This is a genomic window from Labrenzia sp. THAF82, from assembly GCF_009363435.1.
Taxonomy (GTDB): Bacteria; Pseudomonadota; Alphaproteobacteria; order Rhizobiales; family Stappiaceae; genus Roseibium; species Roseibium porphyridii.
The window spans coordinates 115,155-172,825 of record NZ_CP045354.1 but is presented as its reverse complement, the minus strand read 5'-3'; the positions used below and the strand labels follow the sequence as shown (position 1 = coordinate 172,825).

General features: G+C 55.7%; 52 protein-coding genes (2 of these 52 cut by a window edge). 29 read left to right on the top strand and 23 right to left on the bottom strand.

The features are described from left to right. The 7 genes from FIV00_RS00765 to pobA form a co-directional block, all read right to left on the bottom strand. Window positions 1-436: the start of a lyase family protein gene (locus FIV00_RS00765; protein WP_152499030.1), read on the bottom strand. The gene continues 887 nt to the left of window position 1, outside the view; only the first 436 of its 1,323 coding nucleotides appear in the window; it begins with the start codon at window positions 434-436; its stop codon lies off the left edge, out of view. Window positions 437-489: 53 nt separating this feature from the next. Further along, window positions 490-1,326 carry a 3-keto-5-aminohexanoate cleavage protein gene (locus tag FIV00_RS00760; RefSeq protein WP_152499029.1) on the bottom strand — a complete coding sequence of 279 codons (837 nt, stop codon included), beginning with the start codon at window positions 1,324-1,326 and terminating at the stop codon, window positions 490-492. Between the two features lie 104 nt (window positions 1,327-1,430). After that, the gene (gene pcaG, locus FIV00_RS00755; protein WP_152499028.1) at window positions 1,431-2,051 is read right to left on the bottom strand and encodes a protocatechuate 3,4-dioxygenase subunit alpha; all 621 of its coding nucleotides are present in this window, start codon (window positions 2,049-2,051) and stop codon (window positions 1,431-1,433) included. A gap of 3 nt (window positions 2,052-2,054) precedes the next feature. Beyond that, window positions 2,055-2,783 (bottom strand): protocatechuate 3,4-dioxygenase subunit beta, encoded by a 729-nt coding sequence (gene pcaH / locus FIV00_RS00750; RefSeq protein ID WP_152499027.1) that lies wholly within the window; start codon window positions 2,781-2,783, stop codon window positions 2,055-2,057. 28 nt (window positions 2,784-2,811) lie between these two features. Further along, entirely contained in the window at window positions 2,812-3,195 is a 384-nt protein-coding gene (gene pcaC / locus FIV00_RS00745) for a 4-carboxymuconolactone decarboxylase (RefSeq protein ID WP_152499026.1), read from the bottom strand. After that, window positions 3,179-3,979, bottom strand: a complete 801-nt coding sequence (gene pcaD, locus FIV00_RS00740; protein WP_152499025.1) for a 3-oxoadipate enol-lactonase — start codon at window positions 3,977-3,979, stop codon at window positions 3,179-3,181. The genes pcaC and pcaD overlap by 17 nt, the downstream gene beginning before the upstream one ends. Next, on the bottom strand, window positions 3,979-5,148 hold the full coding sequence (gene pobA, locus FIV00_RS00735; RefSeq protein WP_152499024.1) for a 4-hydroxybenzoate 3-monooxygenase: 1,170 nt from the start codon (window positions 5,146-5,148) through the stop codon (window positions 3,979-3,981). The genes pcaD and pobA overlap by 1 nt, the downstream gene beginning before the upstream one ends. A gap of 92 nt (window positions 5,149-5,240) precedes the next feature. Here pobA and pcaQ point away from each other — a divergent pair, with 92 nt between their 5' ends. Further along, window positions 5,241-6,161 (top strand): pca operon transcription factor PcaQ, encoded by a 921-nt coding sequence (pcaQ, locus tag FIV00_RS00730; RefSeq protein ID WP_152499023.1) that lies wholly within the window; start codon window positions 5,241-5,243, stop codon window positions 6,159-6,161. A 63-nt stretch (window positions 6,162-6,224) separates the two neighbouring features. Here pcaQ and FIV00_RS00725 read toward each other — a convergent pair whose 3' ends face one another. Further along, window positions 6,225-7,178, bottom strand: coding sequence for a GlxA family transcriptional regulator (locus FIV00_RS00725; RefSeq protein ID WP_152499022.1), 954 nt, complete (start codon window positions 7,176-7,178; stop codon window positions 6,225-6,227). Window positions 7,179-7,256: 78 nt separating this feature from the next. Between FIV00_RS00725 and FIV00_RS00720 the strand changes: the two genes are divergently transcribed. The 6 genes from FIV00_RS00720 (at window position 7,257) to FIV00_RS00695 (ending at window position 14,408) form a co-directional block, all read left to right on the top strand. Next, a complete protein-coding gene (locus FIV00_RS00720) occupies window positions 7,257-8,417 on the top strand; it encodes an acyl-CoA dehydrogenase family protein (RefSeq protein WP_152499021.1) in 1,161 nt (386 codons plus the stop codon). Further along, window positions 8,414-10,456: an acetate--CoA ligase family protein gene (locus FIV00_RS00715; RefSeq protein WP_209006756.1), complete on the top strand. Its 2,043-nt coding sequence runs from the start codon at window positions 8,414-8,416 to the stop codon at window positions 10,454-10,456. The genes FIV00_RS00720 and FIV00_RS00715 overlap by 4 nt, the downstream gene beginning before the upstream one ends. Further along, window positions 10,446-11,231 carry a carnitinyl-CoA dehydratase gene (locus FIV00_RS00710; RefSeq protein WP_152499019.1) on the top strand — a complete coding sequence of 262 codons (786 nt, stop codon included), beginning with the start codon at window positions 10,446-10,448 and terminating at the stop codon, window positions 11,229-11,231. The genes FIV00_RS00715 and FIV00_RS00710 overlap by 11 nt, the downstream gene beginning before the upstream one ends. Window positions 11,232-11,240: 9 nt before the next feature. Beyond that, window positions 11,241-12,152, top strand: coding sequence for a 3-keto-5-aminohexanoate cleavage protein (locus FIV00_RS00705; protein ID WP_152504053.1), 912 nt, complete (start codon window positions 11,241-11,243; stop codon window positions 12,150-12,152). Then, a complete protein-coding gene (locus FIV00_RS00700; protein WP_152499018.1) occupies window positions 12,149-13,576 on the top strand; it encodes a carnitine 3-dehydrogenase in 1,428 nt (475 codons plus the stop codon). Before FIV00_RS00705 ends, FIV00_RS00700 begins: the two co-directional genes overlap by 4 nt. A gap of 88 nt (window positions 13,577-13,664) precedes the next feature. Next, entirely contained in the window at window positions 13,665-14,408 is a 744-nt protein-coding gene (locus tag FIV00_RS00695) for an SDR family NAD(P)-dependent oxidoreductase (protein WP_152499017.1), read from the top strand. A 67-nt stretch (window positions 14,409-14,475) separates the two neighbouring features. Here the strand turns inward: FIV00_RS00695 and FIV00_RS00690 are convergent, their stop codons facing one another. The 3 genes from FIV00_RS00690 to FIV00_RS00675 form a co-directional block, all read right to left on the bottom strand. Beyond that, complete coding sequence (locus tag FIV00_RS00690) at window positions 14,476-14,997, bottom strand: CBS domain-containing protein (protein WP_152499016.1); 522 nt, start codon at window positions 14,995-14,997, stop codon at window positions 14,476-14,478. A gap of 277 nt (window positions 14,998-15,274) precedes the next feature. Then, window positions 15,275-15,505, bottom strand: a complete 231-nt coding sequence (gene nqrM / locus FIV00_RS00680) for a (Na+)-NQR maturation NqrM (protein ID WP_152499014.1) — start codon at window positions 15,503-15,505, stop codon at window positions 15,275-15,277. Between the two features lie 20 nt (window positions 15,506-15,525). Continuing rightward, the gene (locus FIV00_RS00675) at window positions 15,526-16,521 is read right to left on the bottom strand and encodes an FAD:protein FMN transferase (RefSeq protein WP_247649317.1); all 996 of its coding nucleotides are present in this window, start codon (window positions 16,519-16,521) and stop codon (window positions 15,526-15,528) included. Between the two features lie 214 nt (window positions 16,522-16,735). Here FIV00_RS00675 and FIV00_RS00670 point away from each other — a divergent pair, with 214 nt between their 5' ends. Genes FIV00_RS00670 through nqrF form a run of 6 tightly spaced genes read left to right on the top strand, consistent with a single transcriptional unit; the run spans window position 16,736 to window position 22,592 of the window. Continuing rightward, on the top strand, window positions 16,736-18,079 hold the full coding sequence (locus tag FIV00_RS00670) for a Na(+)-translocating NADH-quinone reductase subunit A (protein ID WP_152499012.1): 1,344 nt from the start codon (window positions 16,736-16,738) through the stop codon (window positions 18,077-18,079). 2 nt (window positions 18,080-18,081) lie between these two features. Further along, window positions 18,082-19,281: an NADH:ubiquinone reductase (Na(+)-transporting) subunit B gene (locus FIV00_RS00665; protein ID WP_152499011.1), complete on the top strand. Its 1,200-nt coding sequence runs from the start codon at window positions 18,082-18,084 to the stop codon at window positions 19,279-19,281. After that, a complete protein-coding gene (locus tag FIV00_RS00660; RefSeq protein ID WP_152499010.1) occupies window positions 19,274-20,098 on the top strand; it encodes a Na(+)-translocating NADH-quinone reductase subunit C in 825 nt (274 codons plus the stop codon). The genes FIV00_RS00665 and FIV00_RS00660 overlap by 8 nt, the downstream gene beginning before the upstream one ends. Further along, window positions 20,098-20,751, top strand: coding sequence for an NADH:ubiquinone reductase (Na(+)-transporting) subunit D (locus FIV00_RS00655; RefSeq protein ID WP_152499009.1), 654 nt, complete (start codon window positions 20,098-20,100; stop codon window positions 20,749-20,751). Before FIV00_RS00660 ends, FIV00_RS00655 begins: the two co-directional genes overlap by 1 nt. After that, window positions 20,751-21,359 (top strand): NADH:ubiquinone reductase (Na(+)-transporting) subunit E, encoded by a 609-nt coding sequence (nqrE, locus tag FIV00_RS00650; protein ID WP_152499008.1) that lies wholly within the window; start codon window positions 20,751-20,753, stop codon window positions 21,357-21,359. Before FIV00_RS00655 ends, nqrE begins: the two co-directional genes overlap by 1 nt. Window positions 21,360-21,371: 12 nt before the next feature. Next, entirely contained in the window at window positions 21,372-22,592 is a 1,221-nt protein-coding gene (gene nqrF / locus FIV00_RS00645) for an NADH:ubiquinone reductase (Na(+)-transporting) subunit F (protein WP_152499007.1), read from the top strand. A gap of 95 nt (window positions 22,593-22,687) precedes the next feature. Here the strand turns inward: nqrF and FIV00_RS00640 are convergent, their stop codons facing one another. The 8 genes from FIV00_RS00640 to FIV00_RS00605 form a co-directional block, all read right to left on the bottom strand. Beyond that, complete coding sequence (locus tag FIV00_RS00640) at window positions 22,688-23,749, bottom strand: sugar phosphate isomerase/epimerase (RefSeq protein ID WP_152499006.1); 1,062 nt, start codon at window positions 23,747-23,749, stop codon at window positions 22,688-22,690. A 42-nt stretch (window positions 23,750-23,791) separates the two neighbouring features. Next, entirely contained in the window at window positions 23,792-24,835 is a 1,044-nt protein-coding gene (mgrA, locus tag FIV00_RS00635) for an L-glyceraldehyde 3-phosphate reductase (RefSeq protein WP_152499005.1), read from the bottom strand. A gap of 11 nt (window positions 24,836-24,846) precedes the next feature. Further along, window positions 24,847-25,968, bottom strand: coding sequence for a Gfo/Idh/MocA family protein (locus tag FIV00_RS00630; protein ID WP_152499004.1), 1,122 nt, complete (start codon window positions 25,966-25,968; stop codon window positions 24,847-24,849). A gap of 9 nt (window positions 25,969-25,977) precedes the next feature. Then, on the bottom strand, window positions 25,978-26,724 hold the full coding sequence (locus FIV00_RS00625) for a sugar phosphate isomerase/epimerase (protein WP_152499003.1): 747 nt from the start codon (window positions 26,722-26,724) through the stop codon (window positions 25,978-25,980). A gap of 34 nt (window positions 26,725-26,758) precedes the next feature. Further along, the gene (locus tag FIV00_RS00620) at window positions 26,759-27,850 is read right to left on the bottom strand and encodes an ABC transporter ATP-binding protein (RefSeq protein ID WP_152499002.1); all 1,092 of its coding nucleotides are present in this window, start codon (window positions 27,848-27,850) and stop codon (window positions 26,759-26,761) included. 10 nt (window positions 27,851-27,860) lie between these two features. Further along, window positions 27,861-28,688 (bottom strand): carbohydrate ABC transporter permease, encoded by an 828-nt coding sequence (locus FIV00_RS00615; RefSeq protein ID WP_209006944.1) that lies wholly within the window; start codon window positions 28,686-28,688, stop codon window positions 27,861-27,863. A 64-nt stretch (window positions 28,689-28,752) separates the two neighbouring features. Next, on the bottom strand, window positions 28,753-29,646 hold the full coding sequence (locus FIV00_RS00610; protein ID WP_152499000.1) for a carbohydrate ABC transporter permease: 894 nt from the start codon (window positions 29,644-29,646) through the stop codon (window positions 28,753-28,755). Between the two features lie 135 nt (window positions 29,647-29,781). Next, entirely contained in the window at window positions 29,782-31,014 is a 1,233-nt protein-coding gene (locus tag FIV00_RS00605) for an ABC transporter substrate-binding protein (RefSeq protein ID WP_152498999.1), read from the bottom strand. A 179-nt stretch (window positions 31,015-31,193) separates the two neighbouring features. Between FIV00_RS00605 and FIV00_RS00600 the strand changes: the two genes are divergently transcribed. The 3 genes from FIV00_RS00600 (at window position 31,194) to FIV00_RS00590 (ending at window position 36,432) form a co-directional block, all read left to right on the top strand. Beyond that, window positions 31,194-32,222, top strand: coding sequence for a LacI family DNA-binding transcriptional regulator (locus tag FIV00_RS00600; protein WP_152498998.1), 1,029 nt, complete (start codon window positions 31,194-31,196; stop codon window positions 32,220-32,222). 499 nt (window positions 32,223-32,721) lie between these two features. Next, window positions 32,722-33,525 (top strand): PstS family phosphate ABC transporter substrate-binding protein, encoded by an 804-nt coding sequence (locus FIV00_RS00595; RefSeq protein WP_152498997.1) that lies wholly within the window; start codon window positions 32,722-32,724, stop codon window positions 33,523-33,525. A gap of 15 nt (window positions 33,526-33,540) precedes the next feature. Next, the gene (locus FIV00_RS00590) at window positions 33,541-36,432 is read left to right on the top strand and encodes a bifunctional diguanylate cyclase/phosphodiesterase (RefSeq protein ID WP_209006754.1); all 2,892 of its coding nucleotides are present in this window, start codon (window positions 33,541-33,543) and stop codon (window positions 36,430-36,432) included. A 15-nt stretch (window positions 36,433-36,447) separates the two neighbouring features. On the opposite strand, the gene FIV00_RS00585 is transcribed toward FIV00_RS00590, so the two are convergent. Both FIV00_RS00585 and FIV00_RS00580 read right to left on the bottom strand, forming a co-directional pair. Next, window positions 36,448-37,464 (bottom strand): 2Fe-2S iron-sulfur cluster-binding protein, encoded by a 1,017-nt coding sequence (locus tag FIV00_RS00585; protein ID WP_152498996.1) that lies wholly within the window; start codon window positions 37,462-37,464, stop codon window positions 36,448-36,450. A 23-nt stretch (window positions 37,465-37,487) separates the two neighbouring features. Next, entirely contained in the window at window positions 37,488-39,263 is a 1,776-nt protein-coding gene (locus FIV00_RS00580) for an ethylbenzene dehydrogenase-related protein (RefSeq protein WP_247649316.1), read from the bottom strand. Window positions 39,264-39,999: 736 nt separating this feature from the next. Here FIV00_RS00580 and FIV00_RS00575 point away from each other — a divergent pair. From FIV00_RS00575 to FIV00_RS00545, 7 genes are read left to right on the top strand one after another with little or no spacing between them, the layout of a single operon-like run. Beyond that, complete coding sequence (locus tag FIV00_RS00575; RefSeq protein WP_152498995.1) at window positions 40,000-41,367, top strand: V-type ATP synthase subunit B; 1,368 nt, start codon at window positions 40,000-40,002, stop codon at window positions 41,365-41,367. After that, complete coding sequence (locus tag FIV00_RS00570) at window positions 41,367-41,990, top strand: V-type ATP synthase subunit D (RefSeq protein ID WP_152498994.1); 624 nt, start codon at window positions 41,367-41,369, stop codon at window positions 41,988-41,990. Before FIV00_RS00575 ends, FIV00_RS00570 begins: the two co-directional genes overlap by 1 nt. Beyond that, window positions 41,987-43,780, top strand: coding sequence for a V-type ATP synthase subunit I (locus FIV00_RS00565; RefSeq protein ID WP_152498993.1), 1,794 nt, complete (start codon window positions 41,987-41,989; stop codon window positions 43,778-43,780). The genes FIV00_RS00570 and FIV00_RS00565 overlap by 4 nt, the downstream gene beginning before the upstream one ends. Further along, window positions 43,777-44,226 carry an ATP synthase subunit C gene (locus tag FIV00_RS00560; RefSeq protein WP_152498992.1) on the top strand — a complete coding sequence of 150 codons (450 nt, stop codon included), beginning with the start codon at window positions 43,777-43,779 and terminating at the stop codon, window positions 44,224-44,226. The genes FIV00_RS00565 and FIV00_RS00560 overlap by 4 nt, the downstream gene beginning before the upstream one ends. Window positions 44,227-44,235: 9 nt before the next feature. Continuing rightward, the gene (locus tag FIV00_RS00555) at window positions 44,236-44,937 is read left to right on the top strand and encodes a hypothetical protein (RefSeq protein ID WP_152498991.1); all 702 of its coding nucleotides are present in this window, start codon (window positions 44,236-44,238) and stop codon (window positions 44,935-44,937) included. Between the two features lie 2 nt (window positions 44,938-44,939). Then, window positions 44,940-45,689 carry a hypothetical protein gene (locus FIV00_RS00550; protein WP_152498990.1) on the top strand — a complete coding sequence of 250 codons (750 nt, stop codon included), beginning with the start codon at window positions 44,940-44,942 and terminating at the stop codon, window positions 45,687-45,689. Beyond that, window positions 45,686-47,521, top strand: a complete 1,836-nt coding sequence (locus FIV00_RS00545) for a V-type ATP synthase subunit A (RefSeq protein ID WP_152498989.1) — start codon at window positions 45,686-45,688, stop codon at window positions 47,519-47,521. Before FIV00_RS00550 ends, FIV00_RS00545 begins: the two co-directional genes overlap by 4 nt. A gap of 7 nt (window positions 47,522-47,528) precedes the next feature. Here the strand turns inward: FIV00_RS00545 and FIV00_RS00540 are convergent, their stop codons facing one another. Further along, window positions 47,529-48,224 (bottom strand): nitroreductase family protein, encoded by a 696-nt coding sequence (locus FIV00_RS00540; RefSeq protein ID WP_152498988.1) that lies wholly within the window; start codon window positions 48,222-48,224, stop codon window positions 47,529-47,531. 400 nt (window positions 48,225-48,624) lie between these two features. Between FIV00_RS00540 and FIV00_RS00535 the strand changes: the two genes are divergently transcribed. From FIV00_RS00535 to FIV00_RS00510, 6 genes are all read left to right on the top strand, one after another. Next, entirely contained in the window at window positions 48,625-49,620 is a 996-nt protein-coding gene (locus tag FIV00_RS00535; protein ID WP_173005829.1) for an ABC transporter substrate-binding protein, read from the top strand. A gap of 406 nt (window positions 49,621-50,026) precedes the next feature. Then, on the top strand, window positions 50,027-52,777 hold the full coding sequence (locus FIV00_RS00530) for a molybdopterin oxidoreductase family protein (RefSeq protein ID WP_209006943.1): 2,751 nt from the start codon (window positions 50,027-50,029) through the stop codon (window positions 52,775-52,777). Beyond that, the gene (locus FIV00_RS00525; protein WP_152498986.1) at window positions 52,774-53,517 is read left to right on the top strand and encodes a 4Fe-4S dicluster domain-containing protein; all 744 of its coding nucleotides are present in this window, start codon (window positions 52,774-52,776) and stop codon (window positions 53,515-53,517) included. Before FIV00_RS00530 ends, FIV00_RS00525 begins: the two co-directional genes overlap by 4 nt. Further along, complete coding sequence (locus FIV00_RS00520) at window positions 53,517-54,392, top strand: DmsC/YnfH family molybdoenzyme membrane anchor subunit (RefSeq protein ID WP_152498985.1); 876 nt, start codon at window positions 53,517-53,519, stop codon at window positions 54,390-54,392. The genes FIV00_RS00525 and FIV00_RS00520 overlap by 1 nt, the downstream gene beginning before the upstream one ends. A gap of 73 nt (window positions 54,393-54,465) precedes the next feature. Continuing rightward, a complete protein-coding gene (locus tag FIV00_RS00515) occupies window positions 54,466-55,761 on the top strand; it encodes an SDR family oxidoreductase (RefSeq protein WP_152498984.1) in 1,296 nt (431 codons plus the stop codon). Next, complete coding sequence (locus tag FIV00_RS00510; protein ID WP_152498983.1) at window positions 55,761-56,234, top strand: DUF2269 domain-containing protein; 474 nt, start codon at window positions 55,761-55,763, stop codon at window positions 56,232-56,234. Before FIV00_RS00515 ends, FIV00_RS00510 begins: the two co-directional genes overlap by 1 nt. 110 nt (window positions 56,235-56,344) lie before the next feature. Here FIV00_RS00510 and FIV00_RS00505 read toward each other — a convergent pair whose 3' ends face one another. After that, window positions 56,345-57,671: the 3' portion of a BCCT family transporter gene (locus FIV00_RS00505; RefSeq protein WP_152498982.1), read on the bottom strand. The gene runs 185 nt beyond the window's last position; only the last 1,327 of its 1,512 coding nucleotides appear in the window; its start codon lies beyond the right edge, outside the window — the gene reads right to left on this strand; it ends in the stop codon at window positions 56,345-56,347.

Here is a 57,671-nt window from a genome sequence, read left to right as displayed (position 1 = left end):
CATGTCTGTCACTTTGTCTTTGCAGCGTATCAACCAGTTTCGCCAGCCGGGCTGAAAGGATCCCGAAGACGGCTTTGGCCTGCATCATCATCGCAGTGTCCATGACGTCCTGGCTCGTCGCGCCCCAATGGAGCCATTCGCCTGCATCCTGACCAACCAACTCACGTAACTCGGTCACAAGAGCCGGTACCGGAACGCCCGCAGCTTGCGTCCCAGCCGCAAGCCTGGCCGGGTCGACCCGTGCATGAGCCAGTTTCGCCTCGATTTCGGCAGCCGCGATTGCAGGAATGATCCCAAGTCTTCCCTGAACAACTGCCAGGGCCCGCTCAAACACAATGAAATGCGCGACGTCGCTGTCGTCACTCAAATGCCGAGCGAGTTCCTCGTCGGCAAAGAGATCAGCGTAAACGGGGCTTGAAAAGAGGGAAACAGACATGGCTCTCAAGTTCTAGGTCGTGCCCTGCATTGAGAGCCAAGAGATGTGGGTGGTCAAGCGGCGCGTTGCGGGAGATCCAGCATAGTTCGTGCCTGTTGCCAGCTCGCGACGGGGCGCTCGTACTTGTCGCAAAGATCAACCACCCGCTTGACGAGGGCCGCGTTGGAAGGCGCAAGGGAATCCTTGTCCAGTCTGACATTGTCTTCAAGTCCAGTGCGCGTATGACCGCCGGTGGCCACGCACCATTCGTTGACGTCCAACTGAAACCGGCCAATCCCGGCCGCGCACCAATCTGCGTCTGGCACGAGCCTTTCGACCGTTTTGATGTAGTAGTCGAAGACGTCACGGTCGACTGGCATGGCGTTTTTCACACCCATGACGAATTGCACATAGAGCCTGCCGGGAATGCGGCCGTCCCTATTCATGGCCGCTGCCTGATGGATGTGGCTGAGGTCGAATGCCTCGATCTCCGGTTTCACGCGATGAGCCCTCATTTCGCTGGACAACCAGTCAACGAGGTCGGGCGGGTTTTCATAGACCCGGGTCGGAAAATTGTTGGAGCCGACGGAAAGCGAAGCCATATCTGGTTGCAGCTGCAACATTCCGCCGCGCTCGTGTCCGGCCCCCGATCTGCCTCCCGTTGAAAACTGGATAATCATGCCGGGGCAATGCTTCGCCAGGCCTTCTTTCAGGCGGGCGAATTTTTCCGGGTCCGATGATGGTGTCTGGTCCTCATTGCGAACATGGGCATGAACGATTGCCGCACCAGCTTCAAAAGCCTCGTGGGTGCTTTCCACCTGTTCTTCAACCGATATGGGGACGGCGGGGTTGTTCTTCTTGGTTGGCACCGACCCGGTGATGGCGACACAGATGATGCAGGGTTTGCTCATGGCGGTTCTCATTATTCCTGTGTGCGCTGGACACTGGTGCCGTCAGGCCTTCGCTCTGAGGCAGCACGTTGGTCCATTGAGAGGTCGGTTTAGGGACCCGTTTGCTAGACATCGAAAAAGACGGTTTCGTCTTCACCCTGAAGTTTAATGTCAAAACGGTAGACAGTCTTGTCGTCACGTTCTGTTTTTTTGGCCAGAAGTGTCGCGCGCCGCCGCTCCCACTCGATCAGATTTAGAACAGGATCCTTGGCATTTGCCTCGGGCTCATCTTCAAAATAAAGCCTCGTGTTGAGACCGATATTGATGCCGCGGGCGACGATCCAGAGATTGAGATGCGGGGCCTGTTGTGATGCGCCCCGGCCGACAGTAGGTCCCGGTTTGACAGTGTCAAAGCCCCATTCACCTGTTTCGAAATCGGTGATGACCCGGCCCCATCCTCTGAACCCGTCTTCAACGTTTCCACCACCTTCCGGGTGAGCATAGTGCCCGTCGGCGTTCGCCTGCCAGACTTCCAGCATGACATCCTTCACCGGGCTGCCTGTGCCGTCCATGACAATACCTTCGACACGTATTCGTTCACCTTTCGCGTGTGGGCCGGTAATGTCCCATCCAAGTTCCTGGCGATAGATGTCAAAGCCAGCTGCACCCGGTGCCAGCCCGATATGGACGTAGGGACCGGCGGTCTGTGAGGGCGTTTCTGCCAGATAGTCTAATTTTTGTGGCATCGGTCAGTTCCCTTCCAGACGGTTCTCGAAAAGGGTCGAGCGACGCCCGCGCAAGATGACGTCGAATTTGTAGGCAATGGTATCCAGCGGGATCGTCGCATTCATGTCCAGCTTCGCAATCAGCTGCTCAATCGCGCCAGGATCCAGTATCGTTTTGACTATAGGACACTCGGGAATCAGTGGGTCGCCTTCAAAGTAGCACTGTGTAATCAGGCGTTGGCAGAACGCCGTTCCGAAGATCGACATGTGTATATGGGCAGGACGCCAATTGTTGACCCAGTTGCGCCAAGGGTAGGCGCCGGGTTTGACAGTTCGGAAATAGTAGTAGCCATTCTCATCGGTCAATGTCCGGCCGCAACCACCAAAATTTGGATCGATCGGGGCAAGGTACGTATCCTTCTTGTGGCGATATCGACCGCCCGCATTTGCCTGCCAGATTTCAACCAGTGTATTGGGTATCGGCCGGGCGTTCTCGTCCAGGATCCGGCCATGCAGGATGATCCGTTCGCCGATCGCGCTTTCGCCCGGTTGCGCATAATTGTAGATCAGGTCCCGATCCATCGGGTCGAGATCGTTGTGACCAAAGACAGGCCCGGTTGTCTCGGAGACCGAATTCTGAAGACTTATAAGGGAGTATTGCGGAGACCGTGAGACAGAGGTCTTGTAGTCCCGCGTGAGAGCCGGCGGATGGCGTTCGCGATTGCGTTGATAGAACTCGCCCGGTTTGAGCATATTTTCTCCCTTTCTGGAGTCGAGAAAGCTACCCTTCCTCGGCTTCCATCTCCGCGTAAGTCTGTTTGGCCAGTTTCAGCGCCTGGTTTGCACGGGGAACTCCGGCGTAAATGGCAACGTGCTGAAAAGCTTCCAGAACGTCCTCCTTGCTGGCGCCGGTATTGGCCGTTGCCCGAATATGCATCGGGATTTCTTCAAAGTTACCGAGTGCGGCCAGCAATGCCAGAGTGAGCATGGATCTTTCGCGCGCATTGATCCGCCCTGAACCCCAGACATTCCCCCAGGCTGCTTCGGTGATTAGCCGTTGGAATGGTGCATCGAACTCCGTTTTGTTGTCTTCAGCACGGTCGACATGATCGTCACCCAGAACTGCCCGCCGAACCCTCATGCCACTTTCATATCGATCCGACATGGAGGTCCTCCTTCAGGAAAGTCTTCAGATGGCCGGCAAAGACGTCAGGCTGCTCCACACACGGCAAGTGACCCGCATCGGAAATTTCCACATAACGGCTCCCCGGTATCAGAGCTGTCGTCGTGCGAACCACCTCTGGCGGGCTGGCAAGATCGTTAGAACCGCCAATCCCAATTGTGGGCAGTCGCAGTTCGGACGTCGAACCCGTCAGGTCGGCATCCGCGATTGCGTTGCAGCAGCCAATATAGCCGTCCGCGGGTGTCCGGGTCAGCATGTTACGCCAGCCTCTGCATTCGGTTGTTTCGCGAAATGGTTCGCAAAACCAACGGTCCATGACAGCGTCGGCGATGCTTTCAAGGCCGCCACTGCGGATCCGCGAAATTCGGTCCCGCCACATCGCTGCGTCACCCATTTTCGCACCTGTGTTTGATAAGACCAGTCCCCGGACAAGGTCCGGCTGGCGGTGCGCAAGCATTTGCCCGATCATCCCGCCGATGGAGAGACCGACAAACGAACATTTGTTGACATCGATCAGCCTCAGAAAGTGTTCCGTGTCTTTCGCCAGAACTTCCATGGTATAGGGCCCTGGAGGGCAGGAAGACAGGCCATGTCCTCGTTTGTCGAACCTGATCAGGCGAAGACCGGAATGCGGCAGTCGGTCGATAATCTTGTCCCAGAGCCTAAGATCGGTACCCAGGGAATTGGCGAAAACGACGGCAAACCCATTGGGGTCTCCATCTTCGCGCCAATGAATGTCGACCTCCGGAAGGTGCATTATCTGCATCAGTAGGGCAGTCCCACGTAGTTTTGCGCGAACCACCTCTGAGCCGTCTCGTTATAATGAAGCGACTCAATCTCCGCTCTTTGCATCTTGAGATCGAATTCGGATTGGTCCGGAAACCGATGCAGCATGTTGGTGGTTGCCCAACTGAACCGTTCCGCCTTCCAGATCCGGGCGAGAGCCTTTTCCGAATAAGTGTCGATGCCGTGCGTGTCATCGTCCCGATAGTATTGAACGAGACCTTCATTCAGATAGTGCACGTCGGACGCAGCTGTGTTGAGGCCCTTGGCACCTGTTGGCGGCACAATATGGGCAGCATCCCCACACAAGAACAGGCGGCCCCAGCGCATAGGTTCGCAGACAAATGAGCGCAATGGCGCAATTGATTTTTCGATGGATGGTCCCGTTACCAGACTGTCGGCGATCGCTTCGGGAACACGCCGCTTGAGTTCATCCCAAAACCTGTCATCGCTCCATTCCTGAAGATCGTCATTTAGTCCGCACTGAACATAGTAGCGCGACAAGCTATCGTTGCGCATCGAACAAAGCGCAAAACCCCGTTCAGAATTGGCATAGATAAGTTCTTCATGGACAGGTGGCGTCTCGGAAAGGACACCGAGCCATCCGAAGGGATAGACTTTTTCGTACTCTTTGAGCACGGTGTCCGGAATGGTCTTGCGGCTGACCCCGTGAAACCCGTCGCAACCGGCGACGAAGTCACAATCGATCCGGCGCGCACTACCGTCCACATTGAAGGTGACAAACGGATTGTCCGTATCGGCGTCACGGATCTCAACATCTTCGACTTCAAAAACTGTTCGGCAACCGGCGGTGTCCCGAGCATCATAAAGATCACGCGTGACTTCCGTCTGCCCATATACAATGACGTTTTCGCCGATCAATTTCTGGAAATTGATATCGAACATCTCACCGTCATATGAAATGCAGGTGCCATGATGGATGAAGCATTCCGTGTCCATGCGCTTGCTGACACCGGCCTCGCGCATCATGTCCACCAGGCCGGTCTCCAGAATGCCTGCCCGGATGCGACCCAAAACGTAATCACGTGTCTTGCGTTCAAGGATCACTGTCTCGATCCCCTTCAAATGAAGAAGCTGACCAAGCAGAAGACCTGAAGGGCCTCCACCGACAATGACAACTTGTGTACGCATGTATTTCTCCTCACCTGAATTCATATTGAATGAACGAATTTGAGAAGTAAAATGAGATATAGAGCCTCTTACTTTCCAAAAAAGATAACTAAATGATCGATCGGCGCATCAAATTCCGACACATTCAGTGTCTCGTCGAAATTGCCCAGGAACGCAGCTTGAAGCTGGCCGCGGACAAGCTGGGCCTGACACAGCCTGCCGTGTCCAAGACATTGAAAGAGCTTGAGGAAATCGTCGGCGCGACACTGATGACCCGCAATCGGGCGGGGATAGTGCTGACCAAACAGGGCGAGGTGTTTCTACACTTCGCACAGATTTCCCTTGCCAGTCTGCAGCAAGGCCTGGATGGGGTAGAGAGGGAAGGGGCTCAGGCACGTGCAACATTGAATGTCGGCGTCCTGCCGAGCGTGGCAGCCAGCCTTATGCCGCCGGTCATCCGTGAATTCTCCGAGATGGCGCCACATGTGATGGTTCGGATCATGGATGGTCCGCATTCTCACCTGATCGAACACTTGAAGCTTGGAAAGTTGGACCTGGTCATCGGACGTCTCGGTCGACCGGCATCAATGGAAGGTGTTTCCTTCACTCAGCTCTATTCAGAACGTGTCGATCTTGTGGTCCGTGCAGGCCATCCCCTCCTGCAAAACCCGGACATCAAGCGCATCATCGATTGGCCGGTTATCTATCCGCCGGAAGGCGCAGCGATCACGCCTCTGGTTGAACGTTTTATGATTGCGAATGGCGTTGGCGACATTCCCAACAAGATCGAAACGGTCTCGGGCGCATTCGGCAGGATCTACACACGCCGAACCGATGCCGTCTGGATTATCTCATCGGGTGTCGTTCAAAACGAGACCGCTGACGGCCATCTTGTTCGCCTGCCATTCGATACAGACATTACCAAGGGCCCGGTCGGTTTGATGACGCGGCCGGAGACCCCTCAACGACCGGAAGAGCAGGTGTTCCGCCTCGCGGTGCAACGCGTGATCGAGGACCTCATGCTGAGCTCCTGACCCTTGCATAAAACCAAATGAGGTGTGTCGAATGAATTCTCGATGGCACCTGGCCAACTTGAACTATGGTCTGTGTGCGCTCCGATGTGTCCTGGGAGGTGCACTGAATTCCTGTCTGTAGGCGCGGGTCAGTGCACTGGCATTTCGATATCCACATCGCGTGGCGATCTCCGCAACACTCAATCGTGTCAGCTCGACAAGACGGCGTGCTTCCCGCAACCGGATCGCCTTATAGACAGCCAGCGGGGGCATCTTCATCTCCTTTTGAAAATGACGCTCAAGCTCACGCTGATCGATTTTAAGGCGGTCGGCCAATTCCGGTATCGTCAAGGGTGTCTCTATGGTCCGCCGCATCAGCGCAGTGGCACTACCAACCAGTTTGTCCGAGCTCATTCTTAGATAGGGGTCTTGCAGGTCAAGCTTGTCGCCATGCATGAAAAGAGCACCGACCTCGAGTGAGAACATCGCGCTGTGTTGCCGCTTGATCATTTCGAGCGTCAGTTCGATGGCTGTTGAAGCACCACCGCACGTCGCCAGATCCGTAGTCAATACAAAACGGTCCTCCAGCACATCGATGTCGGGAAAGGTTTCAGCGAAATGCGTAAACTCATCCCAGTGGATCGTTGCCCGTCGCCCGTCGAGCAACCCGGCCATCGCCATCAGCCAGGCGCCCGTATCCAGTCCCACGATCAATTGAAAGCGATCTCTTGCGGCACGAAGGGCTTGGTTCAGTTTCGGTGTTGCCAGATCCCGAAAGCCATAACTTGGCATAAGAAAAAGGATGTCACCTCGAGGCCGGACTTGCGGCCAGGAAGAGGTCTCGACAGGGAGCCCGCTTGACGACGTGACCGTGCCCCCATCCATGCTGAAATACTGCCAGGTGTACAGCGGTTCCCGGGCAATCGTGTTGGCAGCTCGAAACGGCTCAATCGTGTTTGCAAGGCAATGATTTGAAAATGCCTCAAACAGGAGAACGGAAATTTTCCGGCGATCTGGACGAATTTCCGAAAATGGCATGAAAAAATTCCAAAACAGCACGATTTTTCAGATTGTGTTGTCTCATGCTGTCTGCCTTGGCGCAACAGGAGCAGCCGCATGCAATTTGGTTTGAGCGAAGAACAGGACATGATCGTTTCTACGGTCAGGTCATTCGTCGAAAACGAAATCTATCCTCACGAGCAACTGGTGGAGCAGACCGGTGACGTGCCGCTGGAACTGGGTGAAGAGATCAAGCACAAGTGTCTGGATCTTGGATTTTACGCCTGCAATTTCCCGGAAGAGGTTGGCGGCGCCGGCCTGAGCCACATGGATTTCACGCTTGTGGAGCGTGAACTTGGTCGCGGGTCGATGGCGCTGACACACTTCTTCGGCCGTCCGCAGAACATTTTGATGGCCTGTGAAGGCGACCAGAGGGAGCGCTATCTGTTGCCCGCCGTGCGGGGTCAGAAAATGGACGCCCTCGCCATGACCGAACCGGACGCCGGATCAGACGTCCGCGGGATGAAATGTCAGGCGGTGCGTAAGGGTGGTGACTGGGTCGTCACCGGTTCCAAGCACTTCATATCCGGCGCGGAACATGCCGATTTCTTTATCGTGTTCGTTGCAACGGGGATCGACGAGACCGACAAGGGTCCGAAAAAGCGCATCACGTGCTTTCTGGTCGATAGGGACACGCCAGGTTTTGAAGTCCGGGACGGTTACAAGTCCGTCAGCCATCGCGGCTATAAGAATTACAGTCTCTATTTCGATGGCTGCCGGTTGCCGGATGCCCAGGTGCTCGGCAGGGTCGATGGTGGTTTTGAGGTCATGAATGAATGGCTCTACGCCACGCGGTTAACAGTTGCGGCCATGAGTGTCGGCAGGGCGCGGCGCTGTTTCGACCATGCCGTTTCCTATGCTGTCGACCGAAGGCAGTTCGGTCAGCAGATCGCAAAATTTCAAGGTGTCAGCTTTCAGATCGCGGACATGATCACGGAAATCGATGCGGCCGACTGGTTGACACTGGCAGGTGCCTGGCGGCTGGACGAAGGCCTTCCGGCAAACAGGGAGATCGCAAGCGCGAAGCTCTATGCAACGGAAATGCTGGCAAGGGTTACGGACGCAACGCTTCAGATCCATGGTGGCATGGGCCTCATGGATGACTTTCCGATCGAACGTTTCTGGCGAGATGCACGCGTCGAGCGAATTTGGGACGGCACCAGCGAAATCCAGCGTCACATTATCAGTCGTGATCTCTTCCGCCCCCTTGGAGCTTGAAGATGCGCACGCTTGAACGCCTGTTGCGCCCGAAATCCATTGCCGTGATCGGCGGAGGCAGCTGGTGTGAAAACGTGGTTCGTGAATGCCGGAAATTCGGCTTCGATGGCGAACTCTGGGCCGTTCATCCAACGCGCGCGGAGATCGCGGGATGCGCCACGATGCCCTCGCTGAACAGATTGCCGACGGTCCCTGACGCCGTCTACATTGGTGTCAATCGGAATGCGACAGTTGACATCGTCAGAGAACTTGCGGCCATGAGCGCCGGTGGAGCGGTCTGTTTTGCATCAGGCTTTCAGGAAGCGGCAGCCGAGTTGTCCGACGGAGCCGATCTTCAGTCCGCACTTGTTGAGGCGGCAGGCGACATGCCGATTCTGGGCCCCAACTGTTATGGCTTTATCAACGCGCTCGATGGTGCTGCTCTCTGGCCGGACCAACATGGTCTTGAAACAGTCGACCGCGGGGTCGCAATTGTCTCTCAGTCTTCCAATATCGCCCTGAATCTGACGATGCAGGCCAGGGGTCTGCCGATTTCCTACCTGGTCACGGTAGGCAATCAGGCCCAAACGGACATGTCACAGATCTGCGAAGCACTCCTGGAGGATGACCGGGTGACTGCGCTCGGTCTGCACATTGAAGGAATTGGTGACCTTGGCCATTTTGAACGTTTGGCACGCAGAGCCAATTCAATGGGGAAGCCGATAGTTGCCCTTAAAGTTGGAAAGTCGGAACAGGCGCGCCGCGCCGCGATTTCTCATACGGCTGCAATCGCGGGGAGTGCGGCCGGCTCCTCGGCCCTTTTCAAACGGCTTGGCATCGCCGAGGTCAGCAGCTTGCCGGTGTTGCTGGAGGCTTTGAAACTGGTGCATGTGACCGGCGCGCTTCCGAGTGCGGAATTGGCGTCCATGTCCTGTTCAGGTGGAGAGGCCAGTCTGATGGCAGATACGGCCAATGACCGATCTATCCGGTTTCCGGATCTGACCGAAACCCAGACAGATCTTCTTCGCAGTGTGCTCGGTCCCAAGGTTGCTCTAGCGAATCCTCTCGACTACCACACTTACATTTGGGGCGACGTCGATGCCATGAGCCGCACATTTGGCGCTATGATGTCTGGTTCGGCGTCTTTGGGCATCGTCGTGCTTGATTTCCCGCGACAGGACCGTTGTTCGGCCGAAGAGTGGCTCAAGGTGATCGACGCGATCGAAATCGCCGCCAAACAAAGCGGCAAACCAATAGCTGTCTTAAGCTCACTGTCAGAAACTTTGCCTGAAACAATTGCACGCGATCTTGTCAATCGGAACATTGTGCCCTTGTGCGGCATGTCGGAAGCGCTCGAAGCGATTGGCGCTGTTGCTTCCTGCAATCGAACGCTTCCGGAAAATGACATTCTGGTGCCTGAATCCCTCGGTGAAACAATCACGTTGACGGAACACAGTGCAAAGGACGTACTTTCTGCGTATGGCCTCCAGGCACCGAAGAGACGCCTTGCACACTCTTGCCAGCAGGCTGTCGAAGCAGCCCAATCAATCGGCTTGCCAGTTGTTTTGAAGGCCACAGGTTTCGCTCACAAAACCGAAGCGGGAGCCGTTGCTCTCAACCTTGGTTCGTTGGATGACGTGAAAGAGGCAGCCATCGGAATGCCGGCATCATCTCTGCTGGTTGAGGAAATGGTTTCGGACGCGCTTGCCGAACTGCTAGTGGGTGTCGTTCAGGACCCGGCCCACGGATATGTTTTGACGCTCGGTGCCGGTGGCATCCTGACCGAACTGCTTGATGACAGTGTCTCCTTGATATTGCCGACCAACCCCGCGGAGATTGAGGCGGCACTTGGCTCCTTGAAGATCGGCAAGGTTTTGGCGGGGTACCGGGGCAGGCAGGCGTGCGATTTTCCAGCGATCATTTCTGCCGTCATGGCAGTGCAGGCCTTTGTGTCATCTGTGCCGAGCGAGGAAGTTGAAATCAATCCGTTGTTGTGCGGAGAGGACTTTGCCATCGCGGCCGATGCGTTGATCAAGTGTGGAGCGGAATATGAACGATGAACCGATCAAGGTCCGCAAGGGCGGACATGTTCTTGAAGTGACACTCGACCGGCCCAAGGCAAACGCCATCGACCTTGCCACCAGCCGGATCATGGGCGACGTCTTCACGGAGTTTCGTGATGATCCGGAGTTGAGGGTGGCCATTGTCACAGGCGCTGGCGAAAAGTTCTTCTGTCCCGGCTGGGATCTCAAGGCTGCGGCGGACGGCGATGCGGTCGACGGTGACTATGGCAAGGGTGGGTTCGGTGGCCTTCAGGAATTGCGCGGCCTGAACAAGCCCGTGATCGCCGCGGTCAATGGCATCTGCTGTGGCGGTGGTCTGGAACTGGCGCTTTCCGCTGACATCATCCTTGCTGCGGGTCACGCAACCTTTGCCCTTCCGGAAATTCGCTCCGGTACGGTCGCGGATGCGGCCAGTATCAAATTGCCGAAACGCATCCCCTACCACATTGCCATGGAAATGCTGTTCACCGGTCGATGGTTGGATGCGGAAGAAGCCGCACGTTGGGGTCTGATCAATCACATCTATCCCGCAGACGATCTGATGAACGAGGCGCGAAAGCTTGCTGAACTCCTGGCATCCGGTCCGCCCCTTGTCTACGCAGCAATCAAGGAAGTCGTGCGCGAAGCAGAAGACATGAAATTTCAGGACGCGCTGAACCGCATCACCGGAAGTCAGTTTGAAACGGTTGAGACACTCTACCGGTCCGACGACCAGAAGGAAGGCGCACGTGCCTTTGCCGAAAAACGAGATCCGGTCTGGAAGGGCCGTTAGGAGACCATGATGCCATTGCAAATGAATCGCGAGGTTTTCATCACCTGCGCGGTAACCGGATCCGGCGGCACGCAAGACAAATCACCTCATGTCCCTCGCAGCCCTGCTCAGATTGCTGAAAGCGCAATTGACGCTGCCAGGGCAGGGGCGGCAATTGTCCATTGTCATGTCCGGGACCCGGAAACAGGAGCGCCCTCCCGGCGGCTGGATCTTTACCGGGAAGTGACGGACCGCATTCGCTCTGCTGAGGTGGATGTCGTACTCAACCTGACCGCCGGAATGGGTGGCGACATTGTATTCGGTTCAACTGAAGCGCCTTTTCCGGTCAATGCAGAAGCAACCGACATGATCGGTGCTGCGGAACGGATGGCCCATATCAGGGAATGTTTGCCGGAAATCTGCACACTTGACTGCGGCACGATGAACTTTGCCGAAGCCGACTATGTCATGACAAACACGCCCGGCATGCTGCGTGCCATGGGTTCCATGATGACGGAATTGGGCGTGAAGCCGGAAATCGAGGCTTTTGACACGGGTCACTTGTGGTTTGCCAAGCAACTGGTTGAAGAAGGAACGCTGACGTCACCGGCTCTGGTGCAACTTTGTATGGGTGTGCCGTGGGGCGCTCCCAATGATCTGAATACATTTATGGCCATGGTCAACGCGATCCCCAAAGACTGGTCCTGGTCCGCATTCAGCCTCGGCCGCGACCAGATGCCGTTTGCTGCAGCTTCTGTGCTGGCTGGCGGAAATGTGCGCGTTGGGCTTGAAGACAATCTCTTTCTGGAAAAGGGTGTTCTGGCAACCAATGCTCAACTGGTTGAAAAGGCTGCGGCCGTCATTGAAGGCATGGGCGCTAGATTGATCGGACCTGCCGAGGTGCGGGACAGATTGGACCTGACACTGAGGGTACCGGCATGAAGGCCGCAATCGTTGGAGGTGGCGTCATCGGTGGCGGTTGGGCTGCGCGTTTTCTGCTCAACGGCTGGGACGTTGCCGTGTTCGACCCGGATCGGGAAGCTCAACGCAAAATCGGCGAAGTGATCGAGAATGCCCGCCGCAGTCTTCCCTCTCTTTATGACAGATCTCTGCCCGAAGAAGGGCAACTGATATTTCACGCAAGTCTCAGCGACGCCGTTCAGGGCGCTGCCTGGATACAGGAAAGCGTCCCGGAGCGGCTGGAGTTGAAACACAAGGTGCTTGGAAATCTGACGGACCTTGCTCAGTCGGATGCGGTCATCGGATCCTCAACGTCTGGCTTCAAACCGTCTGAGCTGAACCGCGATGGCGGCCGCGCAATTGTCGCTCATCCGTTCAATCCGGTTTACCTGTTGCCGCTGGTGGAACTCGTTGGCGAGAAGTCCGAAACAGAACGGGCGGCAAACATCCTGCGCGACATTGGCATGTTCCCGCTGATCGTTCGCAAGGAAATTGAAGCCCACATTGCCGATCGATTGTTGGAGGCTGTCTGGCGGGAAAGCCTTTGGCTCGTAAAGGACGGGATTGCGACAACTGCGGAAATCGACGAAGCCATCCGTATGGGTTTTGGCTTGCGCTGGGCGCAGATGGGGCTCTTTGAAACCTATCGGGTTGCGGGAGGAGAAGCCGGCATGAAGCATTTCATGGCTCAATTCGGACCCGCGCTGGAGTGGCCCTGGACAAAATTGATGGATGTTCCGGAATTCACGGAGGACCTTGTCGATCTGATCGCAGGTCAATCCGACACTCAGTCCGGGCATATGTCGATCCGCGAGTTGGAGCGGCTGCGGGACGACAATCTCGTTGGTTTGCTGCGGAGCTTGAAGAAAAGCGGAAGCGGTGCGGGAGGGGTCATTTCTTCTCACGAAAGCGCATTGCCGCAATCAGTATCCGCAACGCTTCCGATCACGGGTGACCGGCAAATCCCGCAGAGCTGGACCGACTACAATGGTCACATGAACGAGGCGTACTATCTGGAAGCGGGCGCGGCAGCCACAGACCGTTTTATGGAGCTGATTGGAGCAGATGCCGACTACTTCGCCGCTGGGCAGAGCTACTTTACCGTTGAGAATCACCTTCGATATCTGGACGAGCTGAAAGAGGGTGAGCGCCTCATCATCACGACACAGGTTCTTGAGGGCGAAGGCAAGAAAATGAAGTTGTTTCACTTTCTGAAAAACGTGGACGGCAAGCTCGCGGCGACTATGGAAACATTGCTGCTTCACGTTGATCTGAACTCACGGTCGAGTTGCCCTCCTGGAGCGAGTGTCGCCTCCAGGCTGGGGACATTTGCAGCAAAGCACAAGAACCTGCCGCTGCCGGAAGGTGCAGGTCGCTATGTGGGACAACGAAGCCAGGTTGGATAGCGCTGCTCACTGGCTCTGAATGATTTATCCTTGCATTCCGATGCATCTGCTGTCCGACTGAGCGGCGCGCAACAGTCAGGAACACCAGATGACATCCGAGTTTGCTGGAAAGAGGGTACTCATCACCGGCGCAGCCAGCGGGTTTGGCAAGCTGCTTTCAGAAAAACTATCGGCACAAGGTGCCGAGTTGGTCCTGGGCGACATTGATAACGTACGTCTTCGCGATGTTGCCACAAGTCTGACCGGCGCCGATAGGTTCGTGCGCTGCGATGTCTCGCAGGAAGAGGACGTTAAGGCTCTGTGTGCGCTGGCACGCGACACATTCGGTGGTTTGGATCTTGCAGTTAACAATGCCGGATTTGCTCCACCCATGAAAAGTCTTCTGGAAACGAGCGAAGAGGAATTCGACCGATGCTATTCGGTCAATGCCAAGGGCGTTTTCTTTGGAATGAAGCACCAGATCCCTTTGATGCTCGACCAGGGAGGGGCGATCTTGAATGTGGCCTCGGTCGCAGGATTGAGCGCTGCTCCGAAGCTTTCGGCATATGCGGCGTCCAAACATGCGGTCGTCGGACTGACGCGAACCGCCGCTGTTGAGTTCGCGCGCCGCAACGTCCGTATCAACGCTGTATGCCCGTTTTTCAGCCCGACGCCGCTAATGACCGAAAGCGGTTTTGCAGACCATGAGGACTTTCTGGCGGCAGGTGTACCGATGAAGCGGCTCGGCGAGCCGGTCGAAATAGTGGAAACGATGCTGTCGCTGCTACGGCCTGCCAATTCGTATCTGACCGGTCAGGCGATCGCTGTCGATGGCGGCGTACTCGCGCTTTAACAAAGTTTCAGGCTGCGGCGCGTCTCTTCCTTACGCCGCAACTCGACTTTGTTTTTGAAGGCGGTTCCTAGCCGACAATGAGTTGTTTTAGTTGAAGCGCCTCGTATTCGAGCTCGTTCAGCCTGTAGTTGACGACGTCCCCAATGGTCACAATGCCGACGAGATTGCCGTCGTCGATTACCGGCATATGCCTGAAGCGTCCCTCCGTCATCTTGCGCAGGACAGTTATCAAGGCGTCGTCAGGGTGGCAGACTTCCACATTGGTGGTCATGACATCCTCAACCTTTTGAGCGAGCGTTTGACCGGGGGTTTCCGCCAGCTTTCGGACGATGTCGCGCTCAGACAAAATGCCTTGCAGGCCGCCTTCGGAGTTCTTTACCACCAACGCGCCGATTCGCTTGTCGCGCAACATCTCGACGGCTTCATGCAGTGTGTTTTGCGGACGAAGCGCGAAGAGGTCGTTGCCTTTTGACGCAAGTATTTTGCCGACGGTCGCCGTTTCCTTGGTGGTGTTTGTACTGGAGGACTGGCTATGTGTCGTAGCCTGCTGCTTGTCTTTTCGGCTCGGGGCCTGATAAGAGCTTGGCATGAGATTGGCTCCTTCCTGTGGGTCCGGCAATAACGCATGACACAGCCTAACCGAAACAAATCGGCCTAAGGAACTCTTCAATTGCAAGATTTGTTTCTAACACCCATGACCGCGACGATTTTTTTCGTACTGGCATGCCTCGCGGGGTACCAGTACCGCCGTGTCTGGGTGAAAGAAGGACCGCGATGGAAATTGTGGTTGTTTGGAATAGTCGCGGCGACTTGCCTAGCGATCGTGGCTTTTATTCCGGTCTCAGCCTGACACTTGAGGTCTTGTGTCAGGCTTCCTTGTTTGCCAACATCTTGCGAGCCCTCGGGCAAGCCAGACGTTCTCTGAGTGGACTGTTCGGATCGATTTCCTTGTTGCAGACCAGACAGTGATCCGCGTCGGCGATCGCATTCAGTCCGCCGCAGCTGCCCTTGATTGTCTTGCCAGAGAAAATTACGCCAATCGCCATGCCGACGATGACGGTAATCAGCAACACAAACGCTAAAACAAAGGTCAGCAAGGTCTTGGCCCGATCAGATGTTATGCCTGCAATGCGGTAAAGCGATTGCTTGTGGTTGCGATGAAGTTCCCGTCATCCGCGTCACTGCCACGATCAATGAACATGACGGCGAGGTCACGCTGATTCGCAAGTTCAAGACCGCGCTCGGTCCCTAGTGCCAACATAGCGGTGGACCAGGCATCGGCAAGCATCGTGTTTTCGGCAAGAACCGTCACCGAGGCAGTCCGATGCGTGATCGGACGGCCGCTGTGCGCATCCAGGATGTGTGAATAGCGCACGCCATCCTGTTCGAAGTAATTTCTGTAGTCGCCGGAAGTTGCCATGCCAAGATTGGAAACGCTGGCGATTTTGTAGGCTTGGCGGTTGTGCGCATCAGGTGATTCGATGCCGATTTGCCAATCCAGGCCGTCCGCGTTGCGGCCGGAAACATAGAGGTCGCCGCCGATTTCAACCATGAAATCGGTCAGTCCGAAGCTCCTGACAACCTTTGCCATCTGGTCGACCCCATAGCCCTTGCCGATGGAGGGCAGGTAGATACGCGCTGCTGGATCGCTTTTGCTGAGCTGGTTTCCGTCAACGTGCAACGCCTGGCTCTTGCCTGCAGCTTCAACTGCTTTGGCAAGCTTGTCCGGGTCGGGTTGCGTATTCTTGTGACCACCTTCAGCGCCAAAACCCCATGCCTCGATGACAGGTCCCAACGTGATATCAAATTGGCCGCTGCTTGCCTGATTGACGTCCTTGGCAGCCTGAACGACCATTGCCAGATCCTTTGACACGGTCAAAGGCTGCGTTGAAGTCAGGGAATTGAAACGGGAAACCTCGGATTTGGGATCCCAGTTCGACATTTGGGCGTTTACGTTCAACAGGCTGTTTTCGATTGCGCGTTGCAACTCGTCCTTGTCGACAGCGCGATCATGGTCTAGAGCCGTCACCGAGTAGTTCGTACCCATCGTTGATCCCGTCAGCTCAACGACCTCCAAACCGCCCTTACAGGCAGCAAGAGTAGTGAGCGACATCAGGATGAAACCCCGTCGGGAGAATTTGATGTGAGTTGGCACGATAACAGCCTCCGATCGGTCACTTGCGGCGATTGCCGACTTTCTATGGGCGCTTTTCATCGGTTCTGGAGTACGATTCAACAAAAAAATGTAGCTAATTGGCAAATTAGTCCTTTTTACGGGCGCAAAAACGTAGGATACCGCGTTTTGTCGAATTCTGGAGGCCAGATGCGTGCAAAGCTATAAGCTCAAAAAAGGTCTGGATCTACCTGTGCAGGGGGCACCGGATCAACAGATCAGCGAAACTCGCGAAACGAGCACGGTCGCGGTCATTGCTGCGGACTACATTGGTCTGAAGCCGAGACTGCTTGTTCAGGAAGGTGATGTGGTCGCCCTCGGCGCACCGCTGCTTTTCCACAAGGACACACCTGACGTGATGGTCGTGTCGCCCGCATCCGGCCGAGTAAAGGCCGTCAACCGCGGTGCGCGCCGCGTCCTTGTCAGTGTCGAAATCGAGGTCGACAAGGCAGCGGCCGAGCCAGTTGATTTTTCCGGTATCGGTGATGCGACGACTCGCGAAGGTCTCGTTGAGCGTCTGTGCACCTCTGGACTCTGGACGTCCTTCCGCACGCGACCATATTCGAAAGTTCCGGCATCGGATGCACGCCCGGCGGCGATTTTTGTCAATGCAATGGATACCGAGCCGCTTTCGCCGGATCCGGCAGTGGTTCTTTCTGAAAAGGCTGCAGCCTTCGCAAAAGGTCTCGAGGCGGTTGCGTCACTAAGCGATGGACGCACCTATCTGTGCTGCGAGACCGGCGCCAATGTTCCCGGTAACGATGTGGCAGGAGTTGAAACCGTCGGGTTTTCGGGTCCTCACCCGGCCGGATTGGCTGGAACACATATCCACTTCCTGGATGTGCCGACAGCGGAAAAGGCCGTCTGGACGATTGGCTACCAGGACGTGATTTCCATTGGCCGTCTCCTTGAAACAGGTCAATACGACCCGGAAAGGGTCGTTGCCCTCTCCGGTCCTCGGTGCAGCAATCCTCGTTTGATTCGCACGGTCACCGGCGCTTCTATGGTGGAGTTGTCGGAAAACGAACTCACTGGGGATGATCCTGTCCGACTTATATCGGGTTCCATCCTCAGCGGCCGCCTTGGCGAAGGGCCAAGTGCGTATCTGGGGCGTTACGCGCGGCAAATCACTCTGATTGAGGAAGACCACAAACAGATCCCGATGGGCTGGATCCGTCCGATGCCATCGAAATACGCCTTGCAGCCGGTTCTAGGATCCGCCTTTTCCAAGAAACTTTATGCGTTGACCTCAAACTTGAACGGTGGCCGCAGAGCCATGGTGCCCCTGGGCACATTCGAAGAGCTGATGCCACAGGACTTCCTGCCGACACAGTTGCTGCGTGCGCTGCTGGTGATGGACACCGATCAGGCTCAGGCGCTTGGCGCATTGGAACTGGACGAGGAAGATCTGGGACTTGTGGGATTTGCCTGTCCGGCAAAATATGAATATGGCATTGCCTTGCGCGACTGCCTCACGAAAATTGAGAAGGAGGGCTAGAGTTGGGCCTTCGCAGCTTCTTCGACCGCATCGAGCCCTATTTCGTTAAGGGCGGCAAATACGAAAAGCTCTTCCCCGTCTATGAGATGGTGGAAAGTTTCATCTATACGCCGAAGACGGTCACCACCGCCGCGCCGCATGCCCGCTCTTATGTCGACATGAAGCGGATCATGACCTACGTGGTCATCGCTACAATCCCATGCATTCTGGTTGGGCTCTACAACGTTGGCTTTCAGGTCAATTCGGCCATTGCCATATATGATGCGACCGGCTGGCGGGCCTGGATCATGGAGGCCCTCGGGATTGGCTTCAATCCGGCCAACCCCTTTGCCAACTTCATGCACGGTCTGCTCTATTTCCTGCCGATTTACATCACGACGCTCGTGGTTGGCGGGATTTGGGAAGTGATCTTCGCGACGGTGCGCGGGCATGAAGTCAACGAGGGTTTTCTCGTAACTTCCATGCTCTATGCGCTGATCTTGCCGCCTTCCGCACCGCTCTGGCAGGTCGCGCTGGGGATCTCTTTCGGCGTGGTCATTGGCAAGGAAGTGTTTGGCGGAACCGGCAAGAACTTCCTCAATCCGGCGCTAACGGGTCGTGCCTTCCTTTATTTCGCCTATCCGGCGCAAATGTCCGGTGACACGATCTGGACACCGGTCGACGGGTTCTCAGGTGCAACGGCTTTGTCAGTGGGGGCTTCGGACGGTTACCTGCAGCTCGCGGCGCATGGCATGACCTGGTTTGATTCCTTCATTGGCATCATACAAGGCAGCATTGGCGAAACATCCACGCTTGCCTGCATGATAGGTCTTGCCTTCCTGCTGATTACCAAGATTGCCAATTGGCGTCTCGTTGTCGGCTGTCTGGGCGGGATGATAGCCTTTTCGACGCTGCTCAACCTGATCGGCTCGGACACCAATCCGATGTTCGCAATGCCCTGGTATTGGCATCTTGTCGTCGGTGGGTATGCGTTCGGCCTGGTCTTCATGGTCACAGAGCCGGTGTCCGCGTCTCACACCAATCTCGGCCGCTATATCTACGGGGCCTTGATCGGATTTATGGTGGTGATGATCAGGGTTATCAATCCGGCTTTCCCGGAGGGTATGATGCTGGCCATCTTGTTCGGCAATGTTTTTGCGCCGCTTATCGATTATTTTGTGGTGCAGGCGAACATCAAACGCAGGGCGAAACGAAATGCCTGAAGACAACGGACAACAGGGCGACCGTCCAAACAAAGGGTTCGTCCGGCGTTTTCTGGACATGCCGGCGGATTCCGTTCCCAAGACTGTTTTTGTTGCTGTCACACTGTGTCTTGTTGCATCGATGGTCGTCTCCGCAACGGCCGTCTCTTTGCGTCCGATTCAGGACGTCAACAAGCTCAGGGACAAGCAGATCAACATTTTGCAGGTCGCTGGCGTCTACACCCCAGGTGAGAACATAACCGAAGCATTCAGTGCCTTCGAGCCGCATGTTCTTGACTTGGCAACGGGCGAATTCACGACCAAGTTCGATCCCGCAACATTCGACGATCTTGCCGCCGCCGATGATCCCAAACTCAGCCGTGCGCTGACGGACGACCCGGCAGGCATTGGCCGCCAATCGAATTTCCGGACCATCTATCTGCTGCGCAAGGATGACCAGTCAATCGACAAGATCATCCTTCCGGTGCATGGCTACGGGCTCTGGTCGACGCTTTATGGTTTCGTTGCACTGGAAGCCAACGGCAACGATATTTTCGGCCTTCAGTTCTATCAGCATGCAGAGACCCCCGGGCTCGGCGCCGAGGTGGACAATCCGCGATGGAAAGCCTTGTGGAGCGGCAAGAAACTGACGGATGACAATGGCGATCTCCTGATCACGGTGGCCAAGACAGCGCCGCCAGCGGGAGAGGAATACCATGTCGATGCGCTGGCAGGCGCGACGCTGACTTCGGTCGGTGTGGACAATCTTGTGCGGTTCTGGATGGGCGAAGATGGCTATGGCCCCTTCCTTGCCAATGTAAAAGCAGGAGCGATCTGATGGCGCAGACCAAGAGAAGCATGCTGATCGATCCGTTGGTCGACAACAATCCGATCACGCTGCAGGTTCTGGGCATCTGCTCAGCTCTTGCCGTGACCTCGTCGCTTCAGGTGGCGCTGGTCATGTCCATTGCGGTGACCCTGGTGACAGGGTTTTCTTCAATGTTTATTTCGATGCTGCGGAACCACATTCCGGGTGCAATCCGGATCATCGTCCAGATGGTGATCATCGCGTCGCTCGTGATCGTCGTGGACCAGGTCCTCAAGGCCTATGCTTATGAAATCTCCAAGACGCTGTCCGTCTTTGTCGGTCTGATCATCACAAACTGCATCGTCATGGGCCGCGCGGAAGCATTCGCCATGAAAAACCCACCGGTTGCCTCCTTCATCGATGGTGTGGGCAACGGGCTGGGTTACGGCCTGATCCTGATGCTGGTCGGCTTCATTCGTGAACTGTTTGGCGCCGGCAGCCTGTTCGGCATCACGGTGCTCCCAACAGTCAACAATGATGGGTGGTACGTTCCCAACGGTATGCTGCTCTTGCCGCCGTCCGCATTTTTCATCATCGGCCTGCTTATCTGGGCGTTCCGGACCTGGAAGCCTGAACAGGTTGAAGAGCGTGAATACAAGATCCAGGTGGTGGACGCACACTGATGGAACAGCTGGTCTCTCTTGCCGTAAAGGCGATCTTTGTCGAAAACCTTGCCTTGTCGTTCTTTCTCGGCATGTGCACGTTCATCGCGGTTTCCAAGAAAATCTCCACGGCCATCGGCCTTGGAATTTCGGTCATGATCGTTCAGGCGATCACGGTTCCGGCGAACAATCTGATCCTGACATATCTGCTGGCCCCAGGAGCACTTTCCTGGGCCGGTTTCAGCGATGTCGACCTCACCTTTCTCGGCCTGATTTCCTATATCGGGGTGATCGCCGCGCTGGTTCAGATCCTGGAAATGGTGCTCGATAAGTATTTCCCGCCGCTCTACAACGCTCTTGGCGTCTTCCTGCCGCTCATTACAGTGAACTGTGCCATTCTTGGCGGCTCGCTCTTCATGGTCGAGCGGGACTACGATTTTACCGAATCGGTCACCTACGGGCTCTCCTCCGGGTTTGGTTGGGCACTGGCAATCACCGCGATGGCCGGCGTTCGGGAAAAGCTGAAATACGCCGACATTCCCGACGGCCTGCAGGGCCTGGGCATCACCTTCATCACTGCCGGACTGATGGCGCTTGCCTTCATGTCTTTCAGCGGCGTCAAACTGTAACGGGAGCGCCTTGTGGCAACATTCGGATTAGGCATCCTGCTCTTTACCCTGATCGTGCTCGCGCTTGTCACGATCATTCTGGCCGCCCGCTCGAAGCTCGTCTCTGTGGGCAATGTCAACATCAGCATCAACGGCGAAAAGACCATTTCGGTTCCGGCCGGTGGCAAGCTGCTGCAAACTCTGGCTGAGCAAAAACTCTTCGTGCCGTCTGCATGCGGCGGCGGTGGCACTTGTGCCCAGTGCCGGGTGAAGATTTTCTCCGGAGGCGGTTCAATCCTGCCTACGGAGGAAAGCCATATCACCAAGCGCGAAGCGGCCTGCGGTGACCGTCTGTCATGTCAGGTGGCGGTGAAGCAGGACATGGTGATCGAAGTTCCCGAAGAAGTCTTCGGGGTCAAGAAATGGGAATGTACCGTTCGTTCGAACGAGAATGTTGCCACCTTCATCAAGGCGCTTGTGCTGGAGCTTCCCGAAGGCGAGGACGTCAATTTCCGCGCCGGTGGATATATTCAGATCGAAGCGCCCTCGCACCATCTTAAATACACGGATTTTGACGTTGAAGACGAATACCGGGAGGACTGGGACCGCTTCAACCTCTGGCAATATGAATCCGTTGTCGACGAGCCGCTCGAGCGCGCCTACTCCATGGCAAATTACCCGGAAGAAAAGGGCATGATCATGCTCAACGTCCGTGTGGCTTCACCGCCGCCGGGATCGGAGGGCATCCCTCCCGGGAAAATGTCGAGTTACATATTCAACCTGAAACCGGGCGACAAAGTCACAATTTCCGGTCCTTTCGGCGAGTTCTTCGCCCGCGAGACCGAAAAAGAAATGATCTTTGTTGGGGGCGGTGCCGGCATGGCACCAATGCGCAGCCACATTTTCGATCAGCTCAAGCGGCTGAAGTCAAAGCGCAAGATTAGCTTCTGGTACGGCGCCCGTTCGAAGCGAGAGATGTTCTTTGTTGAAGACTTCGACACGCTTGCTGCCGAAAACCCGAATTTCGAATGGCACGTGGCCCTCTCGGATGCGCTGCCGGAAGACGACTGGAAGGGCTATACCGGCTTCATCCACAACGTCCTCTTCGACGAGTATCTCAAGAACCATCCGGCACCGGAAGACTGTGAATTCTATATGTGCGGGCCACCGATCATGAACCAGTCCGTCATCAATATGTTGCTGGATCTGGGTGTGGATCGGGAAGACATCATGCTCGACGACTTCGGCGGCTGATCCAAGGTGGATCTGAATTGTCCGAGAAAATATGAGAGCCGGCCAATTGTGTTTTGGCCGGCTTTTTACGTTCAGGTGTGCGAAAAGGTGCGGTATCAGGAAGTCAATCCAAGCATCCTGCGGATCTGTTCCTGGTCGGTTCCTGCGCCGGCAAAATCATCGAAGGCTTTGTCCGTCACCTCGATGATGTGACTTTCAATGAACGGTGCGCCTTCTGCAGCACCTTGTTCGGGCGATTTCAGGCAGCACTCCCATTCCAGCACCGCCCAGCTGTCATAACCATGTTGTGCGAGCTTGGAAAAAATGCCTGAGAAATCGACCTGACCGTCACCAAGGGAACGGAACCGGCCGGCCCGGTTGACCCAACTCTGATAACCGGAGTAAACGCCCTGCCGGCCATCTGGATTAAATTCCGCATCCTTCACATGATAGGCGCAGATGCGCTCGTGATAGATGTCGATAAACGCCAGATAGTCCATTTGCTGAAGCAGGAAATGAGATGGATCGTAGTTGATCTGGCAGCGTTTGTGACCGCCTAGCGCGTCTAGGAACATCTCGAACGTCGCCCCGTCGAAGACATCTTCACCGGGGTGGATTTCGTACCCGACATCGACACCGTTCTCTTCATAGACATCAAGTATCGGCTTCCAGCGGCGGGCGAGTTCGCTGAAAGCTTCTTCGATCAGACCGGCGGGGCGCTGTGGCCAAGGATAAAGATAGGGGAATGCCAACGACCCGGTGAAGCTGACGGAAGCATCAAGCCCAAAACGACGACTTGCGACAGCCGCCTTTTTCATCTGATCAACCGCCCATTCCTGTCGCGCTTTGGGATTGCCATGAACGTTTTCCGGCGCAAAACCGTCAAAGGCAAGATCGTAGGCTGGATGGACCGCCACAAGTTGTCCCTGCAGGTGGGTGGAAAGTTCAGTGATCTCGACACCGGCATCCGCGCAGATGCCTTTTACCTCGTCACAATAGGTCTCACTTTCGGCTGCCTTGTCGAGGTCGAACAGCCGGCCATCGAAAGTTGGGATCTGAACACCCTTGTAACCGAGGTCGGCAGCCCATTTGGTTATGGCGGGAAGTGAATTGAAAGGTGCTTCGTCGCCTGCAAATTGTGCCAGGAAAATCGCTGGTCCCTTGATCAGTCCGGCCATGGCTGCCTCCCTAAGTTATAGATCTGTCGTTGTGACGTCCGTTTAGCGTGACGGTCCTTTCCGTTCCGCAGATGCGGCCCAGAGGTTGATGTCAGCTTCACGCGTCGTAGCTGCTATTTCGTTTAGTTCTGCGTCCGTGAAATCGAGATTTTCCACAGTGCGGACACAGTCTCTGACCTGTTCGGCACGGCTCGCGCCGATAAGAGCCGTTGTGACTTTTCCGTTCCGCAGAACCCACGCAATCGCCATCTGCGCAAGGGTTTGGCCCCTTCGTTCCGCAATCGCATTGAGCGCCCTGATTGTCTCAATATTCTCGTCGCTCAAAAACTGGCTTTTGAGAGATTTGCCCTGCGTTGCCCTGCTGTCTTCAGGGATCCCGTTCAGATACTTGTTGGTCAGCATGCCCTGGGCTAGTGGCGAAAAGGCGATGGAGCCGATGCCGAGCTCGTCGAGCGTGTCCAGCAAACCATCCTCTTCCACCCAGCGGTTGATCATCGAATAGCTCGGCTGGTGGATCAGGCAGGGGGTACCCAGCTCTTTCAGGATCGCGGCAGCCTCTCGCGTGCGCTTGGAGTTGTAGGACGAAATGCCAACGTAAAGGGCCCGCCCGGACCGCACGATGTGATCGAGTGCCATCATCGTTTCTTCCAGTGGTGTGTCCGGATCGAACCGGTGGGAATAGAAGATGTCGACATAGTCCAGCCCCATCCGCTTCAGAGACTGGTCGCAGGAGGCAATCATGTATTTGCGGCTGCCCCATTCCCCGTAGGGTCCGGGCCACATGCCATATCCGGCCTTGGACGAGATGATCATCTCATCTCGATAAGGTGCAAAGTCGGTTCGCAGTATTTCTCCAAATGCGCTTTCGGCAGACCCGGGCCTTGGGCCGTAATTGTTGGCGAGGTCGAAATGCGTGATGCCAAGATCGAAAGCCGTACAGGCAATATCCCGCTTGAGCGCATGTGGTGTGTCTTCACCGAAATTATGCCAGAGCCCGAGTGAGATCGCCGGCAGCTTCAGGCCTGATTGGCCGCATCGGCGATACACCATGTTGTCATAGCGCGAGGGCGCCGCAGTCCAGGTCATTTGATTTCCTATCAGATGAGAAGGTCCTGTGCCGCTTGTGGATCGAGGGCAGCAGGACGGTCGCAGGTGGTTGCGACATCAATAAACTGCCCACTCTCGCCCGATGCAAGGATTGACGTCATCACATCGACGGCATGCAGGGAAAATTCCAGAGAGCAACGGTGTGGGCGGCCGGCCAGGATCGCCTGCGCCATGTCGGCAAGTCCCGCAGTACGATAGTTTGCATTGCTGCCGTCATTTGCCTTTGAAAACGGATGGTTCCAGGCATCCGCCATATTCACGTAAGCACCCTTCTCGGTCATCCGCACTTCACCGCCGAAAAAGTTCGGGTCCGGCACATGCAGTGTCCCGCCCAGGCCGTAAAGTTCCATGTTGGAATGACCATGCTGCCAGACGTCCCAGCTGGCGCAATACGTGATCTGAGCCCCTGAATGAAATTGCATCACAGCATGGATCGTGGTGGGCGTTTCCACCTTGATCTTGTCGCCATGACGGGGTTGTGAGGTGATCGTCCGATATTCGGATCCGGACGAACTCATGGCGCAGACCCGTTTGACCGGACCGAGCAACTGAACAAGATTGGAAACGTAATAGGGCCCGAGATCGAGGATGGGCCCGCCGCCCGGCTGAAAGAAGAAGTCTGGGTTCGGATGCCACATTTCCATGCCGGGGCTCTGAACGAAGCAGGTGCCCGACGTGATTTTGCCGACTGCATCGCTGTCGACAAGGTGTCTGGCCAGCTGGTGCGCGCCGCCCATGAACGTGTCTGGTGCAGAGCCGACGCGCAAGCCCTTGTCCTTGGCAATCGACGCGAGCTCCTGTCCTTCCGACACATTCAGCACGAATGGTTTTTCGGAATAAACGTGTTTACCGGCATCCAGGATCTTTTTTGAAACATCAAAGTGCGCGGCAGGAACCGTCAGGTTGACGATGATATCGATGTCGTTCGCCGCAAGCAGCCCGTCGACCGTCTCTGCTCGCAGATTGAATTCATCTGCACGCGCCTTTGCAGCCGCCTCGTTGATGTCGGCGCAGGCGCGCACTTCGATGCCCCTGAAAAGCGGGGCAAGGCGCATGTAGGCAGCCGAGATATTTCCGCATCCCAATACGCCGATGCCGAGTGTCTTACTCATGATAATTCCTTAAAATGTGCGGAATGCTTCGATGGAGCGGGCGGCAAACCGATCGACGTCCGATGGCTTGTCGTGCTCAATGATGAACAGATCGGCGCCGGCTGTCCGCAACGCGGCCATGATGGCCTTCCAATCCATGGTTCCCTGACCGACATCGGCCCAGCCGTCTTCGTCAGCGCATTCGCCTTCAGGAGCGATGTCCTTGACATGCGCCGTGGTGATGCGATCGGCGTATTTCGAAATCCAGGCCAGAGGATCCTGACCGCCTCGGACGATCCAGGCAATGTCGGCTTCCCATTCAATGGAAGGTGCGGCTTCAAGCAATATGTCCATCGGCAATCTGCCGTCGTCACAGGTGACGAATTCGAAATCATGATTGTGCCATCCGAACCGCAGACCGGCGTCCCGGATTTTCGCGCCAATGGCTTCAAGACGCTCGCCGACCGATTGCCAGTGTCCTGCATCGGCAGTCCGTTGTTCGGGCGGCAGGGCAGGACAGAACAGGCGTTCCATGCCGAGTGTCTTGGCAGTTGCGATGACCTTGCCGATGTCATCGTCGAACTGCTCCATTGGAAAGAAATGCCCGGACGGCATGCTCAAGCCTGTTTTGTCTAGCAGGTCACGGCAGGCAGCTGGATCCTCGTAAACACCCCCGAAGCCCTCGACCTTGGTATATCCAAGCTTGGCCAGGCGTTCAAAGACACTGTCCCAAGGGGTGAATTCGCGTGCAGAATAGAGCTGGAATGAAACATCCATGAGTGTTTTCCCGATTTGAGATTAAGAATCTGGCTCAGATTCTGATTTCGTTATTTTTGCTGAATATGTTTGCGCGTTTGGGATCGAACCCGATGTTGATTGTGTCGCCATTTTTGATGTTTGCCTGTCCGTCCATTCGCACCCACAGGGTATGGTCCAGTGCATTGACGCGTGCGAGGGTGTCGGATCCGAGGGGTTCGACGAGTTCGACGGATGCGTTCATGCGCACGGGGGCGTTTTGTGCGGCATCGCCTGAGCTCATGTGTTCGGGTCGAATGCCGAACCATGCAGGTTCCGGGGCGGGGCTGGTTTCCTTGAACTGATAGTCGTTCAAGGGGACGGTGAGTGTGCCGTTTGTGAAGCTGTAGGCTCCGCCGTCGGCTTTGAGTTCACCCTCGAAGAAGTTCATGGTGGGCGATCCGATGAACTCGGCCACGTATTTGCTGGCCGGGCGATTGTAGATCTCGTTGGGCGATGCCAGCTGCAGAATGCGTCCGCCGCGCATGATGGCGATCCGGTCGGCCAGGGTCATGGCTTCGATCTGGTCATGGGTGACGTAGATCATGGTGTTCTTCAGCTTCTGGTGCAGCTGCTTGATCTCGACCCTGAGGTCGGCCCTGAGCTTTGCGTCCAGGTTTGAGAGCGGTTCGTCGAAGAGGAAGACATCGGCATCGCGCACCAGGGCCCGGCCGATGGCCGCCCGCTGTCGCTGGCCGCCGGACAGGGCCGCGGGCTTGCGGTTGAGCAGGGGCTCGATCTGCAGCACCTTGGCGGCGCGGTTGACCCGTTCCTCGATTTCCGCCTTCGGCAGGCCTGCATTCTTCAGGCCGAAGCTGAGATTGCCGGCAACGGTCATCTGGGGGTAGAGGGCATAGGACTGGAACACCATGCCGATGCCGCGCTTTGAGGGCTCTTCCCAGGTGACGTTCTTGTCGCCGATGAAGATCTGGCCGCCGGTGACATCGAGCAGGCCTGCGATGCAGTTGAGCAAGGTGGACTTGCCGCAGCCCGAGGACCCGAGCAGGACCAGGAATTCGCCTTTGCCGATCTCCAGGTTGAGATCCTTCAGCACGTCCAGGTGTCCGAAGCTTAAGGCGAGGTTCTTGACGGAGATACTTGTTTCCATTGTTTTCTCGTTAGCCTTTGACCGCTCCGGCGGCGATGCCGCGGACGAAGAGTTTGCCGGAGATGAAGTAGATGGTGAGGGGAACAAGGCCAGTGAGAATGGTGGCGGCCATGTTGACGTTGTATTCCTTCACCCCCTGGGTCGAGTTGACGATGTTGTTGAGCTGCACCGTCATCGGATAAAGGTCCGGCTTTGTGTAGATGACGCCGAACAGGAAGTCGTTCCAGATGCCGGTGACCTGCAGGATCATGGCGACGACGAAGATGGGCAGGCTCATGGGGACCATGATGCGGAAATAGATGCCCCAGAAGCCAGCGCCATCGACGCGGGCGGCCTTGAAGAGTTCCTGCGGTACGGAGGCAAAATAGTTGCGGAAGAGCAGGGTCAGGATCGGCATGCCGAAGATGGTGTGCACGATGACCAGGCCTGTGAGACTGCCGTAAAGACCGACCTCGCGCAGCATGATGACGATCGGATAGATCATGACCTGATAGGGAATGAAGGCCCCGACGATCAGGATGGTGAAGAAGGTCTCCGAGCCCTTGAAGCGCCAGTTGGCGAGCGCATAGCCGTTGATCGAGGCGATGATGATCGACAGGATCACGGACGGAATGAGAATGCGCACGGAGTTGAAGAAGCCGCGCGACAGGCCGTCACAATTGAGGCCGGTACAGGCTTCGGCCCAGGCCTTGACCCAGGGCTGGAAGGTAACCTCGACCGGGGGCGAGAAGATGTTGCCGAGACGGATCTCGGGCATGCCCTTGAGGGAGGTGACGACCATCACGTAAAGAGGCAGCAGATAGTAGAGCGAGACGACGATCAGCGTGCCGTAGATCATGATGTTGCGGCGGGACAGGACGCGCCGGGGTTTTGGACCTGAGGGGCCGGAAAGATATGCAGTATCAGCCACGGCGCTTGCCTCCGAATTCGAGATAGGCCCAGGGAATGACGATGATGGCAACGGTGAGCAGCATCATGGTGGAGGCGGCAAAGCCCTGTCCGAGGTTCTGGGACAGGAACATGGCGTCATAGACGTATTTGGCTGGCACTTCTGAGGAGATGCCGGGTCCGCCGCCGGTCTGGGCGACGACCAGGTCATAGACCTTGATGATGCCGGAGGCGACCAGCACGATGGCGGTGATGAAGATGCCGCGCATCATCGGGATGACGATGAAGATATAGGTCTTCCACATGGGGATGCCGTCAATCTTGGCGGCCTTCCAGATGTCCTCGTCAATGCCGCGCAACCCGGCCAGCATGAGGCACATGATGAGGCCGGTACCCTGCCACAGTCCGGCAATCAGAATGCCGTAGATGACGATGTCGGGATTGTAGAGCGGGTCGAAGGCAAAGCTCTCCCAGCCCAGGCTGCGCACGACATGCTGGATGCCGAAATCCGGATTGAGGATCCACTGCCAGGCAAGACCCGTGACGATGAAGCTGAGCGCGAAGGGATAGAGCAAGATGGTGCGGAAGGTGTCCTCAAAGCGGATCTTCTGATCGAGCAGGGCGGCCAGAATGAAGCCGATGAGGAGGGAGAAGACGAGGGAGAAGCCGCCATAGATGGCCAGGTTCTCGATCGAGATCAGCCACTTGTTGCTGCTCCACAGGCGTTCATACTGGCCAAAGCCGATAAACTTCTCCCGTGGCAGCAGCTTGGAATTGGTGAAGGAGTAGAGAACCGTCCAGGCGGTTCCGCCGATAAAGACCACCAGGGCGGTGACAATCATCGGAATTGCCGCCACCTTGGCACTCAAGTTGCGGTGCCATCTGGCTGGGCCTGAGGGTGCGGCCATGCCTGTCTTCCTTGTCCCGTAAAAGCCTGCTTGCAGTGTTCCAGAATTCCCTGCGCGCAGAAACTGCGCGCAGGGCTGGAGGACGCCGATGCCGTCAAGCCCTGTTGACGGAACCGGCGGAGCCCGTTGTGCGGATCAGTCGGCGTTGGCGACGATCGAGGCGAACAGCTTCTGAGCGTCTTCAGCCGACATGGACGGGTTGTTGAAGAACTCGACGAACAGGTCGTTGACCTGCTGGTTGCTGTCAGCAGACATCAACTGGTCGGTGCCCGGAATGATGTTGCCCTTGGCCAGGATCTCAAGGCCCTTGCGCATGCAGTCATTGGCAGCCGACAGATCGACATCGCCGCGCACCGGCAGGGAACCCTTCTTCAGGTTGAAGGCAACCTGTGTCTCCGGGGAGATCATGACCTTGGCGAGTTCAGCCTGGGCCGCGGAGATCTCCGGATCGTCCACCTGCGGGAAGTAGAAGGCATCGCCGCCGGTCTGGATCACTTCATTGACGCCAAGGCCCGGCAGGCAGGTGTAGTCCTTGCCGGCGACCTGGTTGGCCACCTGGAACTCACCCTGGGCCCAGTCGCCCATGATCTGGCCGCCGGCCTTGCCGGTGATGACCATGTTCGTGGCATCGTTCCAGTTTTGAACGTTGGAATCCTTGGCCATGTCGCGGGCTGTTGCCGCGGCCTCAAAGACCTTGGCCAGTTCCGGGCCGCCAGCAAGGTCGGCATCCTTGTCGCCGAACACCTTGGTGTAGGTCTCCGGACCTGCGAGCGCAGTCAGAAGGGTCTGGAAGGCGAGGGTGGTCTGCCAGGGCTGCTGGCCCATGGCGAGCGGCACGACGCCGGCTTCCTGCAGCTTGGGCGCAGCGGCGACAAACTCGTCCCAGTTGGTCGGCACGGCCAGGCCGTTGTCTTCAAAAACGGCATTGTTGATCCACAGCCATTGCGGCGAGTGAATGTTGACCGGCACGCAGTAGATCTTGCCGTCAAGCGTGCAGCTGTCGAGCAGGCTGGAAGGACGCACGATCTCCGCCCAGTTGCCTTCCGCCGCCACATCGCTGAGGTCGCGCATCAGGCCGGCTTCCACAAGCTCTTCTGCCTGACGGCCGTGGTTGAACTGCGTCGCGCCCATCGGATCGCCGCCCGTGATGCGGCTGATCATGATCGGACGCGCCGTGCCGCCGGAACCGGCAATCGCACCATCAACCCACTTGTTGCCCGTCGCGTCAAACGCCTTCGCAAACTCTGCAACAGCGGCAGCCTCACCACCTGATGTCCACCAGTGCGTAACTTCCAAATCCGTCGCGTGGACGGCAGTCGCCGCGCACAGTGCGGTGGTTGCTGCAAATACAGCGTGTAGTGCTTTCATAGTCTCCTCCCATCGAACCTTCGGCCCGATTTTTCAATTGATGCGGCCTCCACCGCAATTGTAATCGATTACAGAATTGTGTATCTCTCATGTAATCGATTACATTTATCATTCTCGGGAATGCCGCTCGTGTCAACCCGGAATGTCGGTAAGTCGCAAACAAAAATCGGGAGGCAGCATTGGCGCAGAAGCCCATCAGAATTCGAGATGTTGCCAAAAGGGCCGGAGTTTCAACGGCAACGGTCAGTCGAGCACTCAGCAATCCCGAGCTTTTGACGGAGGCGACGCGGGAAACAGTTTTCAGGGCCATTCGCTCCACCGGTTACCGCGTCAATCGGGCCGCAAGGAGCCTGCGAACGCGTCAGGCCGGGGCGGTTCTTGTTCTGGTTCCCAACCTCGGAAACCCGTTTTTTTCGCAAATACTAGCCGGTATCAGCGAAATTTTCGGCGAAAGCGATCTTTCTGTTTTGATTGCCGACACGAAAGATCATGCAACGGCGGGAAAGCGCGTCGTCGACTATTTTCTGGATTCTCAGATTGATGGCATGATTTGCCTGGATGGCGCGCTGTCAGACGAGGAAATTCGGCAGTTCGAAGAAAACGGAGTGAACGGCAGGATTGTGTTTGCGTGTGAATGGAAGCACGGAAGCTCTCTGCCGTCGGTACGAAGCGACAACAACCAGGGTGCCAGGTTGGCGGTCAGGCACCTTTATGAGCTAGGGCATCGGAAAATCGCGCATGTTACCGGCCCTCAGGACAATGTTCTGACGCATGTCCGGCGAGAGGGCATGCTGGCAGAAAGAGCTGAACTCGGCTTGCCGGTGCGGGATGAATGGATCATTCGGGGCGACTTTTCTCTTGAGTCAGGCCGGTCGGCGGCGGAAAGGATCCTGTCTATGGAAGACAGGCCTACGGCCATATTCTGTGCCTCGGATCAGGTCGCCTTCGGATTGATTTCAACACTTAGGATGCACGGCATGAAAGTGCCGGAAGACGTATCCGTCGTCGGGTTTGATGATATCGAACTTTCAGAGTTCTATGTTCCTGCACTGACCACGGTCAGGCAGGATCGGCATGCTTTGGGAACCAGTGCCGCCAGATTGCTCCTGGAGTGTATTCACGCAGACGGTGCAATCTCAAATAAACACTCTGGACCCGTCATGATCGACGTGAACCTTGTCGTCCGTCAAAGTGCAGCCAGTATTTAGCGTGAGACAAGTATTCAAGCTTGATCGCATGACGCGTCCAATTGTCTGTAACTTAATGAATTTTACCAAGCCCAATAAGTAGGCATTCATGCAAGGACCCAAACAAATCGATACACGCAATAGTATAGTGTGGGTTGTATGACTTGTTTGACTAATTTGTGACAATCGCGAAATCTGTTGTCTGTACAGTAGTTTTCAAGCCAATCGATCGAAATTCTATCAATAGAGTTTCAAATCGTATGTAAAATTGCGTCTTAACTTTATAGATTAACAGATTAGAGATTCACAAAGTGATTGTAGCAATTTGAGCTGCTAGGAAAAAATGACCTATCGGCAAATAATGCCTAAAGAAAATTCAAGAATTATGAAATATTGACTACCTGAATATTAATACAAGCCAATTTAAATACAGGTTAATTGTAACTTGTAGCAGGGTTTTAGTGTTTGATTAACTTGAACGTGGCATTCTAGATAATACAAACTCAATTTGGTGGAAAAAATGCGGATCTCTTTCTTCTGCTTCGTTCTTTCGCTTTCTGTTCTCCTTGTTCAATCGCCTCCCACTGTCGCTCAAACCGCACTCAGTGTCGTCGGCACCGGGGATGGCTTGGAAATGTTGCGCGAAATGGGAGACGGCTTTTCAGAAGCCCATCCTGAAATCGAACTCAGTATCCCGCCAAGCATTGGTTCCGGTGGTGGCATAGCGGCCGTCAGTTCCGGTACTGAAAGGCTGGGGCGGGTGGCAAGGCCCCTGAAGGACAGTGAGATTGAATACGGTTTGGTCTATCTGCCGATTGCCAAGATACCAAGCGCCATATTCACCCACCCCTCGACTGGAGTTGAGGCTCTTTCAAGTGAAGATCTGGCAAATCTCTATGCTGGCAAGGTCACCAACTGGTCGGAACTCGGCGGCGCGGATCTTCGTGTACGGCTTGTCAGGCGCGAAGATGCTGACAGCACGCTCCAGGTGCTGCGCAATACAATGCCGGGCTGGAAAGACCTGACATTTTCGCCGCGATCCAAAACAGCCCTGACAACACAGGATGCCATTTCGACAGCGCGCGACGTCCAGGGCGCGATTGCCTTTGGGCCCTATTCCCGCCCGCTTGAAGAGGGGCTGAATGTCCTGAAAATCGACGGCAACCATCCAACGGATGAGACCTATCCAAGTGCGGTGACGCTTGCACTCATTTATAAGGATGGCGCTCTGGATAGTGAGATGAAGACCTTCATTGACTTCAGCCAATCCGATCAGGCGCACAGTCTGATTCGAAACTACGGTGGAGTGCCGGTGTCTAACTAAAGGCCCGAACGCAATATGATACGTCACTCGTCACTGCTCTGGCACTACACATACGGCGCTGTTTTCACAGCGCTGTGTGCGTTTGCAGGCCTGATTGGTCTGGTGGCATATCAGTTGGAAGACAGTATGGCTCGTCAGGAGGTTGAGCTTCTCAAACTGTCTCAGTCGCGGTTGTTGGAGACGTTGATCGCCGACGTGGAGCTTGCCGGAACTCGGATGGAATTCCTGTTTCAGGATCGGCTTCGCCGGGTTAATTCGATTGCCAAGCACCATGATACGTCGAATGCGGTCATGTCTCGAAACGTTGTCGCCATGTCAGAGCTCCTCGGTCCGGCAGCGAAACAGGCCGACATGGACGGGATCGTTGTTCTTGACGAGCAGGCACGAGTTATCGGCGCTTCTTCCTATGAAGCGGACCTGGTCAAACTGGGATCGAGCATTCCAAAGCTTAGTTTCTTTGAGGAGATCGTCACATCCTTGAACGAGAGTTTCCCCGGGGACGTGCAGACCATGTCACGTCTCATGCCACGTTCTGAAACAGGCATCTTTGTCCCCGGTGAACACATCAACACCGTTTCCCAGATTGTTTTCACACCGGTTTTCGATGAATTTGGATATGCGGTGGGCGGATTGCTGGCCCAAAGATGGATCCGATCCGACGAACCGCTGCTGTCCGATCTGGCAGAGATCAACTCCTTCGGACTTGCGGTAATCTTTAAGGACGAAGTGATTTCGAGAGGCAACTTCAAAGGCGATTTCGCCGATCTCCAGATGTCAGCAACCACGCCGAACATCACAGCTAGCGGCAGCAATGTTATCGAGTGCGCTGTACCTGTTGCGCCGGTAACGGTTTGTGCGTTGGTTCCGATCGAAAAACTGACCGAAACTCAGAATGAACTGACCCGTATCGGTACTGAGGAAGAAGCCAAGTTGCTTAGGTGGCTGTTTCTGTTCGGTGTTCTGACGTTGATCGCATTTGCCACCGTCGCCTATCTCCTGTCCCGTCAGATCACACGGCCGCTGACTGACATTACCAAGGTTTTGACGGGAATTGCCGCAGGCGACTTCGAAAAGAAAGTTGCCGGAACAGAACGGCTGGATGAAGTCGGAGACATCGCACGCTCGGTCGTTTCGTTGCAACGATCTGTCAAGGAACGTGACGCCCTGCGGGTCAGGGTTCACGAAAAGAACACCATCCTGAGGTCGAAGGAAGCGCAGCTGCGTGAGCAGAACGTACTTTTCGATGCGGCACTCAACAACATGTCGCACGGGCTTTGCATGTTCGATGCAAGTGGTAGTCTGATCGTGTCGAACCAGCGTTTTGCGGACCTGTTCGAACTCGATCAGGACAATCTTGTACCTGGCATGACCGCCAAGGATCTGACGGCTCTGCAGAACGCAGAAGCTGTCAGCACCGATGAAAGCGAATGGTCCGACGCTTTCACGAAAGCGCATCAATCGGCACCGTTCTCGCAAAGCACGGAAATGGTCAAGATACGCTCGGGTCGCATTGTTTTGACCACTCGGCAACCTCTGTCAGATGGCGGTTGGGTTGCCATCTCCGAAGACATCACGGAGCGCCAGGAAGCGCGCGATCGCCTCGCCTTCCTTGCGCGGCATGACATGTTGACCCAGTTGCCCAACCGCATCGAATTCCGTGATCAGATGGAGTTGCTCTTAAAGCGTCAGCAGGTTCAGGGCGGTGAGTTTGCAATTCTCTGTCTGGATCTCGATGAGTTCAAGACTGTCAACGACTCGCTGGGGCATCCGATCGGAGATGAACTTTTACGGCAGGTTGCCGGCCGGCTGCGGCACTTGCTCGAAGACCGCGAGTTGGTCGCGCGCCTGGGCGGTGACGAATTTGCGATCCTGACCGACCTGCCCGTCAAGCAGAAACAGGTCGATGAACTGGCACAGTCCATCATTTGGGAACTCTCGCGGCCCTTCCAGATAGCGGATCATGATCTGGTAATTGGTGTCAGTATCGGCATTTCGGTGGCCAAGCCTGATGGAGCGGTCGGTGACGAGTTGTTCAAACAGGCTGATCTTGCCCTTTATCGCGCAAAGGAAGACGGCAGGAACACTTATCGCTTCTTTGAAGAGGATATGGGCACCGAGGTGAATGACCGGCGCGAGTTGATCCTGGATCTGCGCAATGCCGCCGCAAATGGCGAGATGGAACTTTACTTCCAGCCGCAATACACCTTGAGCGACTACCAGATTTCCGGCTTCGAGGCCTTGCTGCGCTGGAACCACCCAACACGCGGCCTTGTGTCGCCGGGTGATTTCATACCTTTGGCCGAAGACACGGGACTGATTGTTCAGCTTGGCGAATGGGTGCTGGAAGAGGCCTGCAGGATTGCCACCGGCTGGCCGGACCATTTGCGGGTCGCCGTCAACCTGTCGCCTCGTCAGTTGCGAGGCAATGCCTTCGGACCCGTGTTGATCGGTGCGCTGATGAAATCGGGCCTCAAAGCGGATCGGCTGGAACTGGAAGTCACTGAAAGCGTCTTGCTGACGGACACAGAGGACGTTGTGGAAGCTCTGCACCAGGCCAAGTCGCTTGGCGTCAAGGTTTCGATGGACGATTTTGGGACCGGATATTCGTCGCTGAGTTATCTGAGGCGGTTCCCCTTCGACAAGATCAAGATCGACCAGTCCTTCGTCAGGTCGATGGCATATTCTGATGACTCGATCTCAATCGTGAAAGCCGTCATCGAGTTGGCTAAGAATCTGAACATGACAACGACAGCTGAGGGGGTTGAAACCCGGCAGCTGCTCGACATGCTGAACGATATCGGATGCACCGACGCTCAAGGCTACTACCTTGGGCGCCCGATGCCGGTCAGTCAGGCGAACGAGCTCATTTTCACGTGCCCGCAGGCCGTGACGACGGCCGCGCAATAACCGCAGCGTTTCGCTTTATTCTGCAGCCTCCGCCTGGGGCGGAGGTGTGGATTTGCGGAAAAGCCTGCTCGCAAAGGCGAGGACGCCCTTGCTTTCTTCTGCGACATAGAATGGATCGGCATAAAATGTAGCGCCGGCCTGTAGTGCCAGTTCGCGCATGGCATCCACGTGAGCGGGCGCGCCGGCAGAATAGACGATGTGATCGGAGGTCAGTTCGCCAACAAGCTCTTGTGGCCGGGCAGTCATGACTGTCTCGTTGTCGCCATCGCTGGCTGTCAGAGATATCGGCACATTATTGCTTTGCAGCCAGCGAACAGCGTCGCGCATATAAAGACCATCGCGTGTACGAGCGCCTGAAATGACCCTGATGTCGCGTTCCGGCTGTCCAAGTCTAGCGGCAACGGCAATCGCCCAAATCGGCGCAAAGCCGGTTCCAGTCGAGGTCAACACGATTGGTTCGGGCTGCTGGCGCAAGAATGCATTGCCAAACGGGCCGCGCAACTTGACGCCGTGTCCCTTGGCAATCTGACTGCCAAGTTTCGACGATACGATGCTGTCAGGATAGACCTTGATATGAAAGACGATGACGTCCTCTTCCGCATCCAGATTAAGCGGGGTCGTCGGGCTGTAGTCTCTCGGCGGATATCCGGCAAATGTAGCGCGCAAATACTGGCCGGGTAGCCAGGTTACTTTCCTGGCGGTGCGGACACGCACTTCAAGATAGTCTTCCTTGATAGTGCGCACACTGTCCACGGTACCTTTTATCGTCTTTACGATCGGAACAGGATCGTAGGAGATTTCTGCATCGCCCTCGAGCACGGCAAGACACCCGAGAACAGTGTTTTTTTCACGTGTCCCCAGATCGTCTATTGCACCGCTGAGCACGCGAACCCGACAGGTTTCGCATTGCCCCGAACAGCAGTCGTGGGGAATGACCAGGCGGCCGCCAAGTCCGGCATCAATCAGCGTGTCACCGACACTTGCCTTGATCTCTTTACCGTTGATCGTAACGGTACAGGTGCTTTTCGACATGAAATTGGTCCGTTGGAATGGCGTCAGTTGAATGTCAGGCGAACCGGACGTGAATGACGTGTGTGACGCGTCTGGTTGTGGTCAAACACGGCGACCCAGAGATAAAGACCATCTTCCATAGGGAGGTCCTGATGGTTCCCGGTGTCCATGTCGCGAATGATCTCGAGCGTCCAATAGCCATCTTTCCACTTGGAACCGCCGGAAAGGTCAGCACGGCTGCCTTCATATTCTCCGATTATCAGGACGCCGGGGATCATCGTTCCAACAGGTATTGCCGCGTCGAATTCCGGCGAATAAGGAACGCTTTCAGCTTCAAACATCCACCATTGAGATCCCGGATCGTCCGTCGCCTCTACGTCAAGGTCGATTTTGCCCATCTGAGTGACGGTTTTTTCGACATCCACAGGCAAGCGCAACACGTCAACGGTGTTTTCGTAGTTGGAGCCTGATTTTTTCTTGTAGTTGTAGATGTAGAAGGATTTGCCCTCGTCCGCCGAATAGCCTGCGCTATAACGTTTTTTGCCGGCGACTTGAGCCTCATTCGGCTCGATTGGCGTGCCAAACCACATGTCATCAACCTTCCCAAGCATGCCACCGCGCGCAGCCTTCCACTGCCAGACGTCAAGCAGGCTGCCGTCTGTCGTGTAGTGAAGGCCGCGATAATTGAAGGCACCTGGTTTGTCGCTCAGCGGCTTGGGTCCCATATGCGTGGAGGCACCTCCGCCAAAGGCATCCGACTTGGAAAAGGCGACCGAAAACTTGTCTTCGTAATAGTCGGTTTCGTCTGAAATGTCGGCGCGGTTGTTGAGCATCCGCCAGCCGTCTTCGGCCTTGATCAGCGGGTGGCGTTTTAAGGATCGGTTGCTGTCTTCCCAGCGAAATCCGAATGCGATCTTGTCACCGACCTGAACGGCGCGGATCTCGACGGTGGATTCTCCGGTTTTGTCGAGACTGGAGCCCTGCTGGGTCCTGACAAAAACAGGTTTTGCGCTGTTCCAGATTGCCTCGCTCATTTCACCATCCAACGTGGGAAGTTCGGTCGCGTTGGCAACGATGAGGTCATCTCTCGTGGAAAAATCGAGCGCGACGGCTCCGGCCAGAACCACAGCTCCAATAGCAAGCGACGCCGCCAGGGGATGCCGGCTCATGCCCGGGAAACGACGGAGTTTCTGAGGACGGAACAGGCGCAGAAGCTGCGCGATACCGCCATAGAAATAATGCAGCACCACATGGGCAACGATGTAGCCAAGCACCGTGAGTGCAGCGATGTAGTGAACGGTGACCCAAATGCCGCCATGACCCAGATAGAGAAGCACGCCGGTCGCCGAAAGGGTGAGGACAGCGCCAAAAAGGATCCAGTAGGCAATGACATTGACAGCAGAGAGCCGCAGCTTGGTGCTGGCCGGTAGCGTCAGAACGACGGCTTTCTTGGTCGAAATGCGCCGCTTCAGACGGGCAAAGGACATATAGGCGGCGTAGGCGAAGATAACCGCCAGAACGAAAATGGCAGATACGTAGTGCCAGGTCCAGATTTCACCCTGTGGCAATATCGGTTCGAACAGCTTTGAAAACCAGGCATCTTCAGCGTCGGAAGAGAGCCGGAGGCCTGTCAGAAGACTGGCGAAGATCGCAATGGTCAGCGTCCAGTGAAGCAGAATGGTTCCCAGATCGCTGCGCACAGGCGGTTGCTTATCCTCAGGTCGTCGGGCGGCACTGCCTTGAGCCGCGGGTAACTTAGTCTGGTCTTTGTGTTTGGTGTCATTTGGCGGAGCAGTGAGCTCTAGTGTTTGGTCCGTCAATTTCCCCTCCAGAAACCAAAACCGATTCCGTACACGCCTAGCGCGAATCGGCGCGCGAATATTAGACAACAGGCGCGGAGTTTAAGACTAAGAAACAATACTTGGGAAAAAAAATTAGAAAAAACGTCAATTACAACTAATAATAAACCTATGCGTGTATAATAATGAATTCATTATTCAGTTTAATTTGCACATAGTACTTAGACGAAATAATACATTTAGAGAAATTCTAAAGTATAACTGGATATTGTTGATTAGTACAAAGCAAATTCAAACGAAAGAATTCAACGTCAGGTTAAAGTAATTACCGTCAAAAATACCTACATCTTAAATAAATTGAATGAATTTAATGCGATGAAATCCGGCCTTTGCGGAGTGGAGTGATGTGTGTGGCGCCTACGCTGAATGCCTTCACACTGCGTTGCTGCCAATTCCACAGTCATTCTGGCTGGGAAAGTAAAACCACACGCCAGATCGGTTGAAGAGAAAGGCCCGATCACCGGCTGGTGATGTGTGTCACTCCACTGTTGATCCAGGTCATAGGGACGCAACAGTTTCCAACCTATCTTCAATCGAATGACGCGGACAGAAGGCGATGGTGTCAACTCGGTTGTAACTGCCTCAAAAACCCGCCTAAGATGTTTCTTGTTGCAGGAAATGCAGTAGCGGTCGGTCGGCGAAATGCTTCGACGTTACTGGTCTTGAAAGACAGTCGTTTGAAGACAAGGGGGCGTGTATGCTGGTCTCCCATACGCGAATAATTGATATTGTTGGCGACATCATTCGCATTCAGGTGTCGTCCACCAAAGCCGACTCTGAGGGACGGCCGTGCCTGGGCGACCTGGCTCTTGTCGATGGCGGAGATGGCAATGCTTCGCTCGCGCAAGTCATCAATATCGATCAGGACATGGTTTCGCTCCAGGTCAATTCCGGTACCAAAGGGCTGGCAAACAATGCCTCGGTCCGGTTTCTCGGAGAAGCTGCCAAAGTCACCTATTCGGATAACATTCTTGGCCGGGTCTTCAATGGCGCCGGTCATCCGATAGATCAGGGCCCTGACTTGTCGAGCGATCCAGCTGTTCCGATTGGCGGACCGTCTGCCAATCCGATGAAACGTGTTTTGGCTTCGCGGATGATCCGCACGGATGTACCGATGATCGACATCTTCAATTGTCTCGTTGAAAGCCAGAAGATTCCGATCTTCTCGGTTTCAGGTGAGCCCTACAATCCGTTTCTGGCCAGGATCGGGATCCAGGCGGATGCGGACATTGTTGTGTTCGGCGGACTTGGACTGATTTTTGATGACTACTCGTTTTTCAGAAAGCAATTCGAAGATGCAGGTGTCTTTCCGCGCACTGTGATGTTCATCAATCAGGCTTCGGATCCGGTCGTGGAACGTCTGCAGGTGCCCGATATGGCGCTGGCGGTTGCTGAAAAGTTCGCCGTCGAGGAAGGCAAGCGCGTTCTGGTTCTGTTGACGGATATGACTGCGTTTGCTGATGCGATGAAAGAAGTGTCCATTGCAATGGAGCGCGTCCCGGCCAACCGGGGCTATCCTGGGGATCTTTATTCGCAGCTGGCGCGCCGATATGAAAAAGCTTGCGACTTCAAAGGGTCCGGTTCCGTCACAATCCTGACCGTCACGACCATGCCCGGGAATGACGTCACGCACCCAGTTCCCGACAACACCGGATACATTACAGAAGGTCAGTTTTATCTGCACAGTGGCGTGCTGGATCCCTTTGGGTCTCTGTCCAGACTGAAACAGCATGTCATTGGCAAGGTGACCCGCGAAGATCACAACCAGATCATGAACACGATGATCCGGTTCTATTCCGGTGCACGCGACGCTGAGCAGAAACAGTCGATGGCATTTGAGTTGTCGGACTACGACCGACAACTGCTCAAGTTCGGCGGTTTGTTCCGGGAACGGTTCATGGACATCGAAGTGTCAAAACCCCTGGAAGAGGCGCTGGATCTTTGTTGGAAAACGCTGGCTGAATGCTTCGAACCTGAACAGCTTCTGATGAAACAAGGCCTGATCGACAAATACTTTCCGGCAAAGGCGTCAGTTTCAAAGTCTTCGGATGAGGAGGCTGCCTGATGGCCAAGCTGGCGCTCAACAAATCTTCGTTGGCGAGAGAGAGCGCACAGCTTGCCGAATACAAGCGATTTCTACCTTCTCTGGAACTGAAACGGCTTCAGATCATGGCTGAGCGCGCCAAAGCCAGGGAAACAGCGGTTCAGCTTGAAAAGGCCTATCAGGCTCGGTTTTCTGATCTGGCGAGATCGCTGCCAATGCTTGCAAACAAGCATGTGCCGCTTGAAGGTTTGGTTGCCTTGAAAGGGGTTGCCAAGGGAGAGCAGAACCTCTCGGGCACCAAATTGCCGATCCTTGAAGACGTCGATGTGCAAACCCGACCCTATTCCTTGTTGGCTCGTCCGCATTGGGTCGATCCTTATGTGACAGGAATGCGGGAGCTGTTGCGCCTGAACATGGAGCGTGCTGTTGCCAACGAGCGCATCAAGCGGTTGGTGGAGGCGGAAGCCGTGATTTCACGGCGTGTGAACCTGTTTGAAAAAGTTCTCATTCCGCAGGCGGAGCGCAATATCAAGAAAATCAGGACGGCCCTTGCCGATGCTGAAAGAGATGCTGTTGTGCGTGCAAAGATTTCCAAGCGCAAAACGGCGGCTCGCGGGGCAGAGAAACGGATGGCCGAGCTATGAGCATTGTGCCTCTGATCAAAGTGAATATGGTTGGCGTCCTGGACGACAAGGACACGGTGCTGGAGGCAGCGCAAGCTTTCGGGTCGCTTCATTTGATTCCCCTCGTCTCGGCGCAAAAGGAGCTGGAGGCTGTCCCTGCCGGTCTTGGCAGAGATGCGGTGGATGCCCTGCGTTGGCTGGTCGATTGTTCGGACCAGCGCCGTCCTGAGACCAGAGCCGAGAAATTCGATCTCGATGACGTGGTCGAAAAGACGCTCAAAAACCGCAAGGCGCTTAAGGCCTGTCAGGATTTGCTGGCAAAACTGGAAAAGCGCATTCAGGACGTTGAGCCTTGGGGCGAATTCAGTTTTTCCGATCTGGCGGAGATCGGAGACAACAGGCTCTGGTTCTATGTAGTGCCCAACGGCAAGCTGAGAGAGATAGACCCATCCGACAAGATCCTGGAAACAGTGCACCGGGACAGGTTCCGCAGCTACATTGTTTTGCTGGCATCTGAAGAGCCGGAGACTGGCGCTATGCCGGTTCCGCGCACCCACGTCGGTGCGATACCGCTCTCGGCGCTTAGGCAACGTCACGAGGACGCGGCAATAGATCTTGAAGAATTAGAGCTGGAACGTCAGGCACTGACGAAGTGGCGGTTTGTTCTGGCGCAAAATCTTGCTGCGGCCCGCGACACCTCTGCCCGTCGACGCGCAGCGCTCGAAACCGCCGATACGGGCCGAGTGTTTGTCTTGCAGGCGTGGGCGCGTCGGGATCAGGTCAGCGAGATCGAAACACTCGCTTCAAAGCTTGGTATTGCGGCCCTGTTTGAAGATGTTACGGAAGAAGACGCGCCGCCGACGCTCCTTGAAAACGCGCACGCGATGGAGGCCGGTGAGGATTTGGTCGAATTCTATCAGACACCCGGATACCGGGACTGGGACCCGTCCGCGATTGTCTACGTATCCTTTATCGTTTTTTTCGGCATGATCATGACCGATGCCGGATATGGTTTGTTGCTGCTTCTGCTTCTGTTTCTTTTCCGCAAGAAGTTCGCCGGGTCAGCGCTTGGCCGCCGAATGTATCGTATGTCCTGCTGGCTGATGGTGTCCACGGCGGCGTTCGGTGTTGCCACGGGCAGTTACTCCGGCGTCGCACCGACTGAAGGCAGTTTCCTCTACCATTTCAAGATCCTGCACCTTAAAGACGTTGATACGATGATGAAGATCACGTTGACCATCGGCGTTGTGCACATCGTGATCGCCAATTGTTTGCGTGCGTGGCACGAACGAACACCGAGCGGTCGCTATCAACCTGTCGGTTGGTGCCTGGTGGCGCTCGGTGGGCTCGCAACCTTTCTGGGCCAGGGGACGGTTGTTGCGACGATCGGTCCGGCGAGCGTCATTTTTGGATTGCTGTTGGTCGGTTTCTTCGGAAGTGACCGGAAGGTTGATTCAGTTGCTTCGGGCGGGTTGCGCATTTTCGATGGTCTCGCCGCGCTTGCCAGGATTGTCAACATTTTCTCCGATGTGCTGAGCTACATGCGGCTGTTTGCGCTCGGGCTTGCGGCAGCCTCGCTTGCAGAGACGATCAATTCGTTGTCCGGCCAGCTCAATCAGTCAGTTCCGGGCATCGGCATTCTTATCGCCATACTGGTTCTGGCAATCGGACACGCCATCAACATCGGCCTCGGTCTGATAGCAGGCTGTGTGCATGGCCTGCGCCTGAATGTCATTGAGTTTTTCAATTGGGGTTTGAAGGACGAAGGCACGCCTTTCCGTCCGTTCAAGAAAGAGGAGACACGCCTGTGAACGAATTCGTTGTGGCTCTCGGTTGGTTCGGGCTCTATGCGCCTGTCGCTCTTGGCGCCATAGGCAGTGCCTGGGGGTGTGCGCTCGGTGGCAGTGCCGCAATTGGTGCAATGCTTGACAGCGACGGCGGTTATGGCCGTTTCATCGGTGTCTCTCTGATGCCGTCCTCCCAGGTAATCTACGGCATTGTCATCATGTTCTCGTTGCAGCAATCGCAAGTCGATGCCGCGAACGGTGCCGCTCTCTTCGGCATCGGTGTCCTGTCCGGGTTCACGATGCTTTTCACTGGTATTCGCCAAGGCGAAGTCTTGGCTTCAGCCATCCATGCTTCGAAGGCCAAACCGGAGATATTCGGCATATCGCTCGCGCCTGCAGCGGTCTTGGAAGGGTTTTCGGTGTTTGCCCTTGTTTTCGCGCTTGTGCTTGCAGGTTCGATACCGAGTTAGGAGGGCAACATGTCCAAGCATGATACCACGCAAGAGCTTGAAAACGCGGCTGGTGCTGGGGTGCAGGCCCTGATCAATCGACTGAAATCCGAAGGCGTTGCAGCCGGTCAGTCGGAAGCCGATGACATTCTGGCCAAGGCCAAGGCAAAAGCAGAGGAGATCGTGTCGGAAGCGCAGGAACGGGCCGACAACCTCTTGGCGACAGCACGTGCTGAGGCCGCAAAGGAAAAGGCTGCGACGGAAGACGGGCTTAAAGTCGCGGCACGTGATCTGGTCCTCAGCCTCAGAAATGAGCTGGGTGACCGGATTCAACAGGAAGCTGGAAGGTTGGTAGGCACCACCCTTGCCGATGAGGCTTTCTTGCAAAAACTCATTCTCGCGATGGCCGGCAATGCCCGTGACAATGCGTCTGTCAGCGACACGGAACCGATGGAAATCGTGTTGCCTGAAAAGGTTGTCAGTTTTGAGGAGTTGAAGCAGTCACCCGAGGCGGTCGAGCCAGGAACGCTGACGCATTTTGTTCTGGTGCTTGCGGGCGATGCACTGCGTGCAGGCGTGACGTTTTCCACGGCACCTGGCTTCGACGGCATAAGAGTTAAGCTGACGGATCGCGATGTTTCCATTGACCTGACTGAAGAAGCGATTGCAACACTGCTAAAACGTCACCTACAGCCGCGACTGCGGGCCGTGATGGAAGGGGTGCTGCGCTGACAATGACGTCCAATCCGCACCAATACATCTCGCTTGTCACCAGCTTGCCGCATCTCGGGAAACTGTTCTCGCTCAAGGACCTGCCGATTTCGGATTTCCGGCTGAAACAGCGCCTGACGATGCTGGAGCCGCAGCATGCGGCGCTATTGAAGGAAATGGTCGAGGTGACTGCCTGGGCAGGTGTCGCCAAATACGATCAGGATGCAGAAGTCATTCGCCGAGCAAATCGGATCATTGCGGACCTGAAAGACTATCCCGATCTGCAGCATCTTGTTGGTGCGCGTATGGAGACGCGGACATTGATTGCCGCTTTGCGCCGCCGCCGGAATGGACAGGAAAGCGCCGAAGATATCGAAAACTGGGGCATGGGTCGCTGGTGCATGTCGATAAAGTCGAACTGGAGCGACCCGGCTTTCGGTCTCGGACACTTCATGCCGTGGGTTTCCGAAGCCTATCGATTGATGCAGTCCGGCGACCACATTTCGATGGAGCGTCTGGTTCTAACAGAGGTGGTCCGGCAGCTCGATCACTATGGAACGATGCATGATTTCGACTTCGAAGCAGTCGGAATTTATGTGCTGCGCTGGGTAATTGTGGAACGGTGGTCACGCTACAACGAAGCCGATGCCCGTGATCGCCTAGAGGCTCTGGTCTCATTGGCTCTTGAAGGGCCAGACGCAAATATCAGCCCTCCGAAGCCGCAGGGATTTTTCTCCGACACTTTTTCACCTCTTGAGGGATCTTCGTCGTGACCAGTCATGTTCAACTCCCTGATCCGACAGCTGAGATCGTCGCGGTGCAAGACGATCTTGTGACACTGTCACCGATCGGAAACGCGCCTCTGATCAAGAATGAAGTCGTTTACATCGTTCCGCACGGTCCTGAACGGGATGGAAAACCGCGTGAGTATCTAAAAGCTGAGGTTCTGCGCGTTCGCGGCAAATCCGCCGAAGCACAGGTTTTTGAAAGCACATCCGGAGTTCGGGTTGGCGACAAGGTGATCCAAAGCGGTGAGATGCTGTCCGTTGCGCTCGGGCCTGGTCTTCTCAGCACCGTATTTGACGGATTGCAGAACCCGCTTGCCGATATTGCTGCCGAACATGGTTTTTTTCTGCCACGCGGTGTCCTGACAAACGCGCTTGATCAAAACCGGAAGTGGTCTTTTGAGCCCGCGGTCAAATCGGGAGACAAGGTCAAGGCTGGCGACACAATTGGAACAGTTCCAGAGGGACGTTTCCAACACAAGATAATGGCTCCTTTTACGCTTTCCGGTACCTGGACGATTGATCGGATCCGGGAAGGTACTTTCACCATCAACGAAGTGATCGCAACCATCAAGAATGACAGAGGCGACACCCGGGACCTTCCCATGGTCCAGCATTGGCCGGTTCGGCGGGCGTTGCCTGAAGGTCTCGTGAAGGCAGGGCAAAGCGAAAGGCTTTATCCGAGTGAACCGCTGATCACCACCTTGCGCTTGATCGACACGTTCTTTCCGATTGCGCGTGGAGGAATGGGCTGCATTCCCGGGCCGTTCGGAGCCGGTAAAACGGTGCTTCAATCTCTGATTTCGCGGTTTTCAGCCGTCAATATCGTGATTGTCGTCGCCTGCGGCGAGCGTGCCGGCGAGGTCGTTGAAACCATTACCGAATTTCCGCATCAACCTGATCCCTCCGGTGACGGCACGCTGATGGACCGAACTGTCATCATCTGCAACACCTCCTCCATGCCGGTCGCTGCGCGTGAGGCATCGATTTATACCGGCATCACTCTTGGCGAATACTACCGCCAGATGGGCTATGATGTACTGTTGATTGCCGACAGCACCTCGCGCTGGGCGCAGGCAATGCGAGAGACTTCAGGTCGGTTGGAGGAGATCCCGGGTGAAGAAGCCTTTCCAGCTTACCTGGATTCTTCGATCAAGGGCGTCTATGAGCGCGCAGGCGTTTTGAAAACAGCCGCTGGCGAAACGGGCAGTCTCACCATGATCGGCACGGTTTCGCCTGCCGGCGGCAACTTTGAAGAACCGGTGACCCAGTCGACGCTCGGAACGGTAAAAACCTTCCTCGGATTGTCTTCCGAGCGCGCCTACAAACGGTTCTATCCGGCTGTCGATCCGCTTCTGTCATGGTCTCGCTATCACGTGCAGCTGGGCGACTGGTACCAGACCAATATCGGTCCGAACTGGGTGCCGCGCGTCGAAGAGATGATCGACCTGCTGCGCAAAGGTGATGAAATCACGCGTATGATGCAGGTAACCGGTGAAGAAGGCGTCTCCACCGAGGATTTTATCCTTCAGCAAAAGGCGCTCTTTCTCGACATGGTCTATTTGCAGCAAGATGCTTTCGATGATGTCGATGTGTCCGCCCCGCTTGACCGCCAGCAGGAGACTTTCGAACTGGTCTACAAGATCGCCAACACGGATTTTGCCTTCGAGGACAAGGACACGGTGCGCAAATTCTTCACCGAGCAGACGTCCCTCTTCAAGAACCTCAACTATTCGGCCGATGGCAGTCAGGAACGTAAGGAACTCGTTGAGAAGATAAAAAACAATGTCGCCGCTGCGCCGAGCCATATGACCGGTTAAGCCATTCCTAGTCGTCAAAGACGCTGAGGATCTGGTCCAAGGGTTTCTTCAGTTTTGCCGCAGCGGGCACGGTCGCATCTTCTGCAGGATGTCCGGCCGCAAGGATCATGACCGGTTTTTCAGCCTCGGGTCGTTGGAGAATTTCGTTCAGGAACTTCATTGGGTTGGGCGTGTGGGTCAATGTCGACAATCCGGCATGATGAAGCGCCGTGATCAGAACGCCGGTCGCAATGCCGACGCTTTCTGGCACGTAGTAGTGCTTGTACCGGGTGCCATCGTCATAGGTTCCCCAACGCTGTGCAAAAACAACAATCAGCCAGGGAGCAATCTCCAGGTGAGGTTTGTCAGCATTGGTTCCGATCGGCTCAAGCGCCTTGATCCATTCATCCCCGGCACCGCCGGCATAAAACTTCTTCTCTTCTTCTTCGGCAGCTTCGCGGATCGTGCGCTTCAAGGCAGGATTGGCAATTGCAACGAAATGCCAGGGTTGATGGTTCGCACCACTTGGCGCGGTTCCGGCAGCGCGGATGCAGGTTTCAATGACGGCTCGTTCGACCGGACGGTCGGAAAAATGCCGGATCGTGTGACGCGTGCGCACATCTTCAAGAAACGCATCAGCTCTTGCCTGCATTTCTGCATCGGTAAACTGCCGCCGGTCAGGCAAGGGAAGCGGTCGATAATTAAGTGCAGATTTGGCAATCATGTAGCGTCTATCCGGTTTCGCCGCCGAGACTACGCTGATTTGCGTTTGTTTCCGGCAGTCGGTCCTGTCAAAAGCGAACAATGGATCGTCTTCCGGTGCGTTAGGCAACCAAAAATCCCATTTTTCGGCTCCGCAACCTGAATACGCGCTCAAATTGGCGCTTATGTCTGCTTGATTAAAAAATAACCTTGACCAGAGACGGGGCAGCTTTCTAGATTTTCTTGACCAAATGGTCAGTGACCTGTGTACGAGAAGGTAAGCGCCCCGTCGCAGACAACACGGCCAGATTGCTGGCACCCAATTAGGCGGCTTTAAAACACTCGCCGGTTGGTTCAGCATAGAGTGGTGAATTCCAGAGAAGGGACCCGTCCATGTGACGAGGCCCGTAACCAGTAGGGGAATGGCAATGAAGGCATTGAAGAATCTGGCGCTTGTGTCCGTCTTGGGCGCGAGCCTGGTTTCGGGCGCGGCACATGCCGCGGACGAACTGACGTTGCAGCTGAAATGGGTCACACAGGGACAATTCGCCGGCTACTACGTCGCCAAGGACAAGGGCTTTTATGAAGAAGAAGGCCTGGATGTAACGATCAAGCCGGGTGGTCCAGACATCGCACCGCCTCAGGTTATTGCCGGTGGTGGTGCTGACGTGATCATCGACTGGATGCCGTCCGCTTTGGCGTCCCGCGAAAAAGGTGTGCCGCTGGTCAACATTGCACAGCCTTTCAAGAAGTCCGGAATGATGCTGACTTGCCGCAAGGACACCGGCATCACTTCGCCGGAAGACTTCAAGGGCAAGACACTGGGCGTATGGTTCTTCGGCAACGAATACCCGTTTCTGTCCTGGATGAGCCAGTTGGGCATTCCAACGGATGGTAGCGACGGCGGAGTGACGGTTCTCAAGCAGGGCTTCAACGTTGATCCGCTGCTCCAGAAGCAGGCCGATTGCATCTCCACCATGACTTACAATGAATATTGGCAGGTCATAGACGCAGGCATTCCGGAAGATGAACTGATTGTCTTCAAATATGAAGACCAGGGTGTCGCAACCCTCGAGGACGGTCTCTACGTACTGGAGTCCAGCCTGGATGATCCGGCCATGGTCGACAAACTGGCACGGTTCGTCAAAGCAACCATGAAAGGCTGGGAGTATTCCGCAGCAAACCCGGAAGAAGCTGCTGAAATCGTGCTTGAAAACGACGCCACGGGCGCACAGACGGAAAAGCACCAGATCCGCATGGTTGGCGAGATCAACAAGCTGGTTGATGGAGCCGATGGCAAGCTCGACATGGAAGCTTACAATCGTACGGTCAAGTCGCTGCTTTCAGGTGGTTCAGACCCGGTTATCACGAAAGAACCGGAAGGTGCCACTTCAACTGCGGTAACAGACAAGCTCTAGAGCTTCAACTGCTCTTAAATTGGCATACGGAAAGGCCGCCCATCGGGCGGCCTTTTTTAGTCAGCCAAGACCTCCCCACAGATTTCTGTGGTCTGAGATGTGAAGCTGAAACCTGACTTTTTCCAGACACTTTCCGGGTCGCCGCTGGAGAGGGAATTTTTGTCGTTTTGCGCCACGAAAAACGTTCTTTTCGGTAGAATCCCGACATATGCCGCCGCACCGAAGACGTTGATTGACGCCAACGCATCCTACAAATACATACTTAAGCACATAAGACTTGCTGCACAGGAGCGGTTTTTAGAAAAAATTTCTAAAGGCCAGAGGAGGGGACTTGGGCAGACACCAGCAGCCATCTGTGGAGACATCTCCACTTGTATCTGACGAAATTCGTCAGACCACCTGCTACATGTGCGCCTGCAGGTGCGGCATCAACGTCCACATGAAAGACGGCAAGGTTGCCTATATCGAGGGCAACAGAGATCACCCGGTCAACAAGGGCGTGCTGTGCGCCAAGGGTTCGTCCGGCATCATGCAGGTGAATGCGCCGTCGCGCCTGCGTGCACCCCTCAAGCGTAAGGGGCCAAGAGGGTCGGGTGAATTTGAGGAAATCAGCTGGGATGAGGCACTGGAAATTGCCACTGGCTGGCTGGCGCCCATCCGCAAGTCCGCACCTGAAAAACTTGCCTTTTTCACCGGGCGGGACCAGTCCCAGAGCTTTACCAGTTTCTGGGCGCAAAATTTCGGCACTCCCAACTATGCGGCGCATGGCGGTTTCTGTTCGGTGAACATGGCCGCAGGTGGCATTTACACAATGGGTGGTGCCTTTTGGGAATTCGGCCAACCCGATTGGGACAGGACAAAACTGTTTCTGTTGTTCGGTGTTGCCGAAGACCATGATTCCAATCCCATCAAAATGGGGCTTGGCAAGCTCAAGGCACATGGCGGCAAAGTCATCGGCATCAATCCGGTTCGGTCCGGCTACAATGCGATCGCCGACGAATGGGTCGGGATAACCCCGGGCACCGATGGTCTGTTCATCCTGTCGTTGGTCCACACGCTTCTTCAAAGCGGCAAGATCGATCTGGCATACCTGTCCCGCTTCACCAATGCGCCATGCCTGGTGAACAACGACCCGGCCTCACCTGAATTCGGGCTGCTGTTGCGGGATGAGGCCGGCAAAACACTTGTCATTGACCGCAACAGCGGCCAGCCGACGGCATTCGACCAAAGAGGCGTCAAACCGGATCTTGCGGCCCAGTATGAAAAGGATGGTCTGACACACAGGACAGTGTTCCAGCTACTTGCTGAGAAATATCTGGATGATGCCTACAGCCCTGAAGCTGTGGCCGAAAAATGTGGTGTGTCGGCACAGCGCATCCGCGCGATTGCTGCCGAATTGGCCCGCGTTGCCTTTGAAGAGGCGTTTGAGTTGGACCAGCCGTGGACAGACTTTCGTGGAGACCGTCACGAAAAGATGCCCGGCCGTCCGGTCAGTTTTCATGCCATGCGGGGGATCTCCGCTCATTCGAACGGTTTCCAGACTTGTCGGTCGCTGCATTTCCTACAGATCCTGCTCGGGACTGTGGAAGTGCCCGGTGGTTTCCGGTTCAAGCCGCCTTACCCGAAGCAGGTTACGGCACACCCGACGCCTCATTGCCATTCCAAACCGGATTGTCCGCTGGACGGGCCGCATCTGGGTTTTGTTCGGGGACCGGATGATCTGGCGCTGAAGGAAGACGGCACGCCTGCGCGCATCGACAAGGCTTTTTCCTGGGAGAACCCGATGTCGGCCCACGGGCTGATGCACATGGTGATTTCCAACGCCCATGCGGGAGATCCTTATAGGATCGATACCCTGTTTCTTTATATGGCGAACATGTCCTGGAATTCCTCCATGAACACCAAGGGTGTCATGGAGATGCTGACCGACAAGGATGAGGACGGCAACTACGTTATCCCGCGGATAATCTATTCCGATGCCTATTCATCGGAAATGGTTGCCTATGCGGATCTCATTCTCCCGGACACGACCTATCTGGAACGCCACGACTGCATCAGCCTGCTGGATCGACCGATTTGTGAAGCCGACGCGGCTGCTGACGCCATCCGCTGGCCGGTGATTGAGCCGGACAGGGATGTCAGAGGTTTCCAGTCTGTGCTGGTCGACCTCGGTGTGCGGCTGAAACTTCCCGGCTTTGTCGAAGAAGATGGCAGTGCCAAATATCGCGACTATGCCGACTATATGGTCAATCACCAACGCCGGCCGGGCATTGGTCCATTGGCGGGATTCCGGGGTGATGGATCTGACAAAGGCAGAGGCGACGTCAATCCGGAACAACTCGACCGATACATCGAAAACGGTGGTTTTTTTGTCGAGCATGTTCCAGACGAAGCAGCCTTCTACAAACCCTGGAACGCGGCATATCAGGATTGGGCAGTCGAACTTGGTTTTTACGACAAGCCTCAGCCCTATCTTTTTGAACTCTACTCCGAGCCCATGCGCCGCTTTCAGCTGGCAGCGGAGGGGCACGGTGACCGTCAACCGCCCGATCACCTGCGCGAGCGCATCAAGGAAACGTTCGAGCCGTTGCCTGTGTGGTATCCGCCGCTGGAAGATGCCCACGTGGATGAAGCTGATTACCCGGTCCATGCGCTCACGCAACGGCCAATGGCCATGTACCACTCCTGGGGCAGCCAAAATGCTTGGCTGAGACAGATCCATGGTCACAATCCGTTGTATGTGCCAACGAAAATCTGGGAACAGCATGGCTTTCAGGATGGCGACTGGGCGCGGGTCACCTCGCTCCACGGCGAGATAGTGGTTCCAGTCGCCTTGATGGCGGCTCTAAACGAAAACACCGTCTGGACATGGAACGCCATTGGCAAACGCAAAGGCGCATGGGCGCTGGATGGCGATGCGCCTGAGGCCACCAAGGGTTTCTTGCTCAATCATCTCATCAATGAGCTGCTGCCGCCAAAGGGTGACGGACTGAGGTGGTCCAATTCGGATCCCATCACGGGACAGGCCGCCTGGTTTGACCTGCGGGTCCGAATTGAAAAAACAGGCCCACCGGACGAATGCAGCCCGGCGTTCCCTGAACTACGGTCGCCGGTTGGAAAAGGCCCGAAAACCGTTCGTCAGAAGGTGCGCCCATGACCACGTTGCCTGATCACACGGAAAAGAAACTCGGCCTTGTCATCGATCTCGACACATGCGTCGGCTGCCATGCTTGCGTAACGGCCTGCAAAGGCTGGAACACAGAAAACTATGGCGTCGCGTTGAGTGACAACGATGCTTATGGCGGCGATCCCGTCGGAACTTTTCTGAACCGTGTGCACGCCTTTGAGGTTCAACCGTCAAACGGTGCTGCGCAGACCATTCATTTTCCGAAATCCTGCCTTCATTGCGACGATGCGCCTTGCGTCACGGTCTGTCCGACAGGTGCCAGTTACAAGCGGGTGGAAGACGGGATCGTCCTTGTTGACGAAGATGCCTGTATTGGCTGCGGGTTGTGTGCTTGGGCTTGTCCCTATGGCGCTCGAGAGCTGGACCAGTCCGCTGGTGTAATGAAAAAATGCACCCTGTGTGTCGACCGGATCTACAATGAGAACTTGCCCGAGGAAGATCGGGTGCCTGCGTGTGTCAGAACCTGTCCGGCCGGGGCACGCCATTTCGGAGACTTCAGCGATCCTGAGAGCAATGTATCCCGCCTTACAGCAGAACGCGGGGGAATGGATCTGATGCCGGAGCAGGGCACCAAGCCGGTCAACAAGTACTTGCCGCCTCGGGCAAAAGACCGCCTGACCGCCGACACGACAGCTCAACAATTGAAACCAGTTGCCGACTCGCCCAAAGGGTTTTTGGCCTGGCTCGACAAGACACTGGAGGCGTTCTGATGCATCCGGCACCCTCAGTTATCGTTTTTACCGTATTGTCGGGCCTTGGTTTTGGGTATCTTGCCTGGCTCGGGATCGGTCAACCCGCCGTAACGGGATGGACCGCGTTCTTTTGTTTTGCCATTGCGTATGCGCTTGCTGTTGGTGGATTGGTCGCGTCGACCTTTCACCTCGGCAATCCGCAGCGGGCGCTGAAAGCGTTTTCGCAGTGGCGCAGCAGTTGGCTGTCGCGTGAAGCCTGGCTCTCTGTTTCTGCACTTCTGGTGATGGGTCTTTATGGGTTTGCCGCGGTCTTTTTCGACCGATTGCTTGTCCCGGTCGGGATTCTTGGAGCTGCTTTGAGCTTAGCAACTGTCTATGCGACCAGCATGATCTACGCTCAGCTGGCCACAGTGCCGCGCTGGAACCACTGGCTGACACCTCTTCACATGGTAACTCTCTCATTGGCAGGAGGGGCCGTTCTGGCCGCCCAGTCGATGGCAGCACTGGTTCTGCTCGCCGTTGCGGGCGGCGTGCAGTTTTTATATTGGGTGCTTGGAGATCGCCGTTTTGCAGAACGTGGACACACGACTGAAACCGCAACGGGTCTAGGCGACCGTGGCAAGGTTCGCCTCTTCGAACCACCCCATACCGGCACCAACTACCTCCTGAAAGAAATGGTCTATGTGGTCGGTCGAAAGCATGCCCAGAAGCTGCGCGCAATCGCATTTCTTCTGAATTGCCTTTTACCGATTGTGATCATTGCTCTTTTGCCTGCCGGAGTTTTCAGCGCCGGGCTGGCGGCCCTTGCCTATCTTGCAGGAACGTTCGCATCCCGTTGGCTGTTCTTTGCCGAGGCTGAACACGTGGTTGGCCTTTACTACAGCCAGCGCTAAAGCGCCTTTTCGGTTTTACTTGCCCGTTGCACCGGCCTAAAACGCTAAACCGCGGTTCGGGAAAGGTGTGCTGATGAAAAAGGCGGTCGTCCTCGGCGCTTACGGCTTTATCGGTGCGGCTTGCGTCAGGGCCTTGCAGGCAGACGGTTATGCGGTCTGTGGTGTCGGGCGTTCTTTGGAAAGCGCAAAAAAGGTCTTTCCTGACCTCGTCTGGATAATTCGAGATATTTCCCAAACGCTGGAATCCGATTGGAAAGAATTGCTGGGTGATGCCGATGTCGTCGTGAACGCCTCCGGTGCACTGCAGGATGGAACACGTGACAATCTAAATGCAATCCACGTAGGCGCAGTGGAACGGATCGTTTCAGCGCTCTCAGGAACGCATGCGACATTTGTCCAGATTTCCGCTGCGGGCGTTTCTGAAGACGCGCCGACGGCGTTTTTCCGAACCAAAGCCCGCGGTGATGCAGTTGTCATGGCCTCTGCAACAAACTGGATCATTTTGCGGCCCGTTCTGGTGCTCGGTTCTGAAGCGTATGGCGGGTCCGCTTTGCTGCGCGCATCAGCAGCAACACCTTGCATCGGTGGCCGGGTCTTTGCCGATGCGCCTATCCAGACCATTCATGTCGACGATTTGGCGGCCGCGGTTGCTCACGCTGCCGGTGGTAAACTGGGAACCCATTTTGTTGCGGATCTTGGCGAAACAGAAACCCACACATTTGCGGAACTGACACGCAGGATCAGGTCCTGGCTTGGCTACCCAAAGTGGTCAGCGGAAATCGAAATACCTGAATGGCTGCTCAGGCTGGTTGGAACAGGTGCCGACCTGCTTGGCTGGTTGGGCTGGCGTTCGCCGCTAAGAACCAACGCCCTCCGTTCCTTGAAATCAGGCATCACCGGAGATCCGTCGCATTGGCATGAACGAGGTGGGTTGGCAGTTAGAAGCCTTGAAGAGACACTTGCAGCAATACCCGCAACGGCGCAGGAAAGAACCTTTTCGCGGATGTATCTCCTGTTGCCTCTGGCGATTGGCTGTTTGTCCGTTTTCTGGTTGTTGTCCGGACTGATCGGGATCTTGTCTTTCGAAAATGCGAAGTCCGTCCTGACAGAGCGCAATGTGTCATCCGGCATCGCCGCGGTTGCTGTGATCGGCGGCATTGTTGCGGATCTGGTGCTTGGCGCGGCTGTTCTTGTCAGGCGTTGGAGCCGGAAGGCATGTGCTGGCATGATACTGGTATCAGGTGCTTATCTCTTATTCGGGTCATGGCTTGCCGCCGATTTATGGTCAGACCCTCTTGGCCCCTTTGTCAAAGTACTTCCGGCAATTTTGCTGGCAGTGTTCGTTGCGTTCCTTCTGGAGGACCGCTGATGTGGTACGAACTGCTGCGATACGCGCATGTGATCGGAGCTTGCGTGCTACTTGGCACTGGTGCCGGCATTGCGTTTTTCATGGTCATTTCCAACCGGTCGCGAGACCCTCGCCTGATTGCCCACGTTTCCGGCATCGTTGTGCTGGCAGATACGGTATTTACGGCGACAGCTGCCGTGGCGCAGCCGATTACCGGATATCTGCTGACGCGCGAGGTCGGCTGGTCTCTGCTTGAAGGCTGGGTGCTGGTTTCACTCTGTCTTTATGTTTTTGTCGGCCTGTTCTGGTTGCCGGTGGTCTGGATCCAGATCAGAATGCACAGACTTGCAGTTGCCGCCGCTGAAGCCGGCACGAAATTGCCTGAGAGGTATCACCGGCTCTACCGGGTCTGGTTTGCATTTGGGTTTCCGGCCTTCTTCGCAGTAATGGCAATCGTGTGGCTCATGCTCACCAGGCCTGACTTTTCGCTGTAGCGCAGGCCGAAGTCTATTTTTCGGTGTCGTCAGGGCTTTTCCGCATCATCAACCAGACGATGAAGCCGATAAACGCAAATGTGCCGAGATTCAGAACGGTATCGAGAGGATCACCTGTCAGCATGTGTCTGTTCCTTTCGGCTGTCCTGCAACAGCGCCCGGATCAGGCAGGCAAGCAGAATGACAGTGATGAAGACAAAAGGCAGTGCGCCAAGTGCAATCAGGGTCCTGACCGCCGCCATCGAACCTGAAAGGATCATGGCTGCTCCGAGAACGCCCAGAAGCAGGCCCCAGATAACCCGAACCTTTGCACTCGGATTCGGGTTTCCACCGGTCGAGAACGTGCCCAGGACAAAGGCTGCGCTGACCACACTCGTAACGATGAACAGGAACGCCGCCAGGACTGTCGCAAGCGTTGTCAGCGTGGAAAAAGGCAAGCGGTCAAGCAGTGCGAAAGTCATGCGCTCAACGTTGGTCTGAGTGAGCGCCAGCAAGTCGCCCTGTCCATTGAGCGCATCGTAAATACCGATGCCTCCAAAAGCTCCGAACCATATGGTGGAAAAGAGTGTTGGGCCGATCAGAACACCGAGCACGAATTCCCTTATGGTGCGACCCTTGGAAATTCTCGCGACAAAGACGCCGACAAACGGGCCCCAGGCAATCCACCAGACCATGTAGGTCAGTGTCCAGTCCCGGAACCATTTACTGGCTTCGTCCCCGTAGAACGTGAAGGTTTCCAGGCCACGGGGGATTACGACGGCGACATAGCTGCCGATCCCGCTGACAATCGAATTGAGCAGGAATTCCGAGGGACCCAGAACAATGGTGTAGACCACCAACCCGATCGCAAGCGCCATGGCAATGTTGGAAAGCCTCGCCATGCCGGCCCCAAGATCAACGAGTAGGGGCGGTATGTAAGCAGCGATCATCAGAACAAACACCGTGCCGATCATCAGCGGTGTAGCCGTATCATTTCCCATGAGCACGGTTGCGCCGTCGGCAACCTGAAAAACGCCCATAGCAACCGATCCCGCGACACCTATGGCGATCGCCGCAATGGCCATGAAGTCGGAAAACCAGCCAAGTGCACTCGCCCAGAATTCGCCCGGGAACAGGTTTTTCAGCGGGGCACTGACCATCATTGGCGTTCCGCGCCGATAGCTGAAATAGGCAATGGCAAGGGCAGTCGTGCCGTAGATGGCCCAGGCGTGAATTCCCCAGTTGAAATTGGCGGCAAGGAGCGCCTGCTCGGCGGCTATCGGTTGGGGTAAGACGTCTTTCACGAAATAGAAGTGGGTCAGCGGCTCAGCCACGGCCCAAAATAGAAGCCCGACACCCATTCCGGCTGCAAACAGCATGGCGATCCATGTGGGTGTTGAGTATTCCGGCCGGTCGGTGTCGGCCCCCAACCGGATGTCACCGAATTTCGTCAGCGTA

Excerpts from the sequence above, each read along its gene's own strand:
- FIV00_RS00700 (WP_152499018.1), top strand. The coding sequence starts at position 12,149 with ATGAAGGCCGCAATCGTTGGAGGTGGCGTCATCGGTGGCGGTTGGGCT.
- FIV00_RS00695 (WP_152499017.1), top strand. The coding sequence starts at position 13,665 with ATGACATCCGAGTTTGCTGGAAAGAGGGTACTCATCACCGGCGCAGCC.
- FIV00_RS00585 (WP_152498996.1), bottom strand. The coding sequence starts at position 37,464 with ATGTCGAAAAGCACCTGTACCGTTACGATCAACGGTAAAGAGATCAAG.
- FIV00_RS00575 (WP_152498995.1), top strand. The coding sequence starts at position 40,000 with ATGCTGGTCTCCCATACGCGAATAATTGATATTGTTGGCGACATCATT.
- FIV00_RS00720 (WP_152499021.1), top strand. The coding sequence starts at position 7,257 with ATGCAATTTGGTTTGAGCGAAGAACAGGACATGATCGTTTCTACGGTC.
- FIV00_RS00570 (WP_152498994.1), top strand. The coding sequence starts at position 41,367 with ATGGCCAAGCTGGCGCTCAACAAATCTTCGTTGGCGAGAGAGAGCGCA.
- FIV00_RS00540 (WP_152498988.1), bottom strand. The coding sequence starts at position 48,224 with ATGATTGCCAAATCTGCACTTAATTATCGACCGCTTCCCTTGCCTGAC.
- FIV00_RS00555 (WP_152498991.1), top strand. The coding sequence starts at position 44,236 with ATGTCCAAGCATGATACCACGCAAGAGCTTGAAAACGCGGCTGGTGCT.
- FIV00_RS00625 (WP_152499003.1), bottom strand. The coding sequence starts at position 26,724 with ATGGATGTTTCATTCCAGCTCTATTCTGCACGCGAATTCACCCCTTGG.
- FIV00_RS00660 (WP_152499010.1), top strand. The coding sequence starts at position 19,274 with ATGCCTGAAGACAACGGACAACAGGGCGACCGTCCAAACAAAGGGTTC.
- FIV00_RS00725 (WP_152499022.1), bottom strand. The coding sequence starts at position 7,178 with ATGCCATTTTCGGAAATTCGTCCAGATCGCCGGAAAATTTCCGTTCTC.
- FIV00_RS00535 (WP_173005829.1), top strand. The coding sequence starts at position 48,625 with ATGGCAATGAAGGCATTGAAGAATCTGGCGCTTGTGTCCGTCTTGGGC.
- FIV00_RS00515 (WP_152498984.1), top strand. The coding sequence starts at position 54,466 with ATGAAAAAGGCGGTCGTCCTCGGCGCTTACGGCTTTATCGGTGCGGCT.
- pcaC (WP_152499026.1), bottom strand. The coding sequence starts at position 3,195 with ATGTCGGATCGATATGAAAGTGGCATGAGGGTTCGGCGGGCAGTTCTG.
- FIV00_RS00630 (WP_152499004.1), bottom strand. The coding sequence starts at position 25,968 with ATGAGTAAGACACTCGGCATCGGCGTATTGGGATGCGGAAATATCTCG.
- pobA (WP_152499024.1), bottom strand. The coding sequence starts at position 5,148 with ATGCGTACACAAGTTGTCATTGTCGGTGGAGGCCCTTCAGGTCTTCTG.
- FIV00_RS00705 (WP_152504053.1), top strand. The coding sequence starts at position 11,241 with ATGCCATTGCAAATGAATCGCGAGGTTTTCATCACCTGCGCGGTAACC.
- FIV00_RS00530 (WP_209006943.1), top strand. The coding sequence starts at position 50,027 with ATGTGCGCCTGCAGGTGCGGCATCAACGTCCACATGAAAGACGGCAAG.
- FIV00_RS00615 (WP_209006944.1), bottom strand. The coding sequence starts at position 28,688 with ATGATCTACGGCACGCTGATCGTCGTCTCGCTCTACTATCTGCTGCCT.
- FIV00_RS00565 (WP_152498993.1), top strand. The coding sequence starts at position 41,987 with ATGAGCATTGTGCCTCTGATCAAAGTGAATATGGTTGGCGTCCTGGAC.
- FIV00_RS00620 (WP_152499002.1), bottom strand. The coding sequence starts at position 27,850 with ATGGAAACAAGTATCTCCGTCAAGAACCTCGCCTTAAGCTTCGGACAC.
- nqrE (WP_152499008.1), top strand. The coding sequence starts at position 20,751 with ATGGAACAGCTGGTCTCTCTTGCCGTAAAGGCGATCTTTGTCGAAAAC.
- mgrA (WP_152499005.1), bottom strand. The coding sequence starts at position 24,835 with ATGACCTGGACTGCGGCGCCCTCGCGCTATGACAACATGGTGTATCGC.
- FIV00_RS00690 (WP_152499016.1), bottom strand. The coding sequence starts at position 14,997 with ATGCCAAGCTCTTATCAGGCCCCGAGCCGAAAAGACAAGCAGCAGGCT.
- FIV00_RS00590 (WP_209006754.1), top strand. The coding sequence starts at position 33,541 with ATGATACGTCACTCGTCACTGCTCTGGCACTACACATACGGCGCTGTT.
- FIV00_RS00760 (WP_152499029.1), bottom strand. The coding sequence starts at position 1,326 with ATGAGCAAACCCTGCATCATCTGTGTCGCCATCACCGGGTCGGTGCCA.
- FIV00_RS00675 (WP_247649317.1), bottom strand. The coding sequence starts at position 16,521 with ATGTCGCTCACTACTCTTGCTGCCTGTAAGGGCGGTTTGGAGGTCGTT.
- FIV00_RS00525 (WP_152498986.1), top strand. The coding sequence starts at position 52,774 with ATGACCACGTTGCCTGATCACACGGAAAAGAAACTCGGCCTTGTCATC.
- FIV00_RS00595 (WP_152498997.1), top strand. The coding sequence starts at position 32,722 with ATGCGGATCTCTTTCTTCTGCTTCGTTCTTTCGCTTTCTGTTCTCCTT.
- FIV00_RS00605 (WP_152498999.1), bottom strand. The coding sequence starts at position 31,014 with ATGAAAGCACTACACGCTGTATTTGCAGCAACCACCGCACTGTGCGCG.
- FIV00_RS00655 (WP_152499009.1), top strand. The coding sequence starts at position 20,098 with ATGGCGCAGACCAAGAGAAGCATGCTGATCGATCCGTTGGTCGACAAC.
- FIV00_RS00610 (WP_152499000.1), bottom strand. The coding sequence starts at position 29,646 with ATGGCCGCACCCTCAGGCCCAGCCAGATGGCACCGCAACTTGAGTGCC.
- FIV00_RS00510 (WP_152498983.1), top strand. The coding sequence starts at position 55,761 with ATGTGGTACGAACTGCTGCGATACGCGCATGTGATCGGAGCTTGCGTG.
- FIV00_RS00640 (WP_152499006.1), bottom strand. The coding sequence starts at position 23,749 with ATGGCCGGACTGATCAAGGGACCAGCGATTTTCCTGGCACAATTTGCA.
- pcaQ (WP_152499023.1), top strand. The coding sequence starts at position 5,241 with ATGATCGATCGGCGCATCAAATTCCGACACATTCAGTGTCTCGTCGAA.
- FIV00_RS00550 (WP_152498990.1), top strand. The coding sequence starts at position 44,940 with ATGACGTCCAATCCGCACCAATACATCTCGCTTGTCACCAGCTTGCCG.
- pcaG (WP_152499028.1), bottom strand. The coding sequence starts at position 2,051 with ATGCCACAAAAATTAGACTATCTGGCAGAAACGCCCTCACAGACCGCC.
- FIV00_RS00710 (WP_152499019.1), top strand. The coding sequence starts at position 10,446 with ATGAACGATGAACCGATCAAGGTCCGCAAGGGCGGACATGTTCTTGAA.
- pcaD (WP_152499025.1), bottom strand. The coding sequence starts at position 3,979 with ATGCAGATAATGCACCTTCCGGAGGTCGACATTCATTGGCGCGAAGAT.
- pcaH (WP_152499027.1), bottom strand. The coding sequence starts at position 2,783 with ATGCTCAAACCGGGCGAGTTCTATCAACGCAATCGCGAACGCCATCCG.
- FIV00_RS00520 (WP_152498985.1), top strand. The coding sequence starts at position 53,517 with ATGCATCCGGCACCCTCAGTTATCGTTTTTACCGTATTGTCGGGCCTT.